This window comes from Pseudomonas sp. CVAP#3 (assembly GCF_018986375.1).
GTDB lineage: Bacteria > Pseudomonadota > Gammaproteobacteria > Pseudomonadales > Pseudomonadaceae > Aquipseudomonas > Aquipseudomonas helvetica.
In genome coordinates, this window is the sequence record NZ_JAHMSC010000017.1 from 57473 (window position 1) to 113665 (window position 56193).

Genomic DNA, 56193 nt, shown 5'->3' on the forward strand with positions numbered 1-56193 from the left:
TATTTCGTTAAACAACTGCTTCTGCCACCCGGTATTTTTTTACTGTTGCTTGCGCTTGCCTGGTGGTTGCGCCGCTCAAGACCACGCCTTGCAGGGCTGTGTTTTGCCTTGGGCGCCGGTGGGTTCTGGTTGATGAGCTTGCCGGTCGTTGTGCAGTGGAGCGCGAAGGCCCTTGAGCGTGAAGCACCGCTGGCCCGCAGCGAATGGGCGACTCTGGCCGAGCGCGCGGATGTGATCGTGGTGCTGGGGGCGGGGCGCGAACGCGGTGATCTTGCCTGGGGGGCCGATCAGCCAACGGGTGTGGCGCTGGAGCGTGAGCGCTATGCCGCGCGACTGGCCAAGGCATCGGGGCTGCCCGTGTTGACCAGTGGCGGCCTGCACTATGGCACGCCACCGACCGAAGCAAAGATGATGGCCGATTCGTTGCGGGATGATTTTGGTGTCACGGTTCGTTGGCAGGAAGGGCGCAGCCTCACCACGTGGGAAAATGCTCAATTCACCGCCGAGCTGCTGGAACCATTGGGGTTGAAGCGGGTCGTGGTGGTGACGCAAGCCTGGCATATGCCGCGCAGCGTCTGGAGTTTCGAGCAGGCGGGATTGACCGTGGTGCCGGCACCGGTGGGCTTTTTAGGCACCGATAATGCCGAACCGTTGGGCGGCTGGATGCCGACGTTCAAATCGATCTGGCGATCGGGGCAGCTGTTGAATGAGGCGGTGGGGCAGATCGGCTATTCGATTTTTTATCGCTGACATTGATCGTTCCCACCTCTGTGGCGAGGGTGCTTGCTCCCGCTGGAGTGCGAAGCGCTCCCAACCCGGTCACTACGGTTTTTCAGGTGATACCGAAGCGACCGAGTTGCGGCTGCTGCGCACCCGAGCGGGAGCAAGCTCCCTCGCCACAAGCGCTCAAACCGTCTTGGCGATCCGGCTGGCCAGCAATGCCCAGCCAAACAGCAGTACACAAAGGATAAGCAGTGGCCACGAGCGCCATTGCAGGTAAGGCGTCAGGTTGTGCATCGGCACCACGTCGCCGTAGAGAATGCCGCGTTCGAATTGCGGGATTTGCACGGTGATTTTGCCGAAGGGATCAATCAATCCGGTGACGCCGTTGTTGGTCGCGCGAATCATCCAGCGCCCGGCTTCCAGCGCTCGCATCTGCGCCATCTGCAGGTGTTGCAGCGGGCCGATGGAGGTGCCGAACCAGGTGTCGTTGCTGATGGTCAGCAGCAAATCGCTGCGCGCCGAAAGGCTGGCGGCAAATTCCGGGTAGACCACTTCGTAACAGATGAACGGTGCAATCTGATAACCCTTGGCTTGCAACAACGGCTGATCAGCCGGGCCGCGGGCGAAATCCGACATCGGCAGATCGAAGAACGCAATCAGACCGCGCAGTAACTCTTGCAGCGGCACGTATTCGCCAAACGGCACCAGTTTCTGCTTGAGGTAAGTGCCATCGCCTTGGCCAACCACCGTGATGCCATTGAAGAAGCGCTTCTCGTGATGCACTTCCTGGCGAATCGGCACGCCGGTAATCAGTGCCGAGTTACGTTCGGCGGCGAAGCTGCCCATCATGTTCAGGTAGCCCTCGGCAGACTCCTTGAGCACCGGGACCGCGGTTTCCGGCCAGATCAGCAGGTCGACACGTTTGGAGGTGAAGCTCATGTCGCGGTACAGCGCCAGTTGCGCGTTGAGCTGCGCCGGGTCCCACTTCATGCTTTGTTCGATGTTGCCCTGAATCGCCGCGACGCTCAGCGGATTGCCCGAAGGGCTGGTCCAGGCGTGGCCTTTGAGCGACAGGCCGATGACCCAAGGCGCAGCCAGCAACAGCAGGCCGGCGACGATAAAGCCTTTGTGTCCGGCCTTGATCAGGCGTGGCAGGTTGTACGCAAGCGCGGCGGTCAGGGCCAGGCTGAAGGAAATCAGCCACATACCACCCAATGGCGCCAATCCGGCGAGCGGGCCGTCGAGTTGGCTGTAACCGGAATAAAGCCATGGAAAGCCGGTGAGGAACCAGCCGCGAAACGCTTCCTGACCCACCCACAACGCCGCGAATGCCAAGGCGTCGGCCAATGGCGCTTCGTTACGGCGCAACCAGCGCGCCCAGATCCAGGCGGGCAGGGCGAAGAACCAGGCAATCGCGGCGGTGAACGCCAGCATCAGCAATCCGGCGAGCAGCATCGAAGCGCCACCAAAGTTGTGGATGCTGTAGTAGATCCAGCTGGTGCCGGCGCCAAACAGGCCGAAACCGAAACACCAGCCGCGACCCAGCGCCTGACGAGGTGTCAGTTCACGCAAGCCCGCATAGAAAAATCCGACCGCCAGCAATGCCAGCGGCCAGATATCGAATGGCGCCAAGGCCAGAGTGGTGAGTGCACCGGCCGCCACGGCCAGCAGGTTACCGGGCCAGCCGGGGCGGGTGATCCAACGCATGTCAGTCCTTAGCGGGCTATAGGGGTCAAGCGCAGCAAGTGAATGCGACGGCTGTCGGCGTTCAGGATGCGAAAGCGATAGGCGCCGATTTCAGTGATTTCGTTGCGTTTTGGCAAGTGCCCGAACGCGCTCATCACCAGGCCGCCAACGGTGTCGAATTCGTCGTCGGAGAATTCGCTGTCGAAGAACTCGTTGAAGTTCTCGATCGGCGTCAGGGCCTTGATCAGGAAGTCGCCGCTTGGCAGTGGCTTGATGTAGCTGTCTTCTTCAACGTCGTGCTCGTCTTCGATGTCGCCGACGATTTGCTCGAGCACGTCTTCGATGGTCACCAGACCCGCCACGCCGCCGTATTCATCGATGACGATGGCCATGTGGTTATGGTTGGCGCGGAACTCGCGCAGCAACACGTTCAGACGCTTGGACTCGGGCACGAAAGTGGCCGGACGCAGCAAATCCTTGATGTTGAAGCTGTCGCCGTTCTCCTTGAGGATCAGCGGCAGCAGATCCTTGGCCAGCAATACGCCCATGACGTCGTCGTGGCTCTCGCCGATTACCGGATAACGCGAGTGCGCGGACTCAACCACGGCCGGGAGGAATTCACGGGGTGTCTGGGTCGCCTTGATGCTGACCATCTGCGAGCGCGGGACCATGATGTCGCGTACTTGCAGGTCAGCGACCTGGATGGCGCCCTCGACGATGGCCAGCGCTTCGCTGTCCAGCAACTTGTTCTGATGGGCATCACGCAGAAGCTCCAGTAGCTCCTGACGGTTTTTCGGCTCGTGGGCAAAAGCCTGGGTGAGCTTACCCAGCCAGGACTTTTGCCCGTTGCTCGATCGATCTTCGCTCATAGCGATTACTCTGAATCCTTTGTTGTAACGATAGGGGATGTTTCGGTTTCGTCGTCCGCATAGGGGTCAGGATGACCCAATTCTGCAAGCAACGTTCGTTCCAGTGCTTCCATTTCTTCGGCTTCGTCATCATCTATATGGTCGTAACCAAGCAGATGCAAGCAGCCGTGAATGACCAGATGCGCCCAGTGGGCCTTCAACTCCTTGCCTTGCTCGGCAGCCTCGCGCTCCACCACGGCCACGCAGATCACCAGATCGCCCAGCAGCGGGATGTCCAGCAACTCGTCGGGCACATCGGCAGGGAACGACAACACATTGGTTGCGTAATCCTTTTGGCGCCAGGTGTAGTTCAGCTCGCGGCCTTCTTCCTCGTCGACCAGGCGAATGGTCAATTCGGAGTCGGCGGTGCGCTGACGCAGGGCCAGTTCGCACCATTGGCGGAACTCGGCTTCGCTTGGAGCAGGCGCTTCGGTCGCCAGTTGCAGATCAAGCTCAAGCATCGTGGCGATTGCCCTTTTCGGCGGAAAGCGTTGCAGGTTCGTCAATCAGGCGATTTTCGAAGCGCTCGTAGGCTTCGACAATGCGCTGCACCAGCGGGTGGCGCACGACGTCTTTGGGTTTGAAGTGGGTAAAGCTGATGCCCGGTACTTCCTTGAGCACGTCGATCACATGAATCAGCCCGGACTTGGTGCCCTTCGGCAGGTCGATCTGGGTGATATCACCGGTGATGACCGCGGTCGAGCCAAAACCGATCCGTGTCAGGAACATCTTCATCTGTTCGACGGTGGTGTTCTGGCTTTCGTCGAGGATGATGAAGCTGTTGTTCAGCGTGCGGCCCCGCATGTAAGCCAGCGGCGCAACTTCGATCACCTGGCGTTCGATCAGCTTGGCGACGTGTTCAAAGCCAAGCATTTCGTACAGCGCGTCATACAGCGGGCGCAGGTACGGGTCGATTTTTTGTGCCAGGTCGCCGGGCAGGAAGCCGAGTTTCTCGCCTGCCTCGACCGCTGGACGTACCAGCAGGATGCGGCGGATCTGCTCGCGCTCCAGCGCATCGACTGCGCAGGCAACGGCCAGATAGGTCTTGCCGGTACCGGCGGGGCCGATGCCGAAGTTGATATCGTTGCCCAGGATTTCCTTCACGTAGCGCAGCTGATTCAAGCCGCGAGGGCGAATCATGCCTTTTTTGGTGCGCAGGGCGACTGAGGGTTCGGCGGGCGAATGGTTGTCCATTTCTTCCACGGCCGATTCCTGCAGGAACAGGTGAACCATGTCTGGCGACAGCTCGCTACTCTTGGTTTCACGGTAGAGGCGGCGCAGCAGGTTTTCCGCGGAGATGGTGTGCTTGGGCTCGCCGATCAATTCGAACTGATTGCCGCGATTGCGGATCACGATCGCCAAGCGCTGTTCGATCAAGCGCAAATGCTCGTCGAATTGCCCGCACAGATTGGCGAAGCGATGAGCCTCAAAGGGCTCGAGGATGAAGCGATGTGGTTCTATGGGTGCGTTCAAGGTTGTTTTTAGCCGCCCTGGGGCAATGGAGATAAATCAAGGATAACGCCAGAGGCCTGGGTGCGAAAGCTCTTAAACAGACCAACATCAAACACCCATTCCATACCTGTGGCGAGGGAGCTCGCTCCCGCTGGAGTGCGAAGCGCTCCCACCCCTGTCACTACGGTTTTTCGGGTGATACCGAAGCGACCGGTTTGCGGCTGCTTCGCAACCGAGCGGGAGCAAGCTCCCTCGCCACAAGAGTCCGCACTAGCCTTGTTGAATCAACGAACCACGTAGCGAGTGCGGCTGTGCGGCGTCGATGTGCACGTCTGCGAACTGGCCGATCAAGGTCGGATTGTCGCAGCGGAAGTTTACGATTCGATTATTCTCGGTGCGGCCTTGCAGTTCGCCCGGGTCTTTTTTCGAGTAATCGGTCACCAGGATCCGTTGGGTCGAACCGACCATTTGTCGGCTGATCTCGAAACCTTGCTGGTTGAGGCGATGTTGCAGGGCGTTCAGGCGCTCTTTTTTCAGCTCTTCCGGGGTTTCGTCGGCCAGGTCGGCAGCCGGGGTGCCTGGGCGCTGGCTGTAGACGAATGAGTAGGAGAAGTCGAAACCGACGTCTTCAATCAGCTTCATGGTCTGTTCGAAGTCTTTTTCGGTCTCGCCGGGGAAGCCGACGATAAAGTCCGAGCTGATGCAGATACCCGGCACTGCGGCGCGCAGCTTGCGCAGTTTCGACTTGTACTCAAGTGCGGTGTGGTTGCGCTTCATCGCTGCAAGAATCCGGTCCGAACCCGACTGCACCGGCAAATGCAGGTGTTTGACCAGTTCCGGTACATCGGCGTGGGCCTGGATCAGGCTGTCAGAGAACTCCAGCGGGTGCGACGTGGTGTAGCGAATACGGTCGATGCCATCGACGGCCGCCACCACGCGGATCAGCTCGGCCAGATCGGCCAGGCGCCCGTCGTGGGTCAGGCCACGGTAGCCGTTGACGTTCTGCCCCAGCAGGGTGACTTCACGCACGCCGTTCTCGGCCAGGTGAATGATCTCGGCGATCACGTCGTCGAACGGTCGGCTGACTTCTTCACCGCGGGTATAGGGCACTACGCAGAAAGTGCAGTACTTGCTGCAACCTTCCATCACCGACACATAGGCGCTTGGGCCATCGATGCGCGGTTCTGGCAGGTGGTCGAATTTTTCGATTTCCGGGAACGAGACGTCGACTTGCGGCAGTTTGGTCAGGCGCGCGGCGTCGATCATTTCCGGCAGGCGGTGCAGGGTCTGTGGACCGAAGACCACGTCGACATAGGGTGCGCGGTCGCGGATTGCCGCGCCTTCCTGGCTGGCCACGCAACCGCCGACGGCGATGACCATTTCCGGGTTGGCGAGCTTCAGTTCGCGCCAGCGGCCAAGCTGGGAGTACACCCGGTCCTGGGCGCGCTCGCGAATCGAGCAGGTGTTGAGCAGGATGACGTCTGCGTCTTCGGCGCGCGCCGTCACTTCCAGGGCCTGATGTTCGCCCAGCAGATCGACCATGCGCGAGCTGTCGTACTCGTTCATCTGGCAACCGTGGGTTTCGATGTAAAGCTTCTTGGCCATGGACGGGTTCATCACGTGATTCAAAGAACCGCGCATTATAGGGAACAAGTCCCCAGGTTCCTACCGTCGTGCGTCCAGCGGCTATGCTATAGTTCGCGCCCTCATTTTTATCCCTCGATGTGTTGCTCGCCCACCATGACCAAACGTGAAGCTCCAATCTACAAGGTGATTTTCCTCAACCAGGGCCAGGTGTTCGAAATGTACGCCAAGCAGATCTATCAAAGTGATCTGTGGGGCTTTCTGGAAGTGGAAGAGTTCGTCTTTGGCGAGCGCACGCAAGTGGTCGTCGATCCGAGCGAAGAGAAGCTCAAGGCTCAGTTCGAGGGCGTGGTGCGTAGTTTTGTGCCGATGCATTCGATTGTGCGCATCGACGAAGTCGAGCGTATGGGCACCCCGAAAATCAGCGAAGCCCGTGGCGCGGTCGGCAATGTCATGCCGTTTCCGATGCCGATGCCTGAGAAGTAAGCGGTTGCCCCCTGTGGCGAGGGAGCTTGCTCCCGCTGGGGCGCGAAGCGGCCCTGAATTATATCTGTCACACCGCGTCAGCTGACTTTACGACTGCTGCGCCCGAACGCGGACCGGCCGACGGGAGCAAGCTCCCTTGCCACAGTAGTCCGCGCTGGATTCAGGGCAGCGGTGAGAAAGGCGTACGCCCGTCGGCGCTTTGCAGTTCCATCAGGTATTTACGGAAAATTTGCCCCAGCACCTGGGTAGCGACTTCCAGTTCATTGCGTTGCATGTGCTCGGCCACTTCGTCGGCGGTGTCCAGCGCATCTTCCGCGCCGTTGACCGCGGCCATTTTCAGCACGATATACGCCTGAACGTTATTGGCCGGCACGCCTTCGCCATGGAAGAACATGATGCCGAGTTTGAATTGCGCCTGAGCGTGGCCTTGCAGCGAAGCTTTTTCGAAGTAGCTCAGGGCTTGATTGAGGTCGCGCGGCACGCGTTTGCCGTCGTAGTAGAACTCGCCCAACTCGTATTGCGCTTCCGCATCCCCGGCGTCTGACGCTTTCTGGCAGGCGGCGAGCGCCTCCTTCAGGTCTTCAGGCTGGGTATTGAGGGTGCAACGACCCATCGCTGGGATCAACAACGAGTTGCCGCCTGCTTGTGCATGCGCGAGCAGGGGCTGAAGGAGCAACAGGCAGCCCAGTGCAAGGGCGCGGCCGGTGCGGTTCATGGGAATCGACTTACCTCTGAAGGGCGCGCGGACCCGTCGAGGGATCCAATAAGCGCGCATTATGAAATAAGCAGGACCCACCTTACAAAGTCTTTACTCGTTTTTCTGCCGCGCGGGGAATATATCTGCCGCTTTTGGGGGAATTATCAGTATCGCGTAAGAAATAAGGTAGGCAGGTAGGATAAAGCTGACGCCGACAATCGTCGACGTCAGCGTCTATCGCATTACTTCAATGCAGCGAATGCACGTTCAGCAGCGTCCAGCGTCAGCTTCAGCTCGGCTTCGCCGTGAGCGATCGAGGTGAAACCGGCTTCGAAGGCGCTCGGTGCCAGGTACACGCCACCTTCGAGCATCAGGTGGAAGAAGCGCCTGAACAGGTTGGCATCGCTGGCCATCACGTCATCGAAGGTCACGATGTCGTCGGCGCCGCTGAAGTACAGGCCAAACATGCCGCCGGCCTGGGTGGTCACGAACGGGATGCCGGCAGCGTCGGCGCGCTGTTGCAGGCCATCGAGCAGGCGGCTGGTGTACTCGCTGAGTTCAGCGTGGAAGCCTGGGCGGCTGATCAGGCGCAGGGTGGTCAGGCCTGCGGCCATGGCCAGCGGGTTGCCCGACAAGGTGCCTGCCTGGTAAACCGGACCCAGCGGCGCAATGTGCGACATGATTTCGCGTTTGCCGCCGAAGCAGCCGACCGGCATGCCGCCACCGATAATCTTGCCGAAGGTGCTCAGGTCCGGGGTTACGCCGTAATACGCCTGGGCCCCACCCAGTGCCACGCGGAAACCGGTCATCACTTCGTCGAAGATCAGCACCACGCCGTGTTTGTCACACAGGGTGCGCAGGCCTTCGAGGAAACCTGGCGCTGGCGGCACGCAGTTCATGTTGCCCGCCACTGGCTCGACGATGATGCACGCCACTTCCTGGCCAACTTCGGCGAGCATTTTTTCAACGGCGTCGATGTCGTTGAATGGCAGCGTCAGGGTGTGCTTGGCGAAGGCAGCAGGCACCCCGGCAGAGCTTGGCACGCCTTGGGTCAGCAGGCCGGAACCGGCTTTCACCAACAGGCTGTCGGAGTGACCGTGGTAGCACCCTTCGAACTTGATGATGCTGTCGCGGCCGGTGAAGCCACGGGCCAGGCGAATGGCGCTCATGGTCGCCTCGGTGCCGGAGCTGACCATGCGCACCATTTCCATCGACGGCACGATCGAGCAGACCAGATCGGCCATCTCGGTTTCCATCTCGGTCGGGGCGCCGTAGGACAGGCCGTGTTCAAGCTGCTTGCGCACCGCGTCCAGCACGTCCGGGTGGCTGTGGCCGAGAATCATCGGGCCCCAGGAGCCGACGTAATCGACATAACGCTTGTTGTCTTCGTCCGTCACGTAGGCGCCTTCGGCGTGCTTGAAGAACAGCGGCGTGCCGCCGACGCTCTTGAAGGCACGCACAGGCGAGTTCACGCCGCCGGGAATGTGTTTCTGGGCATTGGCAAACAGGGTTTCGGAACGAGACATGATTGGGCTCTCAAAAATCGGTAATTGAATACTTAAGCTTTGAACAAGTCGTTGAAGGCGCGGGCACGGCGCGTCACTTCTTGAGTGTCTTGGGCACCAAACAGCCCGTGAACCACGGCCAGCAGATCAACCCCGTGGGCCACCAGCGGGGCGGCGTTGTCGAGGGTGATGCCGCCGATCGCGCAGATCGGCAGGTGCAGTTTGCTGCGGGCCTGATCGAGCAGTTCGAGACTGCATGCCGGCGCGCCGGGCTTGGTGTTGGAGTTGAAGAAGCGGCCGAAGGCGACGTAACTGGCGCCTTCCTTTGCCGCTTGTTCGGCGAGTTCGAGTTGCGCATGGCAGGTCGAACCGATGATCGCCTGGCGACCCAGCAGCGAGCGGGCCGGGGTCAGCGGGCCATCGGTCTGCCCCAGGTGTACGCCGACACCCAGGCGCGCGGCCAGTTCGGCGTCGTCATTGATGATCAGCTGGGTTTTGTAGCGTCCGCACAGGTCATGCAGGGCCTCAGCCTCACGCAGTCGGCGGGCCTCGTCGCTGCTTTTGTCGCGGTACTGCAGCAGCGTGACGCCGCCGTCCAGCGCAGCCTCCACGTAAGGCAGGAACTTGCCGGCCAGCAGTTGGCTGTCGGTAATGGCGTACAGGCCACGTAATTTCATCGGGCAGGCCTCATGGCGTTACGAGCAAAAATCCAGCGGCAGACGGCGTGGCACGAACTGGCCTTTGCCCAGCTGTTCGGCGTCTCGCAGGGTGCGCCACGTGTAATTGAGTGCCGACTGTACCGCGCTGGCCAGGTGTTCGCCCTGGGCCAGGCGTCCGGCCAGAGCGCTGGCCAAGGTGCAGCCCGAACCATGATAGCTGCCGGGCAGACGCTGGCAGGTGTAGGTGTGGCGGCTGCCGTCGCGGCTGTACAGGCGATTATGCACTTCGTGTTCGTCGCCATGACCGCCGGTGATCAGCAGGTGCTTGACGTAAGGCAGGAGTTTTTCTGCGCATTCATCGGCCGTGCCTTCGGGCAGTTCGGCAAGGATGCGTGCTTCCGGGAGGTTAGGGGTGGCGATGATCGCCAGTGGCAGCAGGCGCTCGCGCATGGCGTAGCCGACCTCGTCCTTGCCCAGTCGTCCGCCACCGCCGGCGCGCAGCACCGGGTCACAGACCACCGGCAAATGCGGATGCGCCTGAAGCAGTTCGACCACGGTGTCGACCATTTCCAGTGAGCCGAGCATGCCCAGCTTGACTGCCGCGACCGTCGAGTCGTTGAGCACGGCGTTGGCTTGCGCCAGCACCCACTCACGGTCGAGAACGCGGAAGTCACTGACGTTGACCGTGTCTTGCACGGTCAGGGCAGTAACTGCCGGGGCGGCATGGCAACCCTGAGCGAGCAGGGCTTCGATATCTGCCTGCAAGCCGGCGCCACCACTTGGGTCGTGGCCGGAGAGACAGAGGACAACGGGGCGAGAGCTGTAGATATTCATGGTGCGCGAGCTTACCACCAAACATCTTTTTCGGGTGCTGTGCCAACCTGTTCTGCCGATACATTGTGGCGAGGGAGCTTGCTCTCGTCGGCCGGTCCGCGTTCGGGCGTAGCAGTCGTAAAGTCAGCCGACGCGGTCTAACTGAAAGATTGTTTTGGGGCGGCTTCGCCGCCCAGCGGGAGCAAGCTCCCTCGCCACAGGTGCGCATCAACCTTGTTGGCATTGTCACAATCTGACCGACTCAACATTTCCGGTTCTTCCATTCGCTCTGAAAGGCCCGTTATAGAGCCTTTAGACTAAATTATTCGATAGTGTTCAATGGCCATCAGCGGCTATGCTAGAGTGGATCCAAACCAATAACAGGTAATGCCGGTTTTACGTCTACTCAAAGGGAATGGGGGGCTTCCTGACACAACCGGACTGGCCACGCTGGGGCTTTATGCGCTATTTGCTGATGTTGCTGTTGAGCTTGCCGATGTTGGCGGCCGCAGCCGATTTTGATGAGCTCACCCAAAGCCTCCCCTTGGGACGAGTCATGCAGGTGTACGAAGATGTCGCCGGCACTGCATCCATCGCCGATGTGCGCGCGCAAGCGGCGGCCGGCAACTTCAAGACCCATGACAAAGACACGCTGAACGCCGGTTACTCGCATTCGGCGTTCTGGCTCAAAGTCGATCTGCACTACCGCCCGAAAGACCCCGACGCTCAACGCAGATGGCTGCTGGAGCTGGCTTATCCGCCGATGGACCATATCGACCTCTATCTGCCGGACAGCACCGGTGAATATCGATTGGTCAGTCGTACTGGCGATACCTTGCCGTTCGCCAGTCGCCAGGTTCGACAAAACAACTACCTGTTCAAACTGGACTTCGTCCCCGATCAGCGCGAAACGCTGTACTTGCGCCTGCAAAGCGAGGGTTCGATCCAGGCGCCATTGACCCTTTGGTCGAGCACCGCCTATCTGGAAGACCAGCCCTTGCGCCTGTATGTGCTCGGTCTGATTTACGGCGTGCTGCTCGGGATGCTGGTCTACAACCTGTTCATCTACCTGAGCGTGCGTGACACCAGTTACCTGTATTACATCTTTTATATCGGCTCATTCGGCCTCTACCAACTGTCGGTCAACGGCGCGGCAGTCGAGTATTTCTGGCCGGACAACCCGTGGTGGGCCAACGCCTCGACACCGTTTTTCATCGGCAGCGCCGCCCTGTTCGGCAGCCAGTTCGCCCGCAGCTTCCTGCAAACGGCCAGTTGCAGTCGCTGGCTCGATCGCTTGCTGTTGGTGTTGATTGCGTGCAGCGCAGTGGTGGTCGGGCTGTCGTTGATGACCAGCTACGCCTTGGCCCTGCGCTTGGCGACGGCGTTGGCATTGATCTTCACCGTGGTGATTTTCTTCGCCGGGATTTTCGCCTGGTGGCGCGGCTTGCGGGTGGCGCGCTACTTCATCATTGCCTGGTCGGCGTTTCTGCTTGGCGGGGTCGTCAATACGTTGATGGTGCTCGGCTATCTGCCCAACGTATTCCTGACCATGTATGCCAGTCAGATCGGCTCGGCGATTGAAGTTGCGCTGCTGTCGCTAGCCCTGGCTGACCGGATCAACGCCATGCGCGAGCAGCAGGCGCAGACGCTGTTTGACGCCGGGCAGAAGCTCGAAGTGTTGAACCAGCAACTGGCCCGCAGTAACCAGCTCAAGGATGAATTTCTCGCGACGCTGACCCACGAACTGCGTACGCCGATGAACGGCGTGATCGGTTCGCTGGAGTTGATGCAGACCGTCGACCTCGACCCGGAGCTTGAGCAGTATCAACAAACGGCTGCCGGTTCGGCACGGGACATGATGCGCATGGTCAACGGCATTCTGACCCTGACTGAATTGCAGGCCGGCCGACTCAAGGTGTACCCCGAAGCGTTCAGCTTGCGCGCGATGGTCGAGACCTTGCAGCAGCAGTTCGCCGCCAACGCCGCGAGCAAGGCCCTGGACTTCAAGGTTGATCTGACCCCCGGGCTACCCGACCGTTTGCACGGTGACAGCGCCAAACTGGCGCAAAGTCTGGAGTGCTTGCTGGATAACGCGATCAAGTTCACCCGGGTGGGTGGACTGGCCTTGCGGGTCAGCGGCAAGTTTGCCGAAGAGGGGCGTCTGGCGCTGTCTTTCGCCGTGATCGACACCGGCATCGGTTTCACCGATCTGGGTGAAGCCACGCTGTATCAGCGGTTCTTCCAGCTCGACGGCTCGATGACGCGCGAATACGGTGGGTTGGGTGTCGGTCTGGCGATTTGTCGGCAATTGGTCGAGCTGCTTGGCGGACGTTTGACTCATCGTTCCGAGCCCGGACGCGGTAGCCGCTTTCAGCTTGATGTCGAGTTTGACGTGGTGAATGTTGTGCAACCGGTTGTCGCTCAATCGCGCCAGGTTCACGGCAGCGTCCGCTTACGCGCACCGCAGGACTGCACGGTGTTGCTGGTCGACGACAACAGCATCAATCAATTGGTGGTGCGTGGCATGTTGCTCAAGCTCGGCTATCGGGTTCGCAGCGCCGACAGCGGTGAGGCGGCGCTGGAGTTTTTGCGTCGCGAATCGTTCGACGCGGTGCTGATCGACTGTCCGTTGCCGCTGCTCGACGGACTGTCGATCGACAGCCGGATCCGCGCGCTGCCCGGTTATGCCGAGTTGCCGGTGCTGGCTGCGGTGGTCTCGGCACAGGGCCTGGATCTTGAGCAGGGATTGACCGATTACCTTGGCAAACCGGTGAAATTCGAGGAGTTGCAAGCGACGCTTTATCGTCGGGTGCTTTGTCCGAAACAAGGTGAAAGCGCCGACATTTAGGCGGATATGCCACTTTGTTCGGTGGGGAGGCGGTGCTTAACTGAAGGTCTCAACTGACCCAAGGAGGCCCCGCCATGAACCTGCATCAGTTCGCCGAAACCCACGAAGTCACCAACCAGCCGCCATCGCTGGATGGGACCAACCTCTACCGCATCGACCTGCCGTTGCAAGAGTGGGCGCGGCGTTTCGGGGCGGCTTGGGCTGACGCACGTATCGATGCGTACGGCGCTTTGGCCGGCGGTCCGTTGATGGAAGCGGGGTTCCTGGCCAACCAGAACAAGCCGGTCTTCTCCAGCCATGATCGCTATGGCCACCGCATCGATCTGGTGGAGTTTCACCCGGCCTACCATGAACTCATGCGCACGGCTGTCGAGCACGGCTTGACCTCCTTGCCCTGGACCGATCCGCAATCGGGTGCCCACGTTGCCCGTGCGGCCATGAGCTACCTGCACAGCCAGGCCGAAGCCGGCAGTGGCTGCCCGCTGACCATGACCTTCGCCAGCGTCCCGGCGTTGCGCCTGCAACCGGACATCGCCAGGCAATGGCTGCCGAAAATTCTCGCCACCGAGTATGACCCACGCAATGTCGGCATGGCCCACAAGGCCGGCGTCACCATCGGCATGGCAATGACCGAGAAACAGGGCGGCACCGACGTTCGGGCCAACACCACCAAGGCTTACCCGGTTGGCGCTGCGGGGCCCGGCCAGGCGTATGAGCTGGTGGGACACAAATGGTTCTGCTCGGCGCCGATGTGCGACGCCTTCCTGACCCTGGCGCAAACCGACAAGGGCCTGACCTGTTTCCTGCTGCCACGCCATCGCCCGGATGACACGCGCAACCAGTTCTATATCCAGCGGCTGAAAAACAAACTCGGTAATTGCTCCAATGCCTCCAGCGAAGTCGAGTTTCGCGGGGCGCTGGCGTGGATGATCGGCGAAGAGGGGCGCGGCGTGCCGACCATCATCGAGATGGTGGCCATGACCCGCTTCGATTGCATGGTCGGCTCCAGCGCCCTGATGCGCCAGGCATTGACCCAGGCCAGCCATCACTGCGCGCACCGGATGGTTGGCGGCAAATTGCTCAGTGAACAACCGTTGATGCAAAACGTGCTCGCCGACCTGGCGCTGGAAAGCGAAGCCGCGCTGGCCTTGAGCCTGCGCATGGGCCGGGCGCTGGATCACCTTGATGACATTCAGGAGGCCAAATTCGCCCGACTGGTAACGGCAGTGGGCAAATACTGGATCTGCAAACGTGCGCCGGCCATGATCAACGAAGCCGCCGAATGCATGGGCGGTGCGGGTTATGTCGAAGACAGCATTCTGCCGCGCCTGTACCGTGAGGCGCCGGTGAACTCGACGTGGGAAGGTTCCGGCAACGTTCAATGCCTTGACGTGTTGCGAGCGCTGTCGAAAGAGCCGGGTGTGCTCGATGCGCTGTTCAGCGAACTGGGCGACGGACATGGCGACAAGCGTCTGGCCGCACACATCAGCCAGTTGCAGGCGGCGTTCAAGGATACCGATGACATTCAATACCGCGCCCGACAACTGACCGAAGACATCGCCCTGGGCCTGCAAGCCAGGCTGTTGCTCGAAGCAGGCAACACCGCTGTCAGTGATGCCTTCATCGCCAGCCGATTGGGAACGGCCGGCCGGGTTTACGGCACCTTGCCGCGTGGTCTGGATGTGGAAGCGATTGTGGCGCGTTCGACTCCGCAAGGCTTCTGATCACGTTTTTGCAATCAACGCCCGCTCCCACAGGGTTCCCGTCGGACTGCGATACAGGCAAGATGAAGGTCTGCAAGTCAGAACACAGGAAGCTGATCGTGACCGAAGCCTTTATTGTCGTTCAAACCGCCGAACAAGCCGTCGATCGGCTTGCCGCTCTGCACGAGCGGGCCACCACGGCGTTGAGTCAGGCGCTCAAGCGTTATCTTAAGGACCGCATCGAACCCGACGCCGAGCAGCGTGCGATGTTTCGTTATCCGGAATTACGCCTGACCTACCTTTGCCAAGGTGAAGTCCCACAGACCACACGGGCTTACGCCAAGGTCCAGTTGCCGGGGACCTACAGCGTCACCGTCACTCATCCGGCGGCTTTCCGTAAGTATTTGTTGGAGCAACTGGTGCCGCTGATGCACGACTTCACCGTGACGGTGGAAGTTGGCGTCAGTGAGCAGAACATCCCGTATCCGTACGTGGTCGAGCAGGGCGATGAACTGGCAGGCTCCGGCGTCACCGCTGCGGTATTGGCGCGAGTGTTCCCGAGCACCGATTTGTCGGCCGCCACCGACGGTATTGCCGATGGTTTATACGACTGGGAAAACACCGACCCGCTGCCATTGGCGTTGTTCGATGCAGCGCGAGTGGATTTCTCTCTGCGCCGCCTGGTGCACTACACCGGCAGCGACTGGCGCCATGTGCAGCCGTGGATTCTGCTGACCAACTACCACCGTTATGTCGACCAGTTCATCACCCATGGCCTGGAGCAACTGCGCACCGATCCGCGTTTCGTGCGCATGGTCTTGCCGGGCAACGTGATCATCGACAAGAGCATGGATCACGGCGAAGCGTCGGCCATTGCCGCAGGCGTGGTCTGGCACCGTTATCAAATGCCGGCCTATCACCTGCAAGCCTCTGACGGCCACGGTGTCACCCTGGTGAACATTGGTGTCGGCCCGTCCAACGCCAAGAACATCACCGACCACCTGGCCGTGTTGCGCCCGCATTGCTGGCTGATGATCGGTCACTGCGGCGGCCTGCGGCAGTCGCAGACTATCGGTGATTACGTGCTGGCCCACGCTTATATGCGTCGCGACGGGATTCTCGACCGGGTGGTGCCGCCGAACATTCCGATTCCGGCCCTGGCCGAAGTGCAGATGGCCTTGCAGCAAGCGGCAGCCAACGTCACTGGCGAAAAGGGCGATGACCTGAAAAAACGCCTGCGCACCGGCACCGTGCTGACCTACGACGACCGTAACTGGGAATTGCGTTGGGCTCAGGAGCGTCCGTTGATCAACCTGTCTCGCGCGGTTGCCGTGGACATGGAAAGTGGCACCATCGCTGCGCAAGGCTATCGTCTGCGCGTGCCGTACGGCACCTTGCTGTGTGTGTCGGACAAGCCGCTGCACAGCGAAATCAAGTTGCCGGGTTCGGCCAACGCCTTCTATGAGCGTGCGGTCAGTCAGCATTTGAAGATCGGCATCGCGGCGGTGGATCTGCTGCGCACCGAGCTCAACTCGTTGCACTCGCGCAAACTGCGCAGCTTCGACGAGCCGCCATTCCGCTGATTGTTGTCATGGTCATTTAGCGGTCGGGGCACTAGCATTGGCAGCCCTGACCGTTAGATGTTGTTTTTGCCATGCCGCGTCCTCCTCGTCCCGCTTCCCGTCGCCCCGGCGTGAAACCTGCGCAATCCTCTTCAGCCCCGCGACGTGTTGCCAAAGCACCGCCGGCCGAGCCGAAGCTGATTCTGTTCAACAAACCCTTCGATGTGCTGACGCAGTTCAGCGACGGTGAAGGGCGGGCGACGCTCAAGGACTATATCGAGATTCCCGGGATCTACCCGGCAGGACGGCTGGACCGTGACAGCGAAGGCTTGCTGCTGCTGACCAACGATGGCCAGCTTCAGGCGCGCATTGCTGACCCGAAACACAAGTTGGCCAAGACCTATTGGGTACAAGTGGAAGGCGAGCCGAGCGCCGAGCAATTGCAGCGCTTGCGCGAGGGCGTTGAGTTGAATGACGGCATGACCTTGCCGGCGCAGGCGCGGCAGCTGGAAGAACCTGCACTATGGCCGCGTAACCCGCCGGTGCGCTTTCGCAAAAATGTGCCGACCAGTTGGCTGGAATTGGTGATTCGTGAAGGGCGTAACCGTCAGGTGCGGCGCATGACCGCTGCAGTTGGCTTGCCGACTCTGCGTCTGGTGCGGGTGCGAATCGGCGACTGGACCATCGAAGGCCTCGATCAGGGCCAGTGGAAAGAAGTGCCGGCGCGCTTATAAAGCGCCGGATTCGATCAGGCCGATCACCACACTCTTGATGATGAACGCGGCCACGCCCAGACCCAGCACGAAGAACAGGATGAACGAACCGAAGCGTCCGGCCTTGGATTTTTTTGCCAGATCCCAGACGATGAAACCCATGAAAATGATCAGGATGCTTACCAGACCGGTCATCATCCACTCTTCAAATACTGCAGGATCCATCGATTATCTCCAGCGCGGGCGGGGCGAAAAAAGCCGGTGAAGTATACGCCAATGGGGATTGGCTAGGTATTGATCTGCGTCTGCTCTGAGATCAACCCCTCACCCTAACCCTCTCCCCAGAGGGTAGAGGGGACTGATCCGGGGTTTCTTTAGAAATCCTGCGAGCTGAAATGTCGAGTCGATCTCAAGCTTGAAAAGCACACCGATCTGCTCCCTCTACCCTCTGGGGAGAGGGTTGGGGTGAGGGGTGGTTTTCAGATCAATCGCTATTTCGAATCCAGCAACGATCAGCTACGTAAATGAGTCAACGGCAACTCGGTGCTGTTAAGCACCTGGTTGAGCACGAAGCTTGAGCGCACGCTGGTCACGCCTTCAATGCGGGTCAGGTGGCCGAGCAGCAGTTTCTGGTAGTGGTCCATGTCCGGCACCACCACCTTGAGTTGATAGTCGGCGTCCATCCCGGTCACCAGGCTGCATTCGAGCACTTGTGGCAAGGTGCGGATGGCGGCTTCGAAGTTTTCGAAGCGCTCGGGCGTGTGCCGGTCCATGCCGATCAACACGTAGGCAGTCAGGCTCAGGCCGAGCATCTTGCGGTCGAGCAGGGCGACCTGGCGGGTGATGTAGCCGTCGTCTTCAAGCTGCTTTACCCGTCGCGAACAAGGCGATGGCGACAGGCCGATGCGTTCGGCGAGCTCCTGATTGGAGATGCGCGCGTCGCGCTGCAATTCCGCCAAAATGCTCAAGTCGTATCGGTCGAGTTTGCTCATGAATCAGGCCTTTGTCTTAACTATTGCGGTGGATTATCTATCCGTGATGAAAAATTGCGCAAGTCATGTTTATTTGAGCAATCTTCGCAATCCTCTGTCGCCACCTCAAGCCTATTCTTATCACCAGAATCACTGCCCGGACAAACAGTCCACAGCGGCCCGCCGAATCAGGCCAGCCGCGGCCACCACTCCCACAGGGGTTGAGTTGGCCCCCGGGCTACACACTGTCCAGAAGACGGAGTGAGGTGAGCCGACGTCAAAAGCGTCGAGCACGGACGAAGTTCTCAAAGGGAGGCCGACGGGTCTCCCTTTTTTATTGCGTGTAAATCAAGAAATAAGTCTGGCGACTGATAATCTGTTGCAGAACCGGCCTGTGCTTTTTCAGTCTTATGTATAGGTCACCACCGCAGTGAGGAATAGCATGAAGTCGCGCATCTGGCGTATGGCAGGTGTTGGTGTGTTGTGTGCAAGTGTCAGCGCGCCATTGCTGGCAGAAGGTCAGGGGGCTCAGGAGCAGCTTCAGGAACAGCAACGACAACAGCAACACAATAACGGTGGTGGTCAACACGAGCGTGGTGGCGAGGGGCGGCAGGGGAACAATCAACCGCGTCCCGAAAACAATCCGCCTCGCGTGGAAAACAACCAGCCACGTCCCCAAAATAACCAGCCACGGCCGCAGACTGAAATCATTCGCGGCAACAACAGCCGGCAGTTCGAACACAACGGCCAGAATCAGGGAGGCGACTGGCAGAACCGTCAGCGACACGAGCCCAATGGCCAGGTTCAAGTCCGACCCGCGCCTGCGCCTGCGAACAACCTGCCGATCCAGGGCCGTCCGGACACTGTTCGCCAGACCCAGGAGCCACAGCGTGGCTACTATCAGGACATTCCGCGGCGCAATGATTACAACCAGCGTTGGCAGGCCGGCGGTCACGATGACCATCGGGATGACCGTCGCTGGGCAGGACGTCCGGAAGGACATGGCAACGGCTGGGGTGATGGTCCGCGGTATCGGCCAGGTCAAATAATCGAGCGCTTCCCTGAGCGCCACGACCGTGTGCCGTACCGTGGGCAGGATTACTTCTACTCCGGTGGCTATTGGTATCGCCCGAACGGGCTGCGTTATGTGGTGGTCCAACCGCCTCGCGGGATCCGTGTGAGGTATCTGCCCGATTACGCTCAGGAGGTGTGGATCGGTGGCGCGCTGATGTTTCTGGCAGCAGGCGCGTACTACGCCTACGAGGAAAGCACTCAAGACTACGTTGTGGTTGAGCCACCGGTAGGCAACCCGGCACCGCAACCGACCAGCAATGGTTATGACGTGGTGGCATACCCGATCAATGGGCAGCCGCCCGAGCAGGTCACTCAGGACGGTTACGATTGTTATCGTTGGGCGGTCCAGCAGAGCGGGTTTGATCCACGGACCGTGACCTATCAGCCGGCGCCACAGGTGGTACAGACTTACCGCCAGGCCGAAGGCAATTGCCTTGTCTCACGCGGTTATCAGGTCACTTTCTGATTCCGGACGGCTGTCACCACTTCCTGCGGGTCGGCGTGCACCAGCACTTCGGCTCGCGGGTAAACGGCGTGAATGGCGTCCGCTGCTTGATCGCTTATGCCGTGAGCGACTGACAGCGTCAGTTCCCCCGGTAACTCCAGGTGCAATTGCACGAACCAGTGACTGCCGGAGATCCTTGTGCGCAAGTCGTGTGCGCCAAGTACACCGGGCACGCTGCATGCGAGTTCGAGCATGTGCTGGCTGACGTCCGGTGGCAGTTCTTCATCCATCAGCACCGCAAAACTCTCCCGGGCGATTTGTATTGCACTCCACAAAATGTAGGCGGCGATCCCCAGGCCGAACCAGGCATCGACTTGATGCCAGCCAAAACCGGCCAGTACCAACGCCACCAGGATGCTGCCGTTGAGCATCATGTCGGAACGGTAATGCAGCGAGTCGGCGCGCACCGCGCTGGAGCCGGTTTCGCGGATCACCCGGTGTTGCAGCATCAGCAGCGCCAGGGTCAGGACGAGGGAAAAGATGATCACGCCAATGCTGATCCACGGCGCGCCCACCGGTTCCGGGTGTTGCAGGCGCTCGAATGCCTGATACGCGATCAATACCGCGCTGCCCCCGATGAACAGTGCCTGTGCCATGCCCGACAAGGATTCCGCCTTGCCGTGCCCGTAGCGGTGATCGTCATCGGCCGGGCGCAGTGCGTAATGCACCGCCAACAGATTGAGCAGCGACGTCACGCCGTCGAGTGCCGAGTCCGTCAGCCCGGCGAGCATGCTCACCGATCCGCTCAGCCACCAGGCAATGGCCTTGGCGACAATGAGTATGCTCGCCACCGCCACGGAGGCGCGGGTGGCGAGGCGTAAGAGGCGAGCGTGTTCCGGGCTGCTGGTCATAGGTGGAGCGTTTCCTCGGTGTTGTGCATCAAGCAGCGGGTTGCAGGCCGAGCAAGGCCAGTTGCTGGACGCTGCCCTTGTGCTGGATCAGGCGCGGATCATCCAGCGGGAAACTGCGGCCCAGTTCGCTTTCGAGAATGGCCTGCAACTTGTGGTTATCGACCTTGCCGTCGGCATCGATGGCCTGCTGGAGTTTCTCCGGCGCCACTTGTGCGGTCTTGCCGGGTTCGAAGTAAATCGCGCCGGTGGTGAAGTCTATGGCAAACGCGACGAGCCCGGGGATGATATAGAACAGCAGGCCCACGGCGTCGAGCGCGGCAATCGCCGGGTCGATCTTGCCGTCGATCTGGCCACGGCGATCCGGGTAGAAAATCGAACCGCATGCGGTCACTTGGGTCAGCAGGGTTGCAACCAATAGACCGCCAATCAGGCGAAATGGGGCACGCATAATAAATCTCCTGAGCAAACTTGAAACGAAACGTCGTCGGTATGAAATAGGACCGTGATTAACGCCAGGCAGTTCGCCGTTATACTCGCCGATCTGTTTTGGAGCCAGCATGAACTCTTTGCCAATTGATGAAGTTTTACCCGCGCTGCGTGAAGCCTTGGCGACACGCCACGAAGCCGTGCTCGAAGCACCGCCCGGCGCCGGTAAAACCACCCGCGTACCATTGGCGATGTTGGATGAGCCATGGCTGGCCGGGCAAACCATCCTCATGCTTGAACCGCGTCGGCTGGCCGCGCGGGCGGCGGCCGAACGGCTGGCCAGCGAGCTCGGCGAGAAAGTCGGCGAAACCGTCGGATACCGGATTCGCCTGGACAGCAAGGTTGGGCCGAACACGCGCATCGAAGTGGTCACCGAAGGCATCCTCACGCGTCGCTTGCAGGAGGACCCGGCGCTGGACGGTGTGGGCCTGCTGATTTTCGACGAATACCACGAGCGTAGCCTCGATGCCGACCTCGCGCTGGCCCTGAGCCTGAATGGCCGCGAGTTGTTTCGGGAAGAGCAGCCGCTGAAGATCCTGTTGATGTCGGCGACGCTTGAAGGCGAGCGCCTCGCCGGGCTGCTGAATGACGCACCGATCCTGCGTAGTGAGGGTCGCATGTACCCGGTGACGATGCGCTGGGGCCGGCCGTTTCAGCCAGGTGAATTCATCGAGCCACGAGTGGTGCAAACCATTCTCGATGCCTTGAACGATGAAGCGGGCAGCCTGTTGGTGTTCCTTCCCGGGCAAGCGGAAATCCGTCGTGTGTACCAGCAGTTGGCGGATGCCTTGGGCGAGCGTTCCGAGGTGTTGCTCTGCCCGTTGCATGGCGAGCTCGATCTGGCGGCGCAACGTGCGGCCATCGATCCGGCGCCACCTGGCCAACGCAAAGTGGTGCTGGCCACCAACATCGCCGAAACCAGTTTGACCATTAATGGCGTGCGCGTAGTCATCGACGCCGGGCTGGCGCGAGTGCCGCGTTTCGACCCCGGCAGCGGCATGACCCGCCTCGACACCCAGCGCATCTCCCGCGCCAGCGCCACCCAGCGTGCCGGCCGCGCAGGACGGTTGGAGCCGGGTGTGTGTTATCGGCTGTGGTCGCAGGATCAACACGAACAACTGGCGGCCTATGCCAGCCCGGAAATTCTCTCGGCAGACCTTGCCGGGCTTGCCCTGCAGCTCGGGCGTTGGGGCGTGACGCCTGGGCAGTTGATCTGGCTCGATGTACCTCCGGCGGCGGCTTATGCACAGGCGCAGGACTTGCTCGAACGCCTTGGCGCGTTGCAGGGTTCGTCCGCTGAAGACTGGAAACTCACTCGCCACGGTCAGGCCATGGCCGAACTGCCGGCGCATCCGCGAATTGCGCATTTGTTACTGCGTGGGCAAGCGTTGGGGCTGGCGAACATGGCTTGCGACGTCGCTGCATTGCTCGGTGAACGGGATATTTTGCGCGGTGCCGGAGCGGACTTGCACAGTCGACTGGTGCTGTTGTCCGGCGAAGAGCGCGCGGCGCGTGGCGCTCAGGGTGGTGTGCAGCGGGCGCGGCAATTGGCCCGGCAATATCGTGGTTATCTGCGTGGCAAAGCCGAGTCGCCGGTCAGCGATCCGGAGCATCCGCGCTGGCTCGGCGCATTGCTGGTGCTGGCCTATCCGGATCGCGTCGCCCAGCAGCGCCGTGCCGGTGGTGCGGAGTATCGGTTGGCCAACGGTCGTGCGGCGTTGTTCGCCGAGGCCGACAGCCTGATGAAGCAGCCGTGGCTGGTGATCGCCGATCTGGGCAGTCGTCAGGGGCAACGCGAAGAACGGATTTATCTGGCAGCGGATTTTGATCCGGCGCTGTTCGACTCGGTGTTGGCGGAGCAGGTGCGCTGTGTCGATCAGCTCGATTGGGACGAGCGTGAAGGCGTGCTGCGGGCCGAGCGTCAGCGCAAGGTCGGCGAGCTGGTGCTCAGTCGTGAGCCGTTGACCGGTCTTGATGAAACCGCGCGCAGCCAGGCGTTGGTCAATCTGGTGCGCCGTAAGGGGTTGGAGCTATTGCCGTGGACGCCGGAGTTGCGTCAGTGGCAGGCACGAGTGGCATTGCTGCGTCAGCTGGACTTGAACAAGCAGGGCGAGAGTGAGTGGCCGGACGTCAGTGATGCGGCGTTGCTGGCCAGTCTGGAACACTGGTTGATGCCGTACCTGGGACGGGTTTCACGGCTCAGCCATTTCGCCAGCCTGGATGTGTCGAGCTTTGTGCATAACCTGCTGCCGTGGCCATTGCCGCAACGCCTTGATGAGCAGGCGCCGCATCATCTGAGCGTGCCCTCCGGTTCATCGATTCGTCTGGATTACAGCGAACAGCCACCGATTCTCGCGGTGCGTTTGCAGGAGTTGTTCGGCCTGGCCGAAACCCCGCGCATTGCCGGGGGACGGCAGGTGGTCAAGCTGCATTTGCTGTCACCGGCGCGGCGGCCGGTGCAGGTCACCCAGGATCTGGCGAACTTCTGGCGCAGCACGTATGCCGAGGTGAAGAAGGACCTCAAGGGCCGTTATCCGAAACATTACTGGCCGGATGACCCGTTGGTGGCCGAGGCCACGGCGCGGGCCAAGCCGCGTAAGTAGACGGGCTTTGTAGTGCGCAGTGGCTGACACTAATCCTGTGGCGAGGGGGCTTGCCCCCGTAGGGGCGCGAAGCGGCCCTGAACCTGTCACTACGTTTTATCAGGTACACCGCATTTGCCGATTTACGACTGCTACGCAGCCGAACGGGGGGCAAGCCCCCTCGCCACAGGTTGTTTACTTGCTCTAGGGGGCGACGGGGAGCAGAAACCGTGCAATCACCGGCAAATGATCGGAGATGCGCAGCGTATCGTCCTGCCGCACTTGCGCTTCGATACGTTTGATCCGCGGGCTGTAGAACAGGTAGTCGACGGTGCGGTCCGGGCCGTTGAGGCTGGGGTCGTTAGGGTAATGGGTCAGCCACTGGTCCCGATCGACACCGCTGGCCTCGTTGTTGGTCGGGATCATTGGGTACTTGTCCCACAACACATGCAGCGCGCTGTCGGCGGAATAGGGCGTGCGTTGCTCGGGCGCGAGGCGTTGATACTGGCCCAGCGGCAACAGGTTGAAGTCGCCACCGATCAGCCACGGCGTGCCGCGACCTTCATACGTGTCGAGCACCTTGGCAACCGCTGTCACCTTCGCCTGCTGGGCTTCATCAGGTTTCACTGCCCGATCGAGGTGAGTGTTGAGCACCGCCATTTGCCCGCCATCGCGCAGTGGCAGGTAACTCACCAATAGGGCGTTTTTCGGCTGGAACTGACGGCTGATGAAATTGATTGGCGCTTCAGGCAACTGCAGGCGTTCGGCGTGTTCGATCTGGTAGCGGCTCAAGGTCGCCAATTGCCGGCCAACGCTGCCAAAAATATGCGGATCGGGAACAAAGTCGGTCTTCCAGTCGGAGGCGTGCGTGCTGCAAGGGTAGAGGTCGGCCAGGCGTTCCTGGAGCAACTTGAGCTGGTTCTGATAGCCGCTGGCCTTGGCGTCATCATCCAGTTCCTGCAACAGGACCAGGTCCGGCTGCTCATCGCGGATTACCCGTGCCACTTCATCGAGGCTGAAGGCCATGTCTTCCGGAGTCGGACTTTCGTCAGGGCCTTGAGCCAGGTCATTCCAGAACACGTAGCGTTTACCCGCCAGGTACTGGACGTTCCAGGTCATCACCTTCAACGTCTGACCCGGCACCAGCGTGGGTGCGCTGGTGCTGCAACTGACGGGGGGCGTTTCCTTGGCGTCGGGGCGCCAGGTCAGGCTGTAGAGAAAGGAAAACAGCAGGCTGACGAGTATCAGCAGGCCCAGCAGGGTGTAGCGCAGTAGACGGGTCATGGCTCGGCTTATGGCGTTACAAAGTTGGGCCCGAGCATAACCGAGGTGCGTCCGGACCCCAAGGGTAGAGCTGTCAGGCGCTGCCTTCGGTTTTATCGGGGGCCTCGCTGATCAACATGAACAGACGAAACAGCACCACGCTGGTGAACAGTTGCAGAAAGCTGTGGACGCTTTCGATGATCAGCGACAGTGCCGGGTTCTGCGGCTCCGGATAGATGGCCATGCTCGCGCCTTTGAGCATCCACAACGGGCCCATCACGCAGAGAATGCACAGCAGGATGCGCAGGAAATTGCCGCGGGCCAGGCGCATGCTTTCCCTGATGGCCTCCAGTGGCTGCATGTTGCGCAGCACCAGCAGGTATTCGGCAAAGGCGAGCATCACCATCAGCCAGATGCCTGGCAGGAAATACAGCGACAACCCCACCAGAATCAGCAAGGTGTTGACCGCCGTCAGCAATGCAAAGCGCGGCCAGAGGCTGACCGACGCCGACAACAGGGCCAGGGTGCGCGGCGATTCGCCACGGCTGCGGGCATCGAGAAACAGGATCAGCGCGGCGGTGTACAGCGGATAGACCAGCAACCCGACAATCACGCTATAGCCGGGAAAGGCGTCTGGGCCCTGGGAGTGATCGACCAGTTGCTGAAGCAAGGCTTCAAGCACGACCAACGGCAGACACAGCGGCACGATGCGGCCCAGGTTGCGCTGGAAGAAATACAGGGAGTCGCGGAGTACGTCTAACGGATTCATCGGTCGCTTTCGCTGATTACAAAGTATGTCGACACTGTAACCGATGCGACCGGTAGTCGAGCAAACGTAAACGTTCGGTAAAGGCCATTGAAACAATCAGCAACAGCCCCATAACTAGGGGGCACCTTATCCATAAGGGAAAAGGGCAATGATTTTCCGGCAATCTATGAGGTCGCCATGAACAGCGAAGAACAAACCCTGATCGATGGACTGTTTTCACGGCTGCAACAGGCCGAAACGGATTCAGCCCCGCGCGATGCTCTGGCCGAGGCGCGGATCAAGGAACACCTGAGCCGCCAGCCAGCAGCGGGCTATTTCATGACTCAGGCGATTCTGGTGCAAGAGGCGGCGATCAAGAGCCTCGACGAGCAAAACAAACAGCTCACCCAGCAAATTCAGCAACTGCAAGCCGAGCTGCAACAGGCCCAGGCCCAGGCCGCAGCACCGGCACCAAGCAACAGCGGCGGTGGTTTCCTGTCGAGCATCTTTGGCGGCTCCCGTGATCCACAGCCTGCACCGGCCCAGAGCGCTCCAGCGTCGAGCGGTGGCTGGCGTGAACCGGCGCGGCCTTCTGCGCCACCGCCACAAAACTATGGCGCGCCACAGCAGGGTTTTGGTGCACCACAACAGAACTACGCGGCACCTCAGCAACAGGCGCCGGCAGCTGGCAGCAGCTTTCTCGGTGGCGCCTTGAAAACCGCAGCCGGCGTGGCGGGTGGCGTGATGCTGGCAGAAGGTATCAGTAGCCTGTTCCACAGCAACCAGCAGCAACCGCAGCAAATCGTTGAGGTCATCAAGGAAGAGCCGGCTCAAGTGAATGACAGCGAGCGCCTGGCCAACAACGACTCCTGGAGCAATAACGATCAGGGCGGGTTTGCAGACGCCGACGACAGCGACGACAGCTCATTCTTCGGTGGTGATGACGACGATTCCTTCGTCTGATACGCCATTCGTCCGGGGCCTTGTTGCGCCCCGGACTGATTATTCGCGGAACATTCCTTCTGACTGGCATACTGGGCGACTTTCGGACCTTGAGTCCGATCAATCGCCCGCGCTTGTGCGCGCCATGAGGATTTGCGGTGAAGAAGATCGCGGTGTTCGCCGATGTCCAAAACCTCTATTACACCGTGCGCCAGGCCTACGGTTGTCATTTCAACTACGCCGCCCTCTGGGCTGACGTCAGTCAGCGCGGGCAGATCGTCGAGGCCTATGCCTACGCCATCGATCGCGGCGACAGCAAGCAGCAGCAATTCCAGCAGATCCTGCGCAACCTCGGCTTCATCGTGAAACTCAAGCCCTATATCCAGCGCAGCGATGGCTCGGCCAAGGGCGACTGGGACGTGGGCATCACCCTCGACATCATGGATGCCGCTGATCACGTCGACGAAGTGGTGCTGGCCTCGGGGGACGGTGATTTCGACATGTTGCTGGAGCGGATCATCGCCAAGCACGGTGTTGAAGCGGTCGCCTATGGCGTGCCGGGGCTCACCGCCAATTCGCTGATTCGCGCGGCCAGCCGTTACGTGCCGATCGAAGGCGCGTTGCTGCTTAAAAACTGACTATTGAATCCAAGGAACAGGTTTGGAACGCATAGCTGTCATCGACTTTGAAACCACCGGAATCTCCCCGAGCAGCAGCTGCCGGGCCACGGAAATTGCCGTGGTGATTCTTGAGCAGGGGCGCATTGTCGACCGTTATCAAAGTCTGATGAACGCCGGCGTGCGAGTGCCGGCCTTCATCGAGCAACTGACCGGTATCAGCAACGCCATGCTGCGCACCGCGCCCTCGGCCGAGCAGGTGATGAACGAGGTCAATGAGTTCGTCGGTATCACGCCGCTGCTGGCCCACAACGCCGCCTTCGACCAGAAGTTCTGGGACTTTGAACTGGGACGGATCAAACGCACACGCTTGCAGAACTTCGCCTGCTCGCTGTTACTCGCCCGGCGCCTGATGCCGGCCGCGCCGAACCACAAACTCGGCACCCTCACCACCTTCGCCCAATTGCCCCATACCGGTCAGGCTCACCGGGCGATGGCCGACGCCGAAATGGCTGCCAACCTCACCGCGCATCTGGCGCAAGAGCTGCGGCAGAAACACGGCTTGCGCGAGTTGTCGCATGATTTGCTGTGCAGCTTGCAGAAAGTGCCGGCGGCGAAGATCAACGAACACCTCAAGCGCCATCGCGGGTTCTAAGGTTGATCGTTCTCACGCGCAGTGAATGAGATCATTCCCACGCTCCTGCGTGGGAATGCCTCACTGGACGCTCCGCGTCCGCTCTTGATGTGATGCGGTGGTACTTTGAAAAGTGTACCGGCCTTATAAACAGGTTTTGTAACTTAAGTTCCGTTCATCGGCTTTCTAAAATAACGCTCTCCTTGTCCTGCCTTCGAGCGTCCCATGCCTGGTCTACGCCGTTTCCCGTTACCGCTGATGGGTGCCTTTTTTGCGTTGTACGTGATCTGGGGATCGACCTACCTGGTGATTCGCATCGGCGTGCAGTACTGGCCGCCGCTGATGCTGGGCGGCATTCGTTTTATTGTCGGCGGGACGCTGATGTACGCCTTCCTGCGCTGGCGCGGTGTGCCAGCTCCGACCTGGCCGCAGTGGAAGGCGGCGGGGCTGATCGGGATTTTGTTGCTCAGTTTTGGCAACGGCGCGGTCAGCATGGCCGAGCACACGGGCGTGGCCTCTGGTGTCGCGGCCTTGGCGGTGGCGACAGTGCCGTTGTTTACCTTGCTCTGCGGATATTTCTGGGGCGCGCGTAATACCCGTCTGGAATGGGCGGGGATTGTGCTGGGGCTGATCGGTATCGCCATGCTCAATCTGGGCTCCAATCTGCAATCGAGTCCTTTGGGGGCTGTGCTGCTGATTGGTGCGGCGGCAGCCTGGGCGTTTGGTTCGGTTTGGAGCAAACATTTGCCAATGCCTCAGGGCGCGATGTCCAGTGCGGCGCAAATGCTGGTCGGCGGCGTGGTGTCGTTGATCGGCAGCGCGCTGGCTGGCGAACAACTGCAAAGCTTGCCGCCTCTCGAGGGGTGGGTCGCAATGATGTACTTGTCGGTGTTTGGCTCGATCGTCGCCTTCAACGCCTATATGTATCTGCTGAAAAACGTCCGCCCGGCGGCGGCCACCAGTTATGCCTACGTCAACCCGGCAGTGGCGGTGTTGCTGGGGATCGTTTTTGCCGGAGAAAGCATCGGTATTGAAGAAGCTTTGGCGATGGCAGTGATCATCAGTGCCGTGCTGCTGATCAGTCTGCCACAGTGGCGACGTGCTCCTGAGCGGCCTGCGGTCCTGGTGCCGACAGAATCCCGTGTGAATTAGGGTAAACTGCGCGCCATTGCACACTCGCGCTGATTTTTCCTACGGTATTCCCATGACTTTCGCCACTCTTGGCCTGATCGAACCCTTGCTGCGCGCCCTTGAGACGCTCGGTTACCAGACCCCGACCCCGGTGCAGACGCAAGCCATTCCGGCGGTGCTGGCCGGTCGCGACCTGATGGCTGCGGCCCAGACCGGCACCGGCAAGACCGCCGGTTTCGCCGTGCCGCTGTTGCAGTTGCTGGCCATGGAAGGGCCGAAAGTCACCAGTAACTCGGTACGTGCGCTGATCCTGGTGCCAACCCGCGAGCTGGCCGAGCAGGTTCATGAAAGCGTGCGCCAGTATGCCGAGAACCTGCCGCTGAGCACCTACGCGGTGTACGGCGGCGTCAGCATCAACCCGCAAATGATGAAGCTGCGCAAAGGTGTCGACCTGCTGGTCGCCACGCCTGGTCGCCTGCTGGACCTGTTCCGCCAGAACGCGCTGAAGTTCAACCAGTTGCAAACCCTGGTGCTGGACGAAGCCGACCGCATGCTGGATCTGGGTTTCTCCGAAGAACTGGCGAACATTTACAAGGCGCTGCCGAAAAAGCGTCAGACGCTGCTGTTCTCTGCGACCTTCTCCGATGCGATTCGCGAGTTGGCCGGGAAAATGCTCAATGATCCGCTGAGCATCGAAGTCAGCCCGCGTAACGTTGCCGCCAATACGGTCAAGCAATGGGTGGTCACGGTCGACAAGAAGCGCAAGGCCGAGCTGTTCATCCACTTGCTGCGCAAGAATCGCTGGAAGCAGGTGCTGGTGTTTGCCAAGACCCGTAACGGCGTAGACGCGTTGGTGGAAAAACTCCAGGGCCTGAGCGTGAATGCCGACGGTATTCACGGCGATAAACCACAAGCCACCCGCCAGCGCGCACTGGACCGTTTCAAGGCCAGTGAAGTGCAGATTCTGGTGGCTACCGACGTTGCGGCCCGTGGTCTGGATATCGAGGACTTGCCACTGGTGGTGAACTTCGACCTGCCGATCGTTGCCGAGGATTACATCCACCGTATCGGTCGTACCGGCCGAGCGGGCGCGACGGGTGAAGCGATTTCACTGGTGTGTGCCGATGAAGTGAATCAGCTGTCGGCCATCGAGATGCTGACGCGTCAGACCTTGACCCGCCATATGGAGCAGGACTTTGAGCCTGAGCACCGTGTGCCGGACACTGATGCCAGCGGCCAGGTGGTCAAGAAACCGAAAAAGCCGAAGAAGCCCAAAGTCTCCGGTGGCGGCAAACGCAACCTCGGCAAGTGGGTGGAAAGCGGTGATGCTTCGGCGCCGGAACCTTCGATCAAGCCTGTGCGAAAAGTACCGGTGTTCAATACCGGGCCACGTAAGCGTAAGCCTTGATTTGGGTTGCCTTGGGTGTGTGATCGGCTTGAGATCTCCCCCTCACCCCAGCCCTCTCCCCACAGGGGCGAGGGGGAAAGGGAGCAGATCTCCAAGCCCTTCAAAACCTGAGTTCGACTCGGACTTTCAGGTCGATGTAACTCGAAAGAACACCTCAGTCAGTCCCCTCGCCCCTCTGGGGAGAGGGTTAGGGTGAGGGGGATCTGGAAGGTTGTAGGGAAACGAGAGGTAAACGAATCACATCCCACGCTGCAACCACTCCACCATCCCCAACCCCGCCGCTCGCCCACTGGCGAAACACGCGGTCAGTAGATAGCCACCCGTTGGCGCTTCCCAATCGAGCATTTCCCCCGCGCAGAACACGCCAGGCAACTGCTTGAGCATCAGCTTTTCATTCATTGCCTCGAACGTCACGCCACCGGCGCTGCTGATGGCTTCGTCCAATGGGCGGGTGTTGACCAGCGTCAGCGGCAAGGCCTTGATCGCATTGGCCAGCAACAGCGGGTCAGTGAAGCATTCGGCCGGTGTCAATTCGCGCAACAGTGCCGCTTTGACACCGTCGAGGCCGAGTTGGCTGTGCAGGTGTTTGGCCATGGAGCGTGAACCGCGGGGCTTACTGAGCGCCGACTGGATTTTATCCACAGGCCTGCCGGGCAGCAGGTCGAGATGAAGGGTGGCCGAGCCGGTCTGATTGATGGCTTCACGGATCGGCGCCGACAACGCATAAATCAAACTGCCTTCGATGCCGGTCGCAGTGATCACGCATTCGCCGAGTCGCGGTACATCATCGTTTAAGCCGATGGCGATATTTTTCAGCGGGGCTCCGGCGAATTTGCTGACCATCAGCTCGCTCCAGGCCTTCACCTCGAAACCACAATTACTCGGTTGCAGTGGCGCCAGGGCAACTCCGCGTTGTTCCAGCGGCAGCATCCAGGCGCCATCCGAACCCAAACGCGACCAACTGCCGCCACCCAGCGCCAGTAACAACGCATCGGCGCTGATCGCTTTCTCACCGTCAGGGCTATCGATGCGCAGGCTGCCATCGGCGTTCCAGCCCAGCCAGCGGTGGCGGGTGTGGATAACGACGCCGGCATCGCGCAGGCGTTTGAGCCAGGCACGCAGTAGCGGGGCGGCTTTCATGTCGGTCGGAAACACACGGCCAGAGCTGCCGATAAAGGTTTCGATACCCAACCCATGAATCCACCGGCACAAGGCTTCGGCCCCGAATTCGCGCAGCAACGGGGCGATGTGCGGGGCGCGCTCGGCGTAACGGGCCAGAAATGCCGGGTAGGCTTCGGAATGGGTAATGTTCATGCCGCCGACGCCGGCCAGCAGGAATTTGCGACCTACCGAGGGCATGCCGTCGTACAGATCGACCTTGACCCCGGCCTGGCTCAGTACCTCGGCGGCCATCAGGCCGGCGGGGCCGCCGCCGATGATGGCGACGTGGTGAGGGCGGTTGGCGGAGGGCTGGGTCATGGCGTGAGCTGCGGTTCGTCGGAATAGGGCGGGCATTCTATCAGGAGTGCAGCCTTTGGCAGCCCCGCCCCGGTCCGTAGGAGCTGGCGTAGCCTGCGATCTTTTGACGTTTCGCTGGTCGCGGGAGCTCAAGATCAAAAGATCGGAGCCTGCGGCAGCTCCTACAGGGTGTGTTTGTTGCTGGTTAAAAAATGCTCAATGGCTTGCAGGCTATACGCGCTATGGCCTGTAGGTCCTTTCGCTCAGGTTATCCACAGGCCGTTCCACAGGCATTGTGGGTAAAGCATCCACACCTCAGTGACAACCTGATGACTGCCAGACCCGTTGTGCGCTGTGATGGAGGATGCCATGGCGTCGCGCCAGGGCCTGGCGGTCCTTGCTGTAGCCGCCGCCGATCACCCCGACCACCGGAATGTCGCGCCCCAGGCAATGGCGCAGTACGCTTTCGTCACGGGCGGCGACGCCTTCATCGGTCAGTTTCAGGTAGCCCAGCGCGTCATCTTTATGCACATCGACACCGGCGTCATACAGCACCAGGTCGGGCTGATAGAGCGGCAGCAGATAATTCAGCGCGTCATCGACGACTTTCAGGTAATCCTCGTCGCCCATGCCCATGGGCAGCGGAATGTCCCAATCGCTTTTGGCCTTGCGTGCAGGAAAGTTCTTTTCGCAGTGCAGGGAAACCGTCACCGCATCCGGGGTATGTTCCAGTATGCGTGCCGTCCCATCGCCTTGGTGCACGTCACAATCGAAGATCAGTACCCGACCGACCCGGCCACTTTCCAGCAGGTAATGGCTGATCACTGCCAGGTCATTGAAAATGCAGAAACCTGCCGGGTGATCGTAATGGGCGTGATGCGTGCCGCCGGCCAGATGGCAGGCCATGCCGTGTTCCAGCGCCTGCTCGGCGGCCAGCAATGAGCCGCCGACCGCGCGCACCGTGCGTCGGGCCAGCGCTTCGTTCCACGGCAGACCGAGCCGCCGCTGGTCTTCGCGGGACAACTCGCCGCCCATATAGCGTTCGATATACGCAGGGTCATGGGCGAGGGCGAGAATCTCGGGCGGGCAGATTTCCGGGCGCAGTAACTGGTGATCCTGGGTCAAACCACTGTCCACCAAGTGATCGCGCAGCAGTCGGAACTTGTCCATGGGAAAGCGATGTTCCGCCGGGAACTCGGGGCTGTAGTCTTCGTGGTAAATCAGCGGCAGCGACATGGCGATTTCATGGAGTGAATGAGTAAAGGATCCTACCAGCGATGTAGACTTGTTTGCAGGGGAACGGAGGGGGAACAATGGAGCCGATACTGCAACTCGAGAGCGCGCGGCTGCTGATGCGCCAATGGCGCGATGAGGATTTGCCGGCGTTTGCGGCGATGTGCGCCGACCCGCAGGTCATGCGCCACTTTCCGGCACCCTTGAGCCGCTTGGAAAGTGCGGCATTGATCGGGCGAATCCGTGGTCATTTCGCGGAGCATGGTTTCGGCCTGTGGGCGCTGGAGCGCAAGGACACCGGCGCATTTATCGGTTTTACCGGATTGGCGGTGGTCGGTTTCGAAGCTTCTTTCACCCCGGCCAGCGAAATCGGCTGGCGTCTGGCCCGTGAGCATTGGGGGCTGGGCTACGCCAGTGAAGCAGCCTGGACCGCTCTGCGTTGCGGCTTTGACCGTTTGGCGCTGGACGAAGTCGTGGCGTTTACCACCGAGGCCAACCTGCCTTCGCAGAAAGTCATGCAAGCCATTGGCATGCATCACGACCCCGCAGCGGATTTCGAGCACCCCAAACTGGCGGCCGATCATCCGTTGCGCCGCCATGTGCTCTACCGCATTACCCGCGAGCAGTGGTTGGAAACCTTGCATGGATAAGATAGCCGGGATGTTTACAATGGGCTCATGGTTGGCCTTGGCCACTATCTGAATCGACCGCCGCAGCCAAGACTGCGCGGCATTGCTCTGTGTGAGGAGAGTCTGAATGAGCCATGTGTTGGATGATCTGGTCGACTTGTTGACCCTGGAACCGATCGAAGAAAACCTGTTTCGCGGTCGCAGCCAGGACCTGGGTTTTCGTCAGCTGTTCGGCGGCCAGGTGTTGGGCCAGTCCCTTTCGGCGGCCAGCCAGACGGTCGAAGACGCGCGCCACGTGCATTCGATGCACGGTTATTTCCTGCGTCCGGGCGATGCGGGTATGCCGGTTGTCTATCAGGTGGATCGGGTGCGCGATGGCGGCAGCTTCAGCACTCGCCGCGTGACGGCGATCCAGAAGGGCAACCCGATCTTCACCTGCAGCGCATCGTTCCAGTACGACGAAGAAGGCTTCGAACACCAGACCGCAATGCCGCAAGTGGTCGGCCCGGAAAACCTGCCGTCGGAGCTGGAAATCACCCAGCAACGCGCGCATTTGATTCCCGAGCACATGCGCGAAAAGCTGCTGTGCCCAAAGCCGATCGAAGTCCGCCCGGTGACGGAGAAAGACCCGTACAACCCACAACCGGCCGACCCGATCAAGTACGTCTGGTTTCGCGCCGACGGTGCGTTGGCCGACACACCGGCGCTGCACAAATACCTGCTGGCCTATGCCTCCGATTTCGGTTTGCTGACCACCTCGATGTTGCCGCACGGCAAGTCGGTCTGGCAGAAAGACATGCAAGTCGCCAGCCTTGATCACGCGTTGTGGTTCCACGCCGACCTGCGCGCCGATGACTGGTTGCTGTACGCCATGGACAGCCCATGGGCCGGCAATTCTCGCGGCTTCTCACGCGGCAGTGTGTTCAACCGCGCCGGCAAGCTGGTGGCATCGGTGACGCAGGAAGGCCTGATTCGTCATCGCAAGGATTGGGCATGAGTCTCTCCGAGGTGCGGCATTGGGTGTTCGACATGGACGGCACGCTGACCGTGGCCGTGCACGATTTCGTGGCGATTCGCCAGGCGCTGGCGATTCCCGCTGAACACGACATCCTCACCCATCTTGCGGCGCTGCCGGCCGATGAAGCCGCAGCGAAACACGCGTGGTTGCTGGAGCATGAACGCGACCTGGCCCTGGGCTCCAAACCTGCTCCCGGTGCGGTGGAACTGGTGCGTGAACTGGCCGGGCGCGGTTATCGCCTCGGCATTCTCACGCGCAATGCGCGCGAGCTGGCCCATGTCACGCTTGAGGCGATTGGCCTGGCTGACTGCTTTGCGGTGGAGGATGTATTGGGTCGTGATGAAGCTCCGCCCAAACCGCATCCGGGTGGTCTGCTGAAGCTGGCCAAGGCCTGGGATGTGGCGCCGAGCGAGTTGGTGATGGTCGGCGATTATCGCTTCGACCTGGATTGCGGGCGCGCGGCGGGGGCACGGACGGTGTTGGTGAATTTGCCGGATAATCCGTGGCCCGAGCTGGCCGACTGGCATGCACAGGATTGTGTGCAGTTGCGGCAGATGTTGTCGGCTTGAGATATTTGTTGTCTGGTTAACCGCTATCGCGAGCCTGCTCGCGATGGGGCCATATCAGGCGACACACTTTCAGCTACTGAAACAACGCCTTCTGCCCCTCGGGCGAGGTGAACATCTTGTCCCCGTTATGCCCGACCCCGGGCACTTCGATCAGCCGCTGATTCAGACCTTCGGGATGGCGCTGCTGTAAATAGTCGAAATAGTTGTGCCCACGAATCAGCCGATACGCGCCTTGCGTTTCGGCGGCGCAACTTCTGTCCAGTGCCGGATGATGCGGGTTGGTGTCTCGCTGACCGAGCAAATAGGTGATGTTGCGCTGGACGTAGCCTTGCTCCAGTTGCTGCGGCGTTTGCCCGTTGGCGTAGTCCGGCAGTTTCAGCAGTCCATACTTCCAGTCATTGAAACCGGGGCAATGCGCGGCATTGAACGGCCCCGGCCGCTGCTCATCGAAATACGCATACGAAGACGGGTTGGCGATCACGTAGCGCACACTGACTCCCGCCGCTTGCAGTGCTGGCTGATCGTGCCCGAGCAACGCATACCGTTGCACCACTTGCGCACCACCGGAGTGCCCGGCGATAACGATTTCCTTCAGGGTTGGAAACTGCTGGCGATCGCTCAGGCGTTCCAGAATCTTGTCGAGCACCGCATAAGAACTCAGCGGATTCGCTCCGATGGACAGCTCGCCGGCCATCCAGTCATCACCGCGCCAATGCAGCAGGCTGTCGGGCAGTTGATGGCGTGCGATGTCGCTTTCATTAAGAAATTGCGGCGCTATCACCAGGGTGGTTGCGCTTTGTCCGGCCTGCTCGGCGGCTCTTTCCGCGCTCTGGCGGTAGGTTTCGGCATTGCGCAAGCGCCCGTGAATCACGATCAGTACACGCTGGATTTGCGGTGACGACTGGCTTATGCCAACCGCCAGTTCGGAGTCGCCCATGTTCAGCCGACCAGGGCTGATGAGCTTGACCGCATGCTCGGCAGCCAGCAGGTTGGCGCTGCCGAATAACAGAGCGAATACCAGCAGCCAGCGCGTGCGCATTTAGAGGCTCTTCGTCGAGAAGGTGTCGCATTGACTGACCTGGCCCTGGGCGAAGCCGGTCTTGAACCAGCGAACCCGTTGCGCCGAGGTGCCGTGGGCGAAATCGCCGTCACCACCGCCAGCATCCTCACCGCGTGCATCGACCACGTTGTCACTGCGGCGGCCTTTTTTCCATAGCATGTGGGAATCCTCTGTTTACGCGTGGTGATGAGTGTTGCTGGTGGCTGGGATGGGCGCCAGGTTGATGGTCAGACTATGCCGAATAAAAGGCAGTATGGCATTCACCTGCAAAAACGATGGCGGCAGACGAGCTTCGGCGAACGTCTCAGGCATCACGCTGGCTGTTTGGTTCCCTTGCCAGTCACGGCTGAACGCCGCAGTTCCACATTTTGCATTCATCCGCTTGTCTTCTAGAATCGGTCAAATTTCGTCTGGAATCCCACCATGGCCGGCAGTCAAATCGAGCGCGTCTTCAGTGTGCTGGAAAGTCTTACCAGCGACCCGCGAGGCCTGCCGATGCAGGTGTTGGCCGAGCAGCTGGAAATCCCGAAAAGTGCCACTCACCGCTTGCTCGCCGAGCTGATCCGGCTGGGTTACGTGCGGCAGAATCCGGACAACCTGCGGTATCACCTGTCGACCAAACTGGTTGCCATGGGCTTTCGTTATCTGTCGAGCAGCGGCGCGGATATCGTCCAGCCGGTACTGGATCGGTTGGCCCAGGAAACCGAGGAATTGGTGCGATTGGGGGTGATTGAAGGCGAGCGTCAGACCTGGATCGCCAAGTCCCAGGGGGCGCGCTCGGGCTTGCGTTATGACCCGGACATGGGCCGCGATGCACCGTTGTTCTACACCGCCTCCGGCCATGCGTGGCTAGCGGGTATGAGCGACGCAGAGGCCTTGTCGCTGGTGGAGCGTCAAGCCGCCGATGTACCGCCGGACCTGGGACCGAATGCGCCACGTTCCACTATCGAATTGCTCGAACGCCTGCGCCTGGCCCGCGAACACGGCTATGCCTGGGTTCAGGAGAGTTCGGCAGTCGGTACCTCGGCAATCGCCGCCGTGGTGCGCCATCCGCTGAATGGGCGGGTGGTCGGTGTGCTCAGTGTCGCCGGACCGAGTGCGCGGCTGCCCGAGTCTCGACTGCATGAACTGGCGCCGCTGTTGTTGCAGTTTGCCCAGGAGTTGTCGGTGGCGAGTCAGGCGTCGGAGTTGTTCAACTGATCACCATCTTCATGTAGAAACTGTGCGCTGTTCGAACACTATTGGTGTTTTCTTGTGTGAGAAACTGGAATCAAGTTCTAAATTATTGGAATTCGATGTCCTGACAATCATCACTAGAGGATTGCACTGTGAGTTTGCCACTTCGCATCGGGTTGAGCAGTGCCGGGACTATGGGCCAGCCGCATTCCCAGGCTGTATCGAGCACTCCGCTTTCCGGTATCAATCAGCCCTTCAAAGGCATCCTGCTGATCGTTGTTGCGACCTTCCTGTTTTCCACTCACGACGCTTTGTCCAAATACCTGTCGGGTTTCTATCCGGTGATCATGGTGGTGTGGGCGCGGTATCTGGTTCATACGCTACTGATGGCCGGGATTTTTCTGCCGCAATCCGGCTTGCGTGTCCTGCGCACGAAACGCCCGTTGCTGCAGTTGCTGCGGGCGTTGTGCTTGCTTGGCACCAGTCTGTTGTTCACCACGGGCTTGTTGTTCATTCCCTTGGCGGAAGCCACGGCGGTCAACTTTCTTGCACCGGTGCTGGTGACTGCGTTGTCGGTGCCCTTGCTCGGTGAGCGGGTGACGCGCGGGCAATGGCTGGCGGTGATGTGCGGGTTTATCGGCGTGTTGATCATCGTCCATCCGGGCGGTGATTTGTTCACTCCGGCGGTGTTGCTGCCGTTCTGCTCGGCGTTGTTTTTCTGCTTCTACCAACTGCTGACACGCAAACTCAGCGAGGTCGACAGCCCGACCACCAGCAACTTCTTTGCCGGTTTGTGCAACACCCTGGTCATGAGCGCGCTGGTGCCGATGTTCTGGCAAGTGCCGAGCTTTACCCACGGTCTGTTGATGCTGGCGCTGGGTAGCTGCGGGATGACCGCGCATCTGCTGCTGACTCAGGCGTTTCGGCATGCCGCGCCGGCACTGCTGGCACCCTTTGGTTACTGTCAGATCGTGTTTGCCGGACTGCTCGGCTGGTTGCTGTTTTCCCACACGCCAAGCCTGACCACGGTGATCGGCATCGCGATCATTTGCCTCAGTGGTCTGGCGGCAGCCTGGCAACAGCGCAGAGGCTGATTGCCCTCAAAACCTGAAACGCACCACCAGGTTCTGCAAACCGGCCGCCAGTTGCGACAACTCCCGACTGGTGGCGCTGGTCTGGGTCGACGCATCGGCGCTTGCCAGCGACAGGTCGCGGATGTTCAGCAGGTTGCGATCTACCTCCCGGGCCACTTGTGCCTGCTCTTCCGAGGCGCTGGCGATCACCAGGTTGCGCTCGTGGATCTGCTCCATGGCGCAGGTGATTTGCGTCAGGGCCACGCCGGCCTGTTCGGCGATCGACAAGGTCTGGGCCACGCGCTGGCTGTTGCCGTGCATCGACAGCACCACACTGTCGGTGTCGCCCTGAACCCGGGCGATCATCTGCTCGATTTCCCGCGTCGACTGCTGGGTGCGGTGGGCCAGGGCTCGCACTTCATCGGCGACCACGGCAAAACCACGCCCGGCTTCCCCGGCTCTTGCGGCCTCGATGGCGGCGTTGAGGGCCAGCAGGTTGGTCTGTTCGGCAATGGCGCGGATGACGTCCAGTACTTTGCCAATTTCCCGAGACTGTTCGGCCAGGGTCTGAACCTGTTGCAGCGCGGTGCCGACTTCGGCACTCATGGCCTGGATCGAATCGAGGGTCTCGATCACTCGCGCCTGGCCCTGAGTGGCCTCTATCGTCGATTGGCGCGTGGTGTCTGAGGTCGAGACCGCGTTGCGCGCCACTTCTTCGACGGCGACGGTCATTTCATTGACCGCCGTGGCGGCCTGCTCGATTTCGTTGTGCTGCTGTTGCAAGCGATTGGAGTCCAGCCCGGTGTTCTGGCTCATCTGCTGCGCCGCACCGTTCAGTTGGTTCGACGTATCGCTGATCAACTGCAGGGTGTCGCGCAGGCTGTTCTGCATGCTGGCCAGGGCCCTGAGCAGACGGGCGGTTTCATCGGGCCCCTGGCTCTGGATCGGCGTACTCAGGTCACCGTCAGCGACCTGCTCGGCCACACGCACAGCCTGGCGGATGGGCATGACGATGCTGCGGATCAGCAGCCAGGCCAGGCATGAGGTCAGCAGGGCAACGGCGATCAGTGCGCCGATCACGGTCATTTTTACCTGGGCGTAAAGCGCGTCGGCATGGTTGGCCGATTGACTGACTTCGCTGGCGGTGAGGTTCATCAGCTCGGTGAATTGATCGCCGGTCCGGGTCGAGTAATCCTGGATTTTTCCGTTGAGCAGCGCGCTCATGTCCTCGCTGCGGTTTTGCCGGGACAGTTCTTCGTATTGATCCAGCGCCTGTCGGTAGCTCTTTACAGTGCTGACAAAGGTTTCGTACTGCACACGGTTGTAGTCGTCGACCAAGGGCGCGAATCTGGTCAGCGTTTGCTCAAGCCAGCCTTCCACCTGGTGCAGGCGAGCGATAGTGGCATCGAGTACTTTGGGTTCGCGGTTGAGCGCCATGCGCAGGCTGAGCACGCGAATGCTCAGAATGTAGTCGCGGATTTCCCCCAGGTAGCGTGTGCTGGGCAGGGAGACGTTTTCGGTGTGCTGGCCGGTGGCGCGTACTTCGGCCACCTGCTTGAGGGCAAACAGTCCTTGCAACAACACCAGCAGGGCGATTAGGCCGAAGCTGATCAGCGCACGTTTGGCGATGCTCAGGTTACCCAGAGACATGGTATGAGCTCCGTGGACGGAAGAATGAGGGACGAAATCGGCAACCGTGCAAACAAAAAAAACGCAGGCCTGAAACCAGGCCTGCGAAAGAGGAAGCGTCAGTCTTCGAGGTTCGGAATCTTGCGCGGTGCCATGAAGTACAGCCAGATCAGCGCAATGAAGTACATCGCCGGAATCATGGTGAACAGCACGGTGTAGTTGTTATTGGTGATGGTCAGAATGTGCCCGACCAACTGGGTCATGAACATCCCGCCAATGGCGGCGCACATGCCGCCGAAACCGAACACCGTGCTCATCATGTGCTTGGGCGTGTAGTCCATCACCAGGCTCCAGATGTTCGCAGTCCAGGCCTGGTGCGCGCCGATGGCCAGCGAGATGGCAAACACCGCGACCCACAGGTTGCTGGAGCCGGCGGCCATGATCACGCCGATGATGCAGCAGGCGAACAGCAGCATCGACATTAACCGGGCCTTGATCGGGTTGACCCCACGGCCGATCAGGAACGAGGACAGAATGCCGCCGCCGACACTGCCGAAGTCGGCCGTCATATAGATGATGATCAGCGGAATACCCATTTGGGTCACGTTGATCCCCAGGTTGTATTGCTGATTGAGGAACGGCGGCAGCCAGTACAGGTAGAACCAGAACACCGGCGCGGTCATCGAGTAGGCGAGGGCGAAGGCCCAGGTGCCACGCATCCGCAGGATCCGCGAGAACGGTACGCGGGTTTGTTCCGGTTCGGCTTCGTTCTGGATGTAGTCCAGTTCCGATTGCTTCACCGACGGGTGATCTTCCGGGTTGAAGTACTTCAAGCCCCAGAACACCAGCCAGATCCCGCCCAGTGCCGACATGCACAGGAACGCGGCTTGCCAGCCCCAGACATGCAGGATCAGCGGCAGCAGCATTGGTGTGAACATCGCGCCGACGTTGGTCCCGGCATTGAAGATGCCCGTGGCCACGGCGCGCTCACCGGCAGGGAACCATAGCCGGGTGGTCTTCACGCAGGCCGGGTAGTTGGCGGCTTCGGTCAGCCCGAGGATAAAGCGGCAGACCATAAAGCCTACGGCCGAGGTTGCCAGGCCATGGGCGCCGGTCGCCAGGCTCCAGAGCAAGACCGCGCAGAAGAACACGCGCTTCACGCCGACCCGGTCGATCAGCCGGCCTTGCAGTACGAAGCCGACGGCATAGCCGACCTGAAACCAGAAGTTGATGTTGGCGTAATCCATCGCCGTCCAGCTCATTTCCTTGGCCAGGATTGGCTGCATCACGCCCAGTGCGGCGCGGTCGATGTAGTTCAGGGTGGTGGCGAAAAACACCAGCGCCAGCATGCCCCAACGGGTTTTGCCGACCGCCATGGCGCCGCGGATTTTGTCGCCGATGCCGCCGGTCGCGACGCCCATGGCCGGAGCCATGCGGGCACTTTCCGTGTGAGAGCTGTGAGAAGGATTCATGTGTGCCATCCGTTCAATGACTGACAAGCAAGGCTCGTCGGGACTTCATGGGCGCGAGATCAATCGTCGGGATGCGCAAGTGCGCAGGGCGTCAATGATTGATCAACTGAGTGTTTGTGTTGGCTCAGTGTTGGCTGAGGCAACCAAAGCGCTTGTTCAGCGTGCGGGCCGGGTTCGGTCGCAGGCACCAGAAAGGTCTGAAGGCGGTTGGCGATTGAACACCAGGCACGGGGAGTGAGGGAGAGAGCAACGGAGCAAGGCGTTGAATGCAAGCATGAGCGTGTACCCGATTTTTGAAATTTTTATGGTGTGTTCTGGGTCTTTGGTCACTTCGCCCGGTGGTTCATGACCGGATTCGATGTGCTGTCGATGGTGCGCAGTGAGCGAAAAATCGTCAATTCGCCAACAACCATTGTGTTCGATAATCGCACAGTAAACTAACCGGTTGGTACACTTTGAATTGCCCAATGAGCAGGTCAGCTCAATAATTCCCCCCGACTTCAGCGCATACAAAAAACGCGCGAGGTTTCTAACAAGGTCAACAAGATCAACCCATCCCACCGGGAGTCGAAACATGCAGCGTTCCATTGCCACCGTTTCCTTGAGCGGTACCCTGCCGGAAAAACTCGAAGCCATCGCCGCCGCTGGGTTCGATGGGGTGGAAATCTTCGAGAACGACCTTCTGTATTACGATGGCAGCCCGCGTGAAATTAAACAGATGTGCGCTGACCTGGGCATCGCCATCACCCTGTTTCAACCCTTTCGTGATTTCGAAGGCTGCCGCCGCGACCGCTTGCCGCGCAACCTCGAACGCGCCGAGCGCAAGTTCGACCTGATGCAGGAACTGGGCACCGACCTGGTGCTGGTGTGCAGCAACGCCTCAGCCGACAGTGTTGGCGATGAGCAGATTCTGATCGACGACCTGCGACTGCTGGCCGAGCGCGCCGGGGCTCGTGGCTTGCGGATCGGTTATGAAGCGCTGGCCTGGGGCCGGCACGTGAACACGTATCAACAGGTCTGGAACATCGTCCGCCAGGCGGACCATCCGAATCTGGGCGTGTTGCTGGACAGTTTTCATACCTTGTCGCTCAAGGGTGATCCACGGGCTATCGCGGACATTCCCGGCGAGAAGATTTTCTTTGTGCAAATGGCCGACGCGCCGATCCTGGCGATGGACGTGCTGGAGTGGAGCCGACATTTTCGTTGCTTCCCCGGGCAAGGCGAATTCGACTTGCCAGGTTTTCTCGCGCCGATTATCCAGAGTGGTTACACCGGGCCGCTGTCACTGGAAGTTTTCAACGACGGATTCCGCGCCGCGCCACCACGCGCCAATGCCGCCGATGGTCTGCGCTCCTTGCTGTATCTGGAAGAGAAGACCCGAGCGCGTTTGCAGCAGCAACACGCTACGCCCGCGCCGAATCTCGACATCTTGTTCGCCACGCCACCGGCGAGCGAGTACGACGGCATCGAGTTTCTCGAGTTCGCGGTGGACGAAAGTCTAGGCGCCAAACTCGCGCATTGGCTGGAGCGACTGGGTTTCGTCAAGGCCGGTGAGCACCGCTCCAAGAACGTCACGCTGCTGCGCCAAGGCGATATCAATCTGATCCTCAACTCTGAGCCCTATTCGTTTGCCCACAGCTTTTTCGAAGCGCACGGGCCGTCATTGTGCGCGACCGCAGTGCGAGTCAAGGACAGCGCCAGTGCGCTGGCCCGGGCGGTGGCGTACAAAGGGCAACCCTACCGTGGGCTGGTCGGCCCCAATGAACTGGAACTGGCGGCGGTCCGTGCGCCGGATGGCAGCCTGATTTATCTGGTGGATGAACACGCCGATGTCTACGGCACCGACTTCCGGCTGCATCCGACGGCCGCCGCCGGTGGAGGACTGAAAAGGATCGACCACATGGCGATGGCGTTGCCGGCGGACAGCCTCGACAGTTGGGTGCTGTTCTACAAGAGCCTGCTGGATTTCGAAGCCGACGATGAAGTGGTGTTGCCTGACCCTTACGGTCTGGTGAAAAGCCGCGCGCTGCGCAGCCGTTGCAGCTCGATCCGTTTGCCGCTGAACATTTCCGAGAACCGCAACACCGCTATCTCTCACGCCTTGTCCAGTTATCGTGGCTCCGGTGTGCATCACATTGCCTTTGACTGCGACGATATGTTCGCTGAAGTCAGTCGCGCCAAAGAGGCCGGCGTACCGCTGCTGGACATCCCGCTCAATTATTACGATGACCTCGCTGCACGCTTTGATTTCGATGACGAGTTCCTCAGCAAACTTGCCTATTACAACGTGCTGTATGACCGCGACGCTCAGGGCGGTGAGCTGTTTCATGTGTACACCGAACCCTTTGAAGGGCGCTTCTTCTTCGAAATCATCCAGCGCAAAAACGGTTATGCGGGATATGGTGCGGCCAACGTCGCGGTGCGCCTGGCGGCGATGGCGAAATCACGCAGCGGGGGTGTGCGTCACGCCAAGTTGTAGGAAATTGGTAAATGCAGGGGGTAAACGGCCGTGGCGAAGCTTCCTTCACTGCAGCGTGCGGCCCATAATCGGCAGCTGTGCAGTGATGGCCTTGAGCCCGGAATGAGAATGACCACAGAACTCACCGTCGCGCCCGACGAACCCTTGATCGAGCCGCGCAAGAGTCGCAAGAACAACCCGGAAAAGACCCGCGAGAACATTCTTCAAGAAGCCATTGTCGAGTTCGTCCAGCAGGGCCTGTCCGGTGCTCGTGTCGATGCTATCGCCGAACGCATCCACACCTCGAAACGGATGATCTATTACTACTTCGGTAGCAAGGAACAGCTCTACGTCGAGGTGCTGGAGAAGCTTTACGGCGACATCCGCAGCACTGAAAGTCGCTTGCACCTGGCTGAGCTGGAACCGCGTGAGGCGATTCGGCGGCTGGTGGAATTCACCTTCGATCACCATGACCGCAACGTCGATTTTGTGCGCATCGTCAGCATCGAGAACATCCACAACGCCGAGTACGTGAAGCAGTCCGAAGCGATCAAGGCGATGAACAATACGATCCTTGATTCGCTGGGCGTGATTCTGCGTCGCGGCGCCGAGGAGGGTGTGTTTCGCAGTGGGCTGGATCCGCTGGACGTGCACTTGTTGATCAGTTCGTTCTGCTTTTACCGGGTGTCGAACCGTCATACCTTTGGTGAGATTTTTCAGATCGACTTGCCGGATGAAGCGATCAAGCAACGTCATCGCGAGATGATCTGCGAGTCAGTACTGCGTTATTTGCAGGCCTGAAGCTCAAGCCAGCAGATTGCAAATCGTTCCCACGCTCAGCGTGGGAATGCCTCACTGGACGCTCCGCGTCCGCTCTTGATGGTGACGCAGAGCGTCACGGGCTGCATTCCCACGCAGAGCGTGGGAACAATCATCAAGAAGGCCGTGGTCGTCAACCATTCATGCTTTGAAAGTGCGCGAGCATTCGCTGCGCATCCGGCGCCACGCCGCTGAACAACTCAAAGGCCTTTACCGCCTGAAACACCGCCATGTTGCCGCCATCCAGCGTACGGCAACCCAAGGCACGGGCGTTGCGTAGCAGTTCGGTTTCCAGTGGAAAGTAAACGATCTCTGCGACCCACAATTCAGCCCGCAGCAACTCCCCCGGCACTGGCATGCCGGGCAGTTTGGCCATGCCCATCGGTGTGGTGTTCACCAGTCCATCGGCCTGCGCCAACGCACTCGGCAGATCGCTGCCGGCACAGGCCCGGCCGCTGCCGAAATGCTGATTGAGGTTGTTCGCAAGGCTTTGCGCGCGACTGACGTCCACATCGAAAATACTCAGTTGCTGCACACCCTCACTCAGAAGTGCGTGGGCTACCGCAGCACCGGCACCACCGGCACCCATTTGAACGACGCGCTCGCGGGCAGCCTCCTTCAAGCCACGGCGAAAACCTTCGGCGAAACCGAGGCAGTCGGTGTTGTGCCCAATGCGTTTTCCGTCCTTGAGCACCACGGTGTTGACGGCACCAATGCCTCGGGCTTCAGGCGAGAGTTCGTCGAGCAGCGGGATGATCGCCTGCTTGCACGGAAAGGTGATGTTCAGACCCGTAAAGTTCATCCGTTCCGCCGACATCAGCAGGTCGGGGAGGGCGCCGCTGTCGAGTTTCAGTTGATCGAGGTCGATCAACCGATAAAGGTAGCGCAGGCCTTGGGCATCACCCTCGCGCTCATGCAGCGCCGGGGTTCGAGACGCCTGGATACCGGCGCCGATGAGTCCTGCGAGTACCGTATTGTTCTGCGACATGTGGCTCATCCCTTCAAGCGTTGACTGAAATGCTCCAGCGCCAGGCGATAGCCGTGGCTGCCGAGTCCGCACAGGACCGCGGTGGCGATGGCCGACACGAACGAGTGGTGACGGAACGGTTCGCGAGCATGCACATTGGACAGGTGTACTTCGATCACCGGTAACTCGCTGGCGATCAGCGCGTCACGGATCGCTACCGAAGTGTGCGTCCAGGCCGCCGGGTTGATCACGATTCCGGCACAACGACCGCGTGCCGAGTGAATCCAGTCGAGCAATTCGCCCTCGTGGTTGGTCTGGCGAAACTCCACCGCCAGGCCGAATTCTTCGGCAGCGCGACCGCACAAGGCCGAGATGTCGGCCAGGGTTTCGTGGCCATACGTCGCCGGCTCACGGCTGCCGAGCAGGTTGAGGTTCGGGCCGTTGAGCACCAGAACGATAGGGGACATCAGTGCGTTCTCCATTGTTATTGTGGGCGTGGGTCGAGGGTGACCCGCCTGTGGAGATAAATTGTACCAGTTGGTTAATTTGGTCAATTGAAGCTGAGCGGCAAGTCGCGCAAGACGGCAATAAGTGTTCGATGATCGGACAGCCGCTGTCGTCAGTGTGATCACTGCCATGCGGTGCTTTACTTGACCTTGAAGGAAGACCGCGGCAGAACACTACCCACTCAAGGACGATTGTGAACACCGATCTCACGCCCCACCAGTCCACCCGCAACGCCCAACTGATCATCGCTGCGCGACTGGTCTCGGACTTCGGTGCGTTTCTCAATATGGTGGCGCTGGCCACTTACGTTTATATGCTCGGCAACAGCGCCATGAGCGTCGGGATCTTTCTTGCCAGCCGCGTGGCCGGTGGGGTTTTTGCCAGTTTGATCGGTACGACGTTTTATCGCCGCTGGGGCGGGCGCTTACCGTTGATAGCCTTCGACCTGCTGCGTGCCGGGCTGTTAGGCCTGTTGCTTGTACTGCCGGTGTCGCAGCAAGTGCTGTTATTACCGGTGATCGCTTTCGGCCTGGGGCTTGGCAACTCGATGTTTGCCATCGGCCTCAACAGTCAGTTGCCGCACATGATCGCCGGGGAGCAACTGCTTAAGACCAATGCCTGGATCACTTCGGCGTCGTCCGCAGCGATGGTTGGCGGGAGTCTGGTGTCCGGGCTGTTGGTGGCTGGTTTCGGCTTCGAAACGGTGTTTGCACTGAACGTCGTCACTTATCTGTTGGCGGCACTATTCATTGTGCCGTTGCGGTTTTCCCGACCGGCACTCAATGCCGAGCCAACCCACAAACGTGACGAGTGGAGCGCGCTACGCCAAGGCCTGCGCAGCTCGCCGGTCATCGCTGCGATGCTCGCGTTGGCGATGGCTGACACCCTCGGCAGTGCCGCGCACAATGTGGGTTTCCCGATTATTTCCAAACTGCTGACACCCGAGTCGGCCAGCACCACGCTGGGCCTGATGCTGGCGGTGTGGGCGTGTGGCAAGTTGATCGGCGCGCGGATTGCCAGCCGTTTGCCAGGGTCAGAAAACTCGAACCTGGAGCGGCGGTTCTTTTTCGGCGTGTTATTGATGTCCAGCGGCTTCATCCTGATGTTCCAGCAACAGAGCTTCTACGGCTTGTTGCTGTTTGCGTTGCCGGCGGGCCTGGGGGATGGTTTTTCCGAGGTCGGGCTGATGTCGCGCTTGCAGCGTGAACCGGACAGCCTGCGCCTACCGATTTTCAGCTTTCTGACCTTGCTGCAAATGACCGGGTTCGGCGTCGGCATGTTGATCGCCGCGCCGTTCTATAACGTGTGGGCACCCGGCGCGGTGGTGCTGCTGTTTCACGGGATCCCCCTCAGCACCTTGCTGGTGCTGAAGGTGTTGGCGATCAGGGGCGAGCGGGCTCGGCGCAGCAGCCCGACGCCAGTTCCTTGAGTATCGGGCAGTCCGGGCGGTGGTCGCCCTGACAATGTTCCACCAGATCCTGCAGGGTGTCGCGCAACTGGCCGAGTTCGCGGATTTTCTGGTTCAGCTCGTCGATGTGCTGGCGGGCCAGTGCCTTGACGTCAGCGCTGGCCCGTTGGCGATCCTGCCAGAGGGTCAGCAGTTTGCCGACCTCTTCCAGGGAAAACCCAAGATCGCGTGAACGCTTGATGAACGCCAGGCTGTGCAGGTCGTCGTCGCCATAGACGCGGTAGCCGCTGTCAGTGCGATGCGCTGCCTTGAGCAGGCCGATCGACTCGTAATAGCGAATCATCTTGGCGCTCAGGCCGCTGTGTCTGGCTGCTTGACCGATGTTCATTCAACGTCCTCCAGGTCTTTCGGTTTCCAGGTCTTGAGCAGTAAAGCATTGCTTACCACGCTGACGCTGGACAAGGCCATCGCTGCACCGGCGATCACCGGGTTGAGCAAGCCGAAGGCTGCCAGCGGAATGCCGATCAGGTTGTAGACGAAGGCCCAGAACAGGTTCTGGCGGATCTTCGCGTAAGTCTTGCGGCTGATCTCCAGCGCCGCCGGTACCAGGCGAGGATCGCCGCGCATCAAGGTGATCCCGGCTGCGTGCATCGCCACGTCGGTGCCGCCACCCATGGCGATGCCGATATCCGCCGCTGCCAGCGCCGGAGCGTCGTTGATGCCGTCGCCGACCATCGCCACGACGCCGGTTTTTTTCAGCTCAGTGACGGTCGAGGCTTTTTCGGCCGGCAATACTTCGGCATGTACGTTGCTGATGCCCAGCGCTTGTGCAACCACCCCGGCGCTGCCACGGTTGTCACCCGTCAGCAGGTGACTGCCGATGTGTTGCGTGTTCAATTCCTCAATCGCTTGCAGCGCGCCAGGCTTGAGGGTGTCGCCAAAGGCGAACAGGCCGAGCACCCGCGGCTTGGGGCTTTGCTCGATCAGCCATGACAAGGTTCGACCCTCGGCTTCCCAGGCGTTGGCGGAGTCGCTCAAGAGACCGGCGCTCAAGCCGCTTTCTTCCAGCAGACGGCGATTACCCAGCGCCAATTGGCGACCGTCCAGCGTGCCGGCAATGCCACGACCGGTCAGTGACTGGCTGGCGCTGACATCGGCCACCGGCAAGCCACGCTCGGCACAGGCGTCGAGCACGGCTTTGGCCAGCGGGTGCTCGCTGCCACGTTGCAGGGCGCCGGCCTGTTGCAGCAGGGTTGCTTCGTTGCCGTCGACGGCGCTCAAGTGAGCGATGCGTGGCGTGCCGGAGGTCAGTGTGCCGGTCTTGTCGAACACCACCACGCTGACTTCATGGGCGCGCTCCAGCGCTTCGGCGTCCTTGATCAGAATGCCGTGGCGCGCGGCCACGCCAGTGCCGGCCATGATCGCGGTCGGCGTTGCCAGGCCGAGGGCGCAAGGGCAGGCGATCACCAGCACCGCGACCGCGTTGATCACCGCCGTTTCCAGCGGTGCGCCGTACAGCCACCAGCCGATCAAGGTTGCCAGCGCTAAAAGCAGCACGACGGGGACGAACACCTGGCTGACTTTATCCACCAGCTTTTGAATCGGTGCCTTGCCAGCCTGGGCGTCTTCGACCAGACGGATGATTCGCGCCAACACGGTTTCTGCGCCAAGCGCTTGAGTCCGAACCAGCAGCCGGCCTTCGCCGTTGATTGCGCCGCCAGTGACTTTGTCGCCGGGATGTTTGGGCACCGGCAGGCTTTCACCGCTGATCAGCGCTTCGTCGGCATGGCTCTGGCCTTCAATCACTTCACCGTCCACCGGAAAGCGTTCACCGGGTTTGACCAATACCAGGTCGCCGAGGCGCAACGCGCTGATGGCGACGTCCTGTTCGCGGCCGTCGATCACTTGAATCGCCCGTTCAGGACGCAAGGCTTCAAGGGCGCGAATGGCGCTGGCGGTCTGGCGTTTGGCGCGGCTTTCGAGGTATTTGCCGAGTAACACCAGCGCAATCACCACTGCCGAAGCTTCGAAGTAAAGATGCGGCATGCTGCCGGCGCTAACGGTGGCCCACAGGTAAATGCTCAAGCCATAACCGGCGCTGGTGCCCAGGGCCACCAGCAGGTCCATGTTGCCGGCGCCCGCGCGAACGGCCTTCCAGGCGGCGACATAAAAGCGTGCACCGAAGATGAATTGCACTGGCGTCGCCAACGCAAACTGCGCCCAGGCCGGGAGCATCCAGTGCAGGCCGAACGGCTGCACCAGCATTGGCAGCATCAGCGGCAAGGCCAGCGCGATTGCCAGCAGCAGGCTCCAGCGTTCACGTCGCAGACGCTGCACTTGATCGTTATTGGTGGATTGCTCGGCTTGCCAGACGCTGGCGGTGTAACCGGCCTTGCTGACCGCATCGATCAACACCTGCGGATCGATCTGACCGAGCAGTTCGAGGTGCGCGCGTTCGTTGGCCAGGTTGACGCTGACACTGTTCACCCCGACGATTTTATTCAAGGCACGTTCGACCCGACCGACACACGAGGCGCAGGTCATACCGCCGATGCTCAATTCGAGGCTGTGTGTAGGCACGCTGTATCCGGCTTGCTGCACGGCTTCCATGAGTGCCGGCAAACTGTCGCGGGGGGCCTGGACGCGCGCTTGCTCGGTGGCCAGGTTGACGCTGACGGCACTGGCACCGACAACTTTGCTCAACGCACGCTCGACACGTCCGGCACAGCTGGCGCAGGTCATGCCGGATATTGGCAGATCGAAGGTGGTGGAATCGGACATCGGTCTTACTCCCTGTAGAGATGACCTACAGGATCAACCTTGCCATGCGGGCAAGGTCAAGCGCCATCGCAAGGGCACTACAAAACCGTGGGAGCGGCCGGGCGGCGTTCCGCTTGCCCGCGATGAACGATGGCGCGGTTGGCCTGAACCACTGCGTTGCCTGCATCGCGGGCAAGCCACGCTCCCACAGAAAACGGGTGAATCAGTAGCCCAATGCGGCGGGCTTGAGGTACATCCCTTGCTGATTCATGGCGATGCGGTATTTCAACAGGTCGCCCGCCCGCAACGTGATGTTCTGCGAACCCGGGGCCAGCATCCCGGCACTGCAACCTGGCGCCTGGCCGGGCAGCAGTTTGAGCCGCAAGGAGTAGTTGCCCGGCGGCAAATTGAACGAGGTGCTTTGTTCCTGGAACAACCGCGCCGACAACTGATCCTGGATGTACACGCCAATCTCGCACGAGGTCGCGACTTCCAGTCGCTCGCGAGAAATGATCAACACACCGTAGTCTTCGGCGCTGGCCGAGGGCGCGGCGGCGAAAAGACTGAGCATGCCGAATAGGCTGAAAGCTGACCAGCGCATGGCTGCATCTCCTGCTTTTGAGTCATTGATGGCGAAGCTTGGCCGAGCGCGGCGACGATTGCCAGCCCGGCAGATCACTGCAGAACTTGACCTTGCCACGGTGGCAAGCTCAAGACTGGCTCAACCTCATCAAAGGAGCTGTCTCATGCAAGTATTCAACGTTCAAGGAATGTCGTGCGGTCACTGTGTTCGGGCCATTACCGAGGCGCTGCAAGCCAAGGATCCGGCGGCCAGTGTCCGGGTCGACCTCGCGGCGAAGGAGGTTGGCGTCGAGAGCGGTGAACTGTCTGCTGATCAAGTCATCAACCTGATCAGCGAAGAAGGTTATGAAGTGACGCTGGCCTGAACCTTTTTAATAGTTAGCGACCTATCGGAATGTTCAAGGCGTCCAGGCGCGGCTAGACTGTCGGGCTGCCGACTGACGTAAAACTGGACGCCTGATGAACCTCCGTACCATTCTGATTCTTGGCGCCCTGAGCGCTTTCGGGCCGCTGGCCATCGATTTCTATCTGCCAGCCTTCCCGGCCATGGCGGTGGCTTTCGGCACGGATGAAAAACACGTTCAGTTGACCCTGGCAGCTTATTTCCTGGGCCTGTCGATTGGTCAATTGGCTTACGGCCCGGTGGCCGATCGCTTCGGCAGGCGCATGCCATTGCTGGTGGGCGTCGGTCTGTTCACTCTGGCATCGCTGGTGTGCGCGTTTGCGCCGAGCCTTGAGTGGTTGATCGCGGCACGTTTCGTTCAGGCGCTGGGTGGCTGCGCCGGGATGGTGATTTCCCGCGCGGTGGTCAGCGACAAGTGCGACGCGGTGGGTTCGGCGGAAGTCTTTTCCCAGCTGATGTTGGTGATGGGCCTAGCACCGATTCTTGCGCCAATGCTTGGCGGTCTGCTGGTCAACCTGTATAGCTGGCAGTCGATCTTTATCGCCTTGACGCTGTTCAGCGCATTGTCAGCCCTGGCGGTTGCGCTAGGCCTGCCGGAAAGTTTACCGGCCAACCAGCCGCGTCAGCCGTTGTCGGGTGCTCTGCGTCAATATGGCCGGCTGCTGTCGGACAGGATCTTCCTCGGTCATGCCTTGACCGGTGGCATCGCGATTGCCGGGATGTTTGCCTACATTGCGGGTTCGCCTTTCGTCTTCATCAAGCTTTACGGTGTTCCGGCCGAGCACTTCGGCTGGTTGTTCGGCACCAACGCTGCGGGCTTCATTCTGGTGGCGCAGGTCAATGCCCGGTTGCTCTCCAAACGCGGCCCGGCCTTTTTGCTGGCGCGCACCGTATGGATTTATCTGGCTGCCGGCCTGAGCTTGCTGGCGGTCAGTTCACTGCATACCGAGCATTTGTGGCCGTTGCTGATCCCGCTGTTCATCTGCATCGCAAGCCTGGGTTGCATCATTCCCAATGCATCGGCGTGTGCCATGAGCGGGCAGGGCGCGCGCGCAGGCAGCGCTTCGGCGATGCTCGGTTGCTTGCAGTTCAGCGTTGCTGCAGGCGCGGCGGCGTTGGTCGGCGTGCTGCACGACGGCACGGCCATGCCGATGGCGATGGTCATCAGCCTGTGCGGTATGTTGGTGGTGAGCGTCGCGATGCTCACCCGTCGGCTGCAAGTTGCCCGGGCAGCACAAGCCGCGACTTGAGTCAGCCGGTTGCTCGTTGCTGGCGTTGGGGGAGTTGATGAGGGGCGTGCAAGCGAGCCTCGAGGGTCGAGGTAAAAGCGCGAGCTTCAGCTTCACTGCGGAAGTTCACCGCGTGGTTGTCCAGGCGGACCTGCCACTGGGATTTTGCCAATTCTTTTATCAGGATCTTCATTACTGACTTCCTCACCTAAAAGACTGCATTGCGGGAAGCTCGATTGTAGACCTGAATCAAATCGGATTTGTGACGCGGATCAAATCCTCGGACTGACGGTGTGCGTCGTTTCTGAAACAGCAAGCCGAACACACCGTCATCTAAAACCCTAGAAGCCTTCGAGGACGATCTTGCCCTTAGATGTGCCGCTTTCCAGCAGTGCATGGGCGCGGCGCAGGTTGGCCGCGTTGATCGTGCCAAAGTGTTCGCCGACTGTGGTTTTCAATGTGCCCGCGTCGATCAACCCGGCCACCCGGTTCAGCAGCTTGTGCTGTTCGAGCATGTCGGCAGTTTCGAACAGCGAGCGGGTGTACATGAATTCCCAGTGTAACGACAGGCTCTTGCGTTTGAGCTTGGTCACGTCGAGTGCCTTCGGATCATCGATCAGCGCAAGCTTGCCTTGAGGCGCGAGGGCTTCGACCAGTTGTTCGAAGTGCTGATCGGTTTCGGTCAGGCTGGCAACGTGAGTCACCTGAGGGTGGCCTGCGCGCTTGAGTTCTTCGCTCAGCGGTTGGCTGTGATCGATCACCAGGTCTGCGCCCAGTTCGCGTACCCAGCTTTGGGTCTGCGGGCGTGAGGCAGTGCCGATGACGTTCAATGCGGTGAGCTGGCTGGCCAGTTGAGTCAGGATCGAACCCACGCCACCCGCGGCGCCGACGATCAGCAGGCTTTGGCCTTGAGCGGTTTTGCCTTCGCGCACTTGCAGGCGTTCGAACAACAGTTCCCACGCGGTGATCGCGGTCAGCGGTAGCGCGGCGGCTTCGGCGAAACTCAGGGACGTTGGCATATGGCCGACAATGCGCTCGTCCACCACATGCAGTTCGCTGTTGCCGCCTGCGCGCGCGATGGAGCCCGCGTAGTAAACCTTGTCACCGGGCTTGAACAGACTGACGTCGCTGCCGACCGCCTTGACCACGCCAGCCACATCCCAGCCCAGCACTTTTGCCGCGCCATCTTCGGGCGCGACATTCTGGCGAACCTTGGTGTCCACCGGATTGACCGAGATGGCTTTGACTTCAACCAGCAAATCCCGTAGGCCTGCAACCGGCTCGGGCAGTTCGATGTCCTGCAGCGATTCTGGATCGTTGATGGGCAGTGAACGGTAGTAGGCAATGGCTTTCATGGAGGAATTCTCACGGGGCATTCGATGGCATGGATGATTGGTTATTTCTCTTGAAGATAAAACCAGCTAAAAGAACAGTCTCTTTCAATATTTTTTTGATAATGCAGGTGGGTTGATGCTGCGTTTCGATGACTTGCAGTTGTTCGTGCGTGCCGCAGACCTCGGCAGTCTGTCTGCGGCGGCGCGGGTCATGGACCTGTCGGCGGCAGTGGCCAGCGCCGCGTTGAAGCGGATCGAGCAGCAATTGGGTGCGCGGTTGCTGGCGCGTTCGACTCGCAGTCTGCGTCTGACCGCAGAGGGTGAAGGCTTTTTGGAATACGCCCGCGCGGCGCTGAGCAATCTGGATGAAGGACGGCGTTTACTGGCCAGCGGACAGGACCAGGTCAGCGGCGTATTGCAGTTGTCGGCACCTTCGGACTTCGGTCGCAATTTGCTGCTGCCGTGGCTGGACGAATTCCAGCGCGAGCATCCAAAACTGACGGTACGCCTGCTGTTGGGCGACCGGATTGCCGACCTGTTCCGCCAACCGGTGGACATTGCCCTGCGCTATGGGGAGCCGGAAGACTCAAGCCTGGTGGCGCTGCCGATCGCCGCGGACAACCGTCGCGTGCTGTGTGCCTCCCCGGAGTATCTCGCACGGCATGGTGAACCGCGCCAGCTGGAACAACTGGCCCAGCACAATTGCCTGTTGTATATGCTGGGCAGCCGGGTTCACGACCACTGGGGTTTTCATGATGGCAAACGGGAGATGAGCCTGACCGTCAGCGGTGATCGCTTCAGTGATGATGCGGACGTAGTGCGTCTGTGGGCAGTGGCCGGTGCCGGAATTGCCTACAAGTCCTGGCTGGATGTAGCCGGCGATGTGCTGGCCGGGCGCTTGAAAGTGCTGATGCCGGCGCTGCTCTGCGAGCGCGCACCGCTGAACTTACTGTGCGCCCATCGCGCTCAATTGAGTAAGCCGGTGAACCTGCTGAGTGAAATGCTCAAGTCACGATGTGCGCAATTGTCGGCTCAATCGCCAGCAATGATCAGTGCGGGCGAGTAGTCGCAGGCAAATAGGGAAAATTCTGGCAGGAACTATCACCTCCAAAAGCTTCCGGCCGGCAGGAACCGAAGATCATCGCGCATATACTAGTGCCTGCCTGGAGTCGCACCGTTGTCGGCGACGTTGCGATGTCTCGCTCAAGGCGGTTGGACGCTGTGCTGATCGTTGTTGAGCCCGGTCGGGGTTTTCGAAGAGGTTCGTCGCATCCGTTGGTTATACCGCCCGGCTTTTGGCGGTTTTCACGCCTTGGCCGGCAGCACATTACTGGTCAAGATGTCCCAGAGCAGCAGACAAATGATTCAACAGGGAGTGAATACATGGAACATGCACCTTGCATCAGCCAGATAGCCACGTTGCTGGCAGACCCAAAGCGTAGCGCGATGATGTGGGCCTTGATGGACGGTACTGCACGGCAATCCGAGGAGTTGGCATTGCTGGCAGGCTTGTCGCCATCATCGGCGAATGCGCACCTGGGGCGCTTGTCCAGCGGTGGACTGTTGAAAGTCGAGGAGCGTGGGCGCAAGCGGTTTTTCCGGCTTGCGGCTCCCGAAATCGGTGCAGCAGTTGAAGCGCTGGCCAGCGCCACTCTGGCCAGTCTGCCAGGCAAGGTTCCAGAGTTGCTCAAGCGCACCAGCCCATCGACGAAAGTGCGTACGGCGCCTTCGTCATTGCTTCGAGCCAGGCTCTGTGAAGACCATCTGGGGGGAAGCCTGGCAGCCGATCTGTATCAGCGAATGCTCGATGCCGGCTGGATCGAACAGCTGGACAAGCGTGTCATCGTGACCCACAAAG

General features: G+C 60.4%; 52 protein-coding genes and 1 pseudogene (2 of these 53 only partly in view). 25 read left to right on the forward strand and 28 right to left on the reverse strand.

Annotated elements, in window-relative coordinates:
- Positions 1 to 750, forward strand: partial view of a YdcF family protein gene (locus KRR23_RS23255; RefSeq protein WP_216744413.1) — the 3' portion only. Its footprint begins 12 nt before the window's first position; the window shows 750 of its 762 coding nt (coding positions 13-762); the start codon falls outside the window, past its left edge; the stop codon is at positions 748 to 750.
- A gap of 156 nt (positions 751 to 906) precedes the next feature.
- Here the strand turns inward: KRR23_RS23255 and lnt are convergent, their stop codons facing one another.
- From lnt to miaB, 5 genes are all read right to left on the reverse strand, one after another.
- A complete protein-coding gene (gene lnt, locus KRR23_RS23260) occupies positions 907 to 2430 on the reverse strand; it encodes an apolipoprotein N-acyltransferase (RefSeq protein ID WP_216744414.1) in 1524 nt (507 codons plus the stop codon).
- 8 nt (positions 2431 to 2438) lie between these two features.
- On the reverse strand, positions 2439 to 3278 hold the full coding sequence (locus KRR23_RS23265; RefSeq protein WP_019691823.1) for an HlyC/CorC family transporter: 840 nt from the start codon (positions 3276 to 3278) through the stop codon (positions 2439 to 2441).
- A gap of 5 nt (positions 3279 to 3283) precedes the next feature.
- Complete coding sequence (gene ybeY / locus KRR23_RS23270; RefSeq protein ID WP_019691824.1) at positions 3284 to 3778, reverse strand: rRNA maturation RNase YbeY; 495 nt, start codon at positions 3776 to 3778, stop codon at positions 3284 to 3286.
- Positions 3771 to 4790 carry a PhoH family protein gene (locus KRR23_RS23275; protein ID WP_054594194.1) on the reverse strand — a complete coding sequence of 340 codons (1020 nt, stop codon included), beginning with the start codon at positions 4788 to 4790 and terminating at the stop codon, positions 3771 to 3773. Before KRR23_RS23275 ends, ybeY begins: the two co-directional genes overlap by 8 nt.
- Before the next feature lie 249 nt (positions 4791 to 5039).
- Entirely contained in the window at positions 5040 to 6374 is a 1335-nt protein-coding gene (miaB, locus tag KRR23_RS23280; RefSeq protein ID WP_054598186.1) for a tRNA (N6-isopentenyl adenosine(37)-C2)-methylthiotransferase MiaB, read from the reverse strand.
- A 135-nt stretch (positions 6375 to 6509) separates the two neighbouring features.
- On the opposite strand from miaB, the gene KRR23_RS23285 reads away from it, so the two are divergent.
- On the forward strand, positions 6510 to 6839 hold the full coding sequence (locus tag KRR23_RS23285; RefSeq protein ID WP_008052403.1) for a DUF1820 family protein: 330 nt from the start codon (positions 6510 to 6512) through the stop codon (positions 6837 to 6839).
- Between the two features lie 160 nt (positions 6840 to 6999).
- Here the strand turns inward: KRR23_RS23285 and KRR23_RS23290 are convergent, their stop codons facing one another.
- The 4 genes from KRR23_RS23290 to KRR23_RS23305 form a co-directional block, all read right to left on the reverse strand.
- Positions 7000 to 7554, reverse strand: coding sequence for a tetratricopeptide repeat protein (locus KRR23_RS23290; protein ID WP_123584494.1), 555 nt, complete (start codon positions 7552 to 7554; stop codon positions 7000 to 7002).
- 224 nt (positions 7555 to 7778) lie between these two features.
- Positions 7779 to 9062 (reverse strand): glutamate-1-semialdehyde 2,1-aminomutase, encoded by a 1284-nt coding sequence (gene hemL, locus KRR23_RS23295; RefSeq protein ID WP_216744415.1) that lies wholly within the window; start codon positions 9060 to 9062, stop codon positions 7779 to 7781.
- Between the two features lie 32 nt (positions 9063 to 9094).
- On the reverse strand, positions 9095 to 9718 hold the full coding sequence (gene thiE / locus KRR23_RS23300; protein ID WP_216744416.1) for a thiamine phosphate synthase: 624 nt from the start codon (positions 9716 to 9718) through the stop codon (positions 9095 to 9097).
- Positions 9719 to 9736: 18 nt separating this feature from the next.
- Positions 9737 to 10534 carry a hydroxymethylpyrimidine/phosphomethylpyrimidine kinase gene (locus tag KRR23_RS23305; RefSeq protein WP_019691830.1) on the reverse strand — a complete coding sequence of 266 codons (798 nt, stop codon included), beginning with the start codon at positions 10532 to 10534 and terminating at the stop codon, positions 9737 to 9739.
- Between the two features lie 439 nt (positions 10535 to 10973).
- On the opposite strand from KRR23_RS23305, the gene KRR23_RS23310 reads away from it, so the two are divergent.
- The 4 genes from KRR23_RS23310 (at position 10974) to KRR23_RS23325 (ending at position 17360) form a co-directional block, all read left to right on the forward strand.
- Positions 10974 to 13361: a hybrid sensor histidine kinase/response regulator gene (locus tag KRR23_RS23310; RefSeq protein WP_216744417.1), complete on the forward strand. Its 2388-nt coding sequence runs from the start codon at positions 10974 to 10976 to the stop codon at positions 13359 to 13361.
- A 74-nt stretch (positions 13362 to 13435) separates the two neighbouring features.
- Positions 13436 to 15085, forward strand: a complete 1650-nt coding sequence (locus KRR23_RS23315) for an acyl-CoA dehydrogenase family protein (RefSeq protein WP_216744418.1) — start codon at positions 13436 to 13438, stop codon at positions 15083 to 15085.
- A 62-nt stretch (positions 15086 to 15147) separates the two neighbouring features.
- Positions 15148 to 16647, forward strand: coding sequence for an AMP nucleosidase (gene amn / locus KRR23_RS23320; protein WP_178098715.1), 1500 nt, complete (start codon positions 15148 to 15150; stop codon positions 16645 to 16647).
- A 71-nt stretch (positions 16648 to 16718) separates the two neighbouring features.
- A complete protein-coding gene (locus tag KRR23_RS23325) occupies positions 16719 to 17360 on the forward strand; it encodes a pseudouridine synthase (RefSeq protein ID WP_253912224.1) in 642 nt (213 codons plus the stop codon).
- Here the strand turns inward: KRR23_RS23325 and KRR23_RS23330 are convergent.
- Together KRR23_RS23330 and KRR23_RS23335 are read right to left on the reverse strand one after the other, a co-directional pair.
- Entirely contained in the window at positions 17355 to 17564 is a 210-nt protein-coding gene (locus tag KRR23_RS23330) for a DUF2788 domain-containing protein (protein WP_003228500.1), read from the reverse strand. The two genes, KRR23_RS23325 and KRR23_RS23330, sit on opposite strands and share 6 nt — an antisense overlap.
- 287 nt (positions 17565 to 17851) lie before the next feature.
- Positions 17852 to 18331: an Lrp/AsnC family transcriptional regulator gene (locus tag KRR23_RS23335; protein ID WP_007894448.1), complete on the reverse strand. Its 480-nt coding sequence runs from the start codon at positions 18329 to 18331 to the stop codon at positions 17852 to 17854.
- 421 nt (positions 18332 to 18752) lie between these two features.
- On the opposite strand from KRR23_RS23335, the gene KRR23_RS23340 reads away from it, so the two are divergent.
- On the forward strand, positions 18753 to 19850 hold the full coding sequence (locus KRR23_RS23340) for a DUF6515 family protein (protein WP_216744419.1): 1098 nt from the start codon (positions 18753 to 18755) through the stop codon (positions 19848 to 19850).
- Here the strand turns inward: KRR23_RS23340 and KRR23_RS23345 are convergent.
- Both KRR23_RS23345 and KRR23_RS23350 read right to left on the reverse strand, forming a co-directional pair.
- Positions 19835 to 20740 (reverse strand): cation diffusion facilitator family transporter, encoded by a 906-nt coding sequence (locus tag KRR23_RS23345; protein WP_216744420.1) that lies wholly within the window; start codon positions 20738 to 20740, stop codon positions 19835 to 19837. The two genes, KRR23_RS23340 and KRR23_RS23345, sit on opposite strands and share 16 nt — an antisense overlap.
- A 28-nt stretch (positions 20741 to 20768) precedes the next feature.
- Positions 20769 to 21188 carry a hypothetical protein gene (locus KRR23_RS23350; protein WP_054594184.1) on the reverse strand — a complete coding sequence of 140 codons (420 nt, stop codon included), beginning with the start codon at positions 21186 to 21188 and terminating at the stop codon, positions 20769 to 20771.
- Between the two features lie 109 nt (positions 21189 to 21297).
- Between KRR23_RS23350 and hrpB the strand changes: the two genes are divergently transcribed.
- Positions 21298 to 23829, forward strand: coding sequence for an ATP-dependent helicase HrpB (gene hrpB, locus KRR23_RS23355; RefSeq protein WP_216744421.1), 2532 nt, complete (start codon positions 21298 to 21300; stop codon positions 23827 to 23829).
- Between the two features lie 183 nt (positions 23830 to 24012).
- Here hrpB and KRR23_RS23360 read toward each other — a convergent pair whose 3' ends face one another.
- Both KRR23_RS23360 and KRR23_RS23365 read right to left on the reverse strand, forming a co-directional pair.
- Positions 24013 to 25092, reverse strand: a complete 1080-nt coding sequence (locus KRR23_RS23360; protein WP_216744422.1) for an endonuclease/exonuclease/phosphatase family protein — start codon at positions 25090 to 25092, stop codon at positions 24013 to 24015.
- Positions 25093 to 25165: 73 nt separating this feature from the next.
- Complete coding sequence (locus KRR23_RS23365; protein WP_216744423.1) at positions 25166 to 25840, reverse strand: YciC family protein; 675 nt, start codon at positions 25838 to 25840, stop codon at positions 25166 to 25168.
- Positions 25841 to 26017: 177 nt separating this feature from the next.
- Here KRR23_RS23365 and KRR23_RS23370 point away from each other — a divergent pair, with 177 nt between their 5' ends.
- From KRR23_RS23370 to KRR23_RS23390, 5 genes are all read left to right on the forward strand, one after another.
- Positions 26018 to 26782: a DUF2076 domain-containing protein gene (locus tag KRR23_RS23370; protein WP_216744424.1), complete on the forward strand. Its 765-nt coding sequence runs from the start codon at positions 26018 to 26020 to the stop codon at positions 26780 to 26782.
- A gap of 137 nt (positions 26783 to 26919) precedes the next feature.
- A complete protein-coding gene (locus KRR23_RS23375) occupies positions 26920 to 27399 on the forward strand; it encodes an NYN domain-containing protein (protein WP_019691557.1) in 480 nt (159 codons plus the stop codon).
- A 22-nt stretch (positions 27400 to 27421) separates the two neighbouring features.
- A complete protein-coding gene (locus KRR23_RS23380) occupies positions 27422 to 28033 on the forward strand; it encodes a PolC-type DNA polymerase III (protein ID WP_019691558.1) in 612 nt (203 codons plus the stop codon).
- Between the two features lie 204 nt (positions 28034 to 28237).
- Positions 28238 to 29164, forward strand: a complete 927-nt coding sequence (yedA, locus tag KRR23_RS23385) for a drug/metabolite exporter YedA (RefSeq protein ID WP_216744425.1) — start codon at positions 28238 to 28240, stop codon at positions 29162 to 29164.
- A 52-nt stretch (positions 29165 to 29216) separates the two neighbouring features.
- On the forward strand, positions 29217 to 30551 hold the full coding sequence (locus tag KRR23_RS23390) for a DEAD/DEAH box helicase (protein ID WP_216744426.1): 1335 nt from the start codon (positions 29217 to 29219) through the stop codon (positions 30549 to 30551).
- A gap of 237 nt (positions 30552 to 30788) precedes the next feature.
- Here the strand turns inward: KRR23_RS23390 and KRR23_RS23395 are convergent, their stop codons facing one another.
- Both KRR23_RS23395 and KRR23_RS23400 read right to left on the reverse strand, forming a co-directional pair.
- Entirely contained in the window at positions 30789 to 32030 is a 1242-nt protein-coding gene (locus KRR23_RS23395; RefSeq protein WP_216744427.1) for a TIGR03862 family flavoprotein, read from the reverse strand.
- Positions 32031 to 32324: 294 nt separating this feature from the next.
- Positions 32325 to 33245: a histone deacetylase gene (locus KRR23_RS23400; RefSeq protein WP_216744428.1), complete on the reverse strand. Its 921-nt coding sequence runs from the start codon at positions 33243 to 33245 to the stop codon at positions 32325 to 32327.
- 77 nt (positions 33246 to 33322) lie between these two features.
- Here KRR23_RS23400 and KRR23_RS23405 point away from each other — a divergent pair, with 77 nt between their 5' ends.
- The 3 genes from KRR23_RS23405 (at position 33323) to KRR23_RS23415 (ending at position 35458) form a co-directional block, all read left to right on the forward strand.
- Positions 33323 to 33892 carry a GNAT family N-acetyltransferase gene (locus KRR23_RS23405; protein WP_216744429.1) on the forward strand — a complete coding sequence of 190 codons (570 nt, stop codon included), beginning with the start codon at positions 33323 to 33325 and terminating at the stop codon, positions 33890 to 33892.
- 106 nt (positions 33893 to 33998) lie between these two features.
- Entirely contained in the window at positions 33999 to 34868 is an 870-nt protein-coding gene (gene tesB / locus KRR23_RS23410) for an acyl-CoA thioesterase II (protein WP_216744430.1), read from the forward strand.
- Positions 34865 to 35458, forward strand: a complete 594-nt coding sequence (locus KRR23_RS23415) for an HAD family hydrolase (protein ID WP_216744431.1) — start codon at positions 34865 to 34867, stop codon at positions 35456 to 35458. Before tesB ends, KRR23_RS23415 begins: the two co-directional genes overlap by 4 nt.
- A 73-nt stretch (positions 35459 to 35531) precedes the next feature.
- Here KRR23_RS23415 and KRR23_RS23420 read toward each other — a convergent pair whose 3' ends face one another.
- A complete protein-coding gene (locus tag KRR23_RS23420) occupies positions 35532 to 36497 on the reverse strand; it encodes an alpha/beta hydrolase (protein ID WP_216744432.1) in 966 nt (321 codons plus the stop codon).
- Positions 36498 to 36599 (reverse strand): annotated as a pseudogene (locus tag KRR23_RS23425) (neutral zinc metallopeptidase); the annotation flags it as partial.
- A 342-nt stretch (positions 36600 to 36941) separates the two neighbouring features.
- On the opposite strand from KRR23_RS23425, the gene KRR23_RS23430 reads away from it, so the two are divergent.
- Together KRR23_RS23430 and KRR23_RS23435 are read left to right on the forward strand one after the other, a co-directional pair.
- A complete protein-coding gene (locus tag KRR23_RS23430) occupies positions 36942 to 37718 on the forward strand; it encodes an IclR family transcriptional regulator (RefSeq protein ID WP_216744433.1) in 777 nt (258 codons plus the stop codon).
- Between the two features lie 170 nt (positions 37719 to 37888).
- Entirely contained in the window at positions 37889 to 38788 is a 900-nt protein-coding gene (locus tag KRR23_RS23435; protein ID WP_216744459.1) for a DMT family transporter, read from the forward strand.
- 6 nt (positions 38789 to 38794) lie between these two features.
- On the opposite strand, the gene KRR23_RS23440 is transcribed toward KRR23_RS23435, so the two are convergent.
- Entirely contained in the window at positions 38795 to 40417 is a 1623-nt protein-coding gene (locus KRR23_RS23440) for a methyl-accepting chemotaxis protein (RefSeq protein WP_216744434.1), read from the reverse strand.
- Between the two features lie 98 nt (positions 40418 to 40515).
- Positions 40516 to 41829, reverse strand: coding sequence for an MFS transporter (locus tag KRR23_RS23445; protein WP_253912227.1), 1314 nt, complete (start codon positions 41827 to 41829; stop codon positions 40516 to 40518).
- 613 nt (positions 41830 to 42442) lie between these two features.
- Between KRR23_RS23445 and quiC the strand changes: the two genes are divergently transcribed.
- Both quiC and KRR23_RS23455 read left to right on the forward strand, forming a co-directional pair.
- Positions 42443 to 44347 (forward strand): 3-dehydroshikimate dehydratase QuiC, encoded by a 1905-nt coding sequence (quiC, locus tag KRR23_RS23450; protein WP_216744436.1) that lies wholly within the window; start codon positions 42443 to 42445, stop codon positions 44345 to 44347.
- 102 nt (positions 44348 to 44449) lie between these two features.
- Entirely contained in the window at positions 44450 to 45127 is a 678-nt protein-coding gene (locus tag KRR23_RS23455) for a TetR/AcrR family transcriptional regulator (protein ID WP_216744437.1), read from the forward strand.
- A gap of 151 nt (positions 45128 to 45278) precedes the next feature.
- On the opposite strand, the gene KRR23_RS23460 is transcribed toward KRR23_RS23455, so the two are convergent.
- The gene (locus tag KRR23_RS23460; RefSeq protein ID WP_216744438.1) at positions 45279 to 46133 is read right to left on the reverse strand and encodes a shikimate dehydrogenase; all 855 of its coding nucleotides are present in this window, start codon (positions 46131 to 46133) and stop codon (positions 45279 to 45281) included.
- Positions 46134 to 46138: 5 nt separating this feature from the next.
- Positions 46139 to 46579 carry a type II 3-dehydroquinate dehydratase gene (gene aroQ, locus KRR23_RS23465; RefSeq protein WP_216744439.1) on the reverse strand — a complete coding sequence of 147 codons (441 nt, stop codon included), beginning with the start codon at positions 46577 to 46579 and terminating at the stop codon, positions 46139 to 46141.
- Between the two features lie 233 nt (positions 46580 to 46812).
- Between aroQ and KRR23_RS23470 the strand changes: the two genes are divergently transcribed.
- Positions 46813 to 48048, forward strand: a complete 1236-nt coding sequence (locus KRR23_RS23470; protein WP_216744440.1) for an MFS transporter — start codon at positions 46813 to 46815, stop codon at positions 48046 to 48048.
- Here KRR23_RS23470 and cueR read toward each other — a convergent pair.
- The 3 genes from cueR to KRR23_RS23485 all read right to left on the reverse strand — a co-directional run bounded on the left by cueR (position 48002) and on the right by KRR23_RS23485 (position 51388).
- Positions 48002 to 48415, reverse strand: a complete 414-nt coding sequence (gene cueR, locus KRR23_RS23475) for a Cu(I)-responsive transcriptional regulator (protein ID WP_123584464.1) — start codon at positions 48413 to 48415, stop codon at positions 48002 to 48004. The genes KRR23_RS23470 and cueR overlap by 47 nt on opposite strands.
- Complete coding sequence (locus tag KRR23_RS23480; RefSeq protein WP_216744441.1) at positions 48412 to 50808, reverse strand: heavy metal translocating P-type ATPase; 2397 nt, start codon at positions 50806 to 50808, stop codon at positions 48412 to 48414. The genes cueR and KRR23_RS23480 overlap by 4 nt, the downstream gene beginning before the upstream one ends.
- A gap of 202 nt (positions 50809 to 51010) precedes the next feature.
- Positions 51011 to 51388, reverse strand: coding sequence for a hypothetical protein (locus tag KRR23_RS23485; protein ID WP_216744442.1), 378 nt, complete (start codon positions 51386 to 51388; stop codon positions 51011 to 51013).
- 145 nt (positions 51389 to 51533) lie between these two features.
- Between KRR23_RS23485 and KRR23_RS23490 the strand changes: the two genes are divergently transcribed.
- Both KRR23_RS23490 and KRR23_RS23495 read left to right on the forward strand, forming a co-directional pair.
- On the forward strand, positions 51534 to 51734 hold the full coding sequence (locus tag KRR23_RS23490; protein ID WP_216744443.1) for a heavy-metal-associated domain-containing protein: 201 nt from the start codon (positions 51534 to 51536) through the stop codon (positions 51732 to 51734).
- A gap of 94 nt (positions 51735 to 51828) precedes the next feature.
- Positions 51829 to 53022 carry a multidrug effflux MFS transporter gene (locus tag KRR23_RS23495; RefSeq protein WP_216744444.1) on the forward strand — a complete coding sequence of 398 codons (1194 nt, stop codon included), beginning with the start codon at positions 51829 to 51831 and terminating at the stop codon, positions 53020 to 53022.
- Position 53023: 1 nt separating this feature from the next.
- On the opposite strand, the gene KRR23_RS23500 is transcribed toward KRR23_RS23495, so the two are convergent.
- Both KRR23_RS23500 and KRR23_RS23505 read right to left on the reverse strand, forming a co-directional pair.
- Positions 53024 to 53194, reverse strand: a complete 171-nt coding sequence (locus KRR23_RS23500) for a hypothetical protein (RefSeq protein ID WP_177474787.1) — start codon at positions 53192 to 53194, stop codon at positions 53024 to 53026.
- A gap of 148 nt (positions 53195 to 53342) precedes the next feature.
- Positions 53343 to 54356 carry a zinc-binding alcohol dehydrogenase family protein gene (locus tag KRR23_RS23505; protein WP_216744445.1) on the reverse strand — a complete coding sequence of 338 codons (1014 nt, stop codon included), beginning with the start codon at positions 54354 to 54356 and terminating at the stop codon, positions 53343 to 53345.
- A gap of 115 nt (positions 54357 to 54471) precedes the next feature.
- Here KRR23_RS23505 and KRR23_RS23510 point away from each other — a divergent pair, with 115 nt between their 5' ends.
- Positions 54472 to 55401, forward strand: a complete 930-nt coding sequence (locus tag KRR23_RS23510) for a LysR family transcriptional regulator (protein WP_216744446.1) — start codon at positions 54472 to 54474, stop codon at positions 55399 to 55401.
- A 317-nt stretch (positions 55402 to 55718) separates the two neighbouring features.
- Positions 55719 to 56193, forward strand: the 5' portion of a protein-coding gene (locus KRR23_RS23515) for a helix-turn-helix transcriptional regulator (RefSeq protein WP_216744447.1). It continues 260 nt past the right edge of the window; 475 of the gene's 735 nt are visible here — the first part of the coding sequence; its start codon is at positions 55719 to 55721; the stop codon falls past the right edge of the window.

Bases quoted from the DNA above. Each gene is read 5' to 3' on its own strand.
- KRR23_RS23415 (WP_216744431.1), top strand. From the start codon at position 34,865: ATGAGTCTCTCCGAGGTGCGGCATTGGGTGTTCGACATGGACGGCACG.
- KRR23_RS23455 (WP_216744437.1), top strand. From the start codon at position 44,450: ATGAGAATGACCACAGAACTCACCGTCGCGCCCGACGAACCCTTGATC.
- aroQ (WP_216744439.1), bottom strand. From the start codon at position 46,579: ATGTCCCCTATCGTTCTGGTGCTCAACGGCCCGAACCTCAACCTGCTC.
- KRR23_RS23420 (WP_216744432.1), bottom strand. From the start codon at position 36,497: ATGCGCACGCGCTGGCTGCTGGTATTCGCTCTGTTATTCGGCAGCGCC.
- KRR23_RS23430 (WP_216744433.1), top strand. From the start codon at position 36,942: ATGGCCGGCAGTCAAATCGAGCGCGTCTTCAGTGTGCTGGAAAGTCTT.
- miaB (WP_054598186.1), bottom strand. From the start codon at position 6,374: ATGGCCAAGAAGCTTTACATCGAAACCCACGGTTGCCAGATGAACGAG.
- KRR23_RS23350 (WP_054594184.1), bottom strand. From the start codon at position 21,188: ATGCGTGCCCCATTTCGCCTGATTGGCGGTCTATTGGTTGCAACCCTG.
- KRR23_RS23345 (WP_216744420.1), bottom strand. From the start codon at position 20,740: ATGACCAGCAGCCCGGAACACGCTCGCCTCTTACGCCTCGCCACCCGC.
- amn (WP_178098715.1), top strand. From the start codon at position 15,148: ATGAAGGTCTGCAAGTCAGAACACAGGAAGCTGATCGTGACCGAAGCC.
- KRR23_RS23325 (WP_253912224.1), top strand. From the start codon at position 16,719: ATGCCGCGTCCTCCTCGTCCCGCTTCCCGTCGCCCCGGCGTGAAACCT.
- KRR23_RS23265 (WP_019691823.1), bottom strand. From the start codon at position 3,278: ATGAGCGAAGATCGATCGAGCAACGGGCAAAAGTCCTGGCTGGGTAAG.
- KRR23_RS23315 (WP_216744418.1), top strand. From the start codon at position 13,436: ATGAACCTGCATCAGTTCGCCGAAACCCACGAAGTCACCAACCAGCCG.
- KRR23_RS23495 (WP_216744444.1), top strand. From the start codon at position 51,829: ATGAACCTCCGTACCATTCTGATTCTTGGCGCCCTGAGCGCTTTCGGG.
- KRR23_RS23510 (WP_216744446.1), top strand. From the start codon at position 54,472: ATGCTGCGTTTCGATGACTTGCAGTTGTTCGTGCGTGCCGCAGACCTC.
- KRR23_RS23285 (WP_008052403.1), top strand. From the start codon at position 6,510: ATGACCAAACGTGAAGCTCCAATCTACAAGGTGATTTTCCTCAACCAG.
- KRR23_RS23340 (WP_216744419.1), top strand. From the start codon at position 18,753: ATGAAGTCGCGCATCTGGCGTATGGCAGGTGTTGGTGTGTTGTGTGCA.
- KRR23_RS23480 (WP_216744441.1), bottom strand. From the start codon at position 50,808: ATGTCCGATTCCACCACCTTCGATCTGCCAATATCCGGCATGACCTGC.
- KRR23_RS23505 (WP_216744445.1), bottom strand. From the start codon at position 54,356: ATGAAAGCCATTGCCTACTACCGTTCACTGCCCATCAACGATCCAGAA.
- yedA (WP_216744425.1), top strand. From the start codon at position 28,238: ATGCCTGGTCTACGCCGTTTCCCGTTACCGCTGATGGGTGCCTTTTTT.
- KRR23_RS23485 (WP_216744442.1), bottom strand. From the start codon at position 51,388: ATGCGCTGGTCAGCTTTCAGCCTATTCGGCATGCTCAGTCTTTTCGCC.
- KRR23_RS23490 (WP_216744443.1), top strand. From the start codon at position 51,534: ATGCAAGTATTCAACGTTCAAGGAATGTCGTGCGGTCACTGTGTTCGG.
- KRR23_RS23500 (WP_177474787.1), bottom strand. From the start codon at position 53,194: ATGAAGATCCTGATAAAAGAATTGGCAAAATCCCAGTGGCAGGTCCGC.
- quiC (WP_216744436.1), top strand. From the start codon at position 42,443: ATGCAGCGTTCCATTGCCACCGTTTCCTTGAGCGGTACCCTGCCGGAA.
- KRR23_RS23290 (WP_123584494.1), bottom strand. From the start codon at position 7,554: ATGAACCGCACCGGCCGCGCCCTTGCACTGGGCTGCCTGTTGCTCCTT.
- KRR23_RS23435 (WP_216744459.1), top strand. From the start codon at position 37,889: ATGGGCCAGCCGCATTCCCAGGCTGTATCGAGCACTCCGCTTTCCGGT.
- KRR23_RS23390 (WP_216744426.1), top strand. From the start codon at position 29,217: ATGACTTTCGCCACTCTTGGCCTGATCGAACCCTTGCTGCGCGCCCTT.
- KRR23_RS23460 (WP_216744438.1), bottom strand. From the start codon at position 46,133: ATGTCGCAGAACAATACGGTACTCGCAGGACTCATCGGCGCCGGTATC.
- KRR23_RS23395 (WP_216744427.1), bottom strand. From the start codon at position 32,030: ATGACCCAGCCCTCCGCCAACCGCCCTCACCACGTCGCCATCATCGGC.
- hemL (WP_216744415.1), bottom strand. From the start codon at position 9,062: ATGTCTCGTTCCGAAACCCTGTTTGCCAATGCCCAGAAACACATTCCC.
- thiE (WP_216744416.1), bottom strand. From the start codon at position 9,718: ATGAAATTACGTGGCCTGTACGCCATTACCGACAGCCAACTGCTGGCC.
- KRR23_RS23445 (WP_253912227.1), bottom strand. From the start codon at position 41,829: ATGGCTCCGGCCATGGGCGTCGCGACCGGCGGCATCGGCGACAAAATC.
- KRR23_RS23400 (WP_216744428.1), bottom strand. From the start codon at position 33,245: ATGTCGCTGCCGCTGATTTACCACGAAGACTACAGCCCCGAGTTCCCG.
- KRR23_RS23360 (WP_216744422.1), bottom strand. From the start codon at position 25,092: ATGACCCGTCTACTGCGCTACACCCTGCTGGGCCTGCTGATACTCGTC.
- KRR23_RS23370 (WP_216744424.1), top strand. From the start codon at position 26,018: ATGAACAGCGAAGAACAAACCCTGATCGATGGACTGTTTTCACGGCTG.
- KRR23_RS23405 (WP_216744429.1), top strand. From the start codon at position 33,323: ATGGAGCCGATACTGCAACTCGAGAGCGCGCGGCTGCTGATGCGCCAA.
- KRR23_RS23440 (WP_216744434.1), bottom strand. From the start codon at position 40,417: ATGTCTCTGGGTAACCTGAGCATCGCCAAACGTGCGCTGATCAGCTTC.
- cueR (WP_123584464.1), bottom strand. From the start codon at position 48,415: ATGAACATCGGTCAAGCAGCCAGACACAGCGGCCTGAGCGCCAAGATG.
- KRR23_RS23330 (WP_003228500.1), bottom strand. From the start codon at position 17,564: ATGGATCCTGCAGTATTTGAAGAGTGGATGATGACCGGTCTGGTAAGC.
- KRR23_RS23335 (WP_007894448.1), bottom strand. From the start codon at position 18,331: ATGAGCAAACTCGACCGATACGACTTGAGCATTTTGGCGGAATTGCAG.
- lnt (WP_216744414.1), bottom strand. From the start codon at position 2,430: ATGCGTTGGATCACCCGCCCCGGCTGGCCCGGTAACCTGCTGGCCGTG.
- KRR23_RS23365 (WP_216744423.1), bottom strand. From the start codon at position 25,840: ATGAATCCGTTAGACGTACTCCGCGACTCCCTGTATTTCTTCCAGCGC.
- KRR23_RS23305 (WP_019691830.1), bottom strand. From the start codon at position 10,534: ATGAATATCTACAGCTCTCGCCCCGTTGTCCTCTGTCTCTCCGGCCAC.
- tesB (WP_216744430.1), top strand. From the start codon at position 33,999: ATGAGCCATGTGTTGGATGATCTGGTCGACTTGTTGACCCTGGAACCG.
- KRR23_RS23310 (WP_216744417.1), top strand. From the start codon at position 10,974: ATGCGCTATTTGCTGATGTTGCTGTTGAGCTTGCCGATGTTGGCGGCC.
- ybeY (WP_019691824.1), bottom strand. From the start codon at position 3,778: ATGCTTGAGCTTGATCTGCAACTGGCGACCGAAGCGCCTGCTCCAAGC.
- hrpB (WP_216744421.1), top strand. From the start codon at position 21,298: ATGAACTCTTTGCCAATTGATGAAGTTTTACCCGCGCTGCGTGAAGCC.